Annotated in this window: 43 protein-coding genes (2 of these 43 running past the window's edge); 12 read left to right on the plus strand and 31 right to left on the minus strand. The window is 64.6% G+C overall.

Annotation, left to right across the window (positions count from 1 at the left end; translation table 11 throughout):
* The 18 genes from RR42_RS34415 to RR42_RS34500 all read right to left on the minus strand — a co-directional run.
* Positions 1 to 1,639, minus strand: partial view of a polysaccharide biosynthesis tyrosine autokinase gene (locus RR42_RS34415; RefSeq protein ID WP_158408338.1) — the 5' portion only. Its footprint begins 830 nt before the window's first position; 1,639 of the gene's 2,469 nt are visible here — the first part of the coding sequence; its start codon is at positions 1,637 to 1,639; its stop codon lies off the left edge, out of view.
* Positions 1,640 to 1,687: 48 nt separating this feature from the next.
* Positions 1,688 to 2,473: a Crp/Fnr family transcriptional regulator gene (locus RR42_RS34420; protein ID WP_043356591.1), complete on the minus strand. Its 786-nt coding sequence runs from the start codon at positions 2,471 to 2,473 to the stop codon at positions 1,688 to 1,690.
* A 57-nt stretch (positions 2,474 to 2,530) separates the two neighbouring features.
* Positions 2,531 to 3,688: a polysaccharide biosynthesis/export family protein gene (locus RR42_RS34425; RefSeq protein ID WP_043356593.1), complete on the minus strand. Its 1,158-nt coding sequence runs from the start codon at positions 3,686 to 3,688 to the stop codon at positions 2,531 to 2,533.
* 177 nt (positions 3,689 to 3,865) lie between these two features.
* On the minus strand, positions 3,866 to 5,593 hold the full coding sequence (locus tag RR42_RS34430; protein ID WP_043356595.1) for an FAD-dependent oxidoreductase: 1,728 nt from the start codon (positions 5,591 to 5,593) through the stop codon (positions 3,866 to 3,868).
* Between the two features lie 148 nt (positions 5,594 to 5,741).
* Complete coding sequence (locus tag RR42_RS34435) at positions 5,742 to 6,950, minus strand: glycosyltransferase (protein WP_043356596.1); 1,209 nt, start codon at positions 6,948 to 6,950, stop codon at positions 5,742 to 5,744.
* Entirely contained in the window at positions 6,947 to 8,461 is a 1,515-nt protein-coding gene (locus RR42_RS34440) for a hypothetical protein (protein ID WP_236702116.1), read from the minus strand. The genes RR42_RS34435 and RR42_RS34440 overlap by 4 nt, the downstream gene beginning before the upstream one ends.
* 13 nt (positions 8,462 to 8,474) lie before the next feature.
* Positions 8,475 to 9,749: an acyltransferase family protein gene (locus RR42_RS34445; RefSeq protein ID WP_063778476.1), complete on the minus strand. Its 1,275-nt coding sequence runs from the start codon at positions 9,747 to 9,749 to the stop codon at positions 8,475 to 8,477.
* Between the two features lie 101 nt (positions 9,750 to 9,850).
* Positions 9,851 to 11,155, minus strand: a complete 1,305-nt coding sequence (locus tag RR42_RS34450) for a glycosyltransferase WbuB (protein WP_043358430.1) — start codon at positions 11,153 to 11,155, stop codon at positions 9,851 to 9,853.
* A gap of 209 nt (positions 11,156 to 11,364) precedes the next feature.
* A complete protein-coding gene (locus tag RR42_RS34455; protein ID WP_043356598.1) occupies positions 11,365 to 12,540 on the minus strand; it encodes a glycosyltransferase family 4 protein in 1,176 nt (391 codons plus the stop codon).
* 19 nt (positions 12,541 to 12,559) lie between these two features.
* Positions 12,560 to 13,549, minus strand: a complete 990-nt coding sequence (locus tag RR42_RS34460; RefSeq protein ID WP_043356601.1) for a GDP-L-fucose synthase family protein — start codon at positions 13,547 to 13,549, stop codon at positions 12,560 to 12,562.
* 5 nt (positions 13,550 to 13,554) lie between these two features.
* Positions 13,555 to 14,673 carry a GDP-mannose 4,6-dehydratase gene (gene gmd, locus RR42_RS34465; RefSeq protein WP_043356603.1) on the minus strand — a complete coding sequence of 373 codons (1,119 nt, stop codon included), beginning with the start codon at positions 14,671 to 14,673 and terminating at the stop codon, positions 13,555 to 13,557.
* Positions 14,674 to 14,738: 65 nt separating this feature from the next.
* Positions 14,739 to 16,973 (minus strand): polysaccharide biosynthesis tyrosine autokinase, encoded by a 2,235-nt coding sequence (locus RR42_RS34470; protein WP_043356605.1) that lies wholly within the window; start codon positions 16,971 to 16,973, stop codon positions 14,739 to 14,741.
* An 85-nt stretch (positions 16,974 to 17,058) separates the two neighbouring features.
* Entirely contained in the window at positions 17,059 to 18,438 is a 1,380-nt protein-coding gene (locus tag RR42_RS34475; RefSeq protein ID WP_043356606.1) for an undecaprenyl-phosphate glucose phosphotransferase, read from the minus strand.
* A 195-nt stretch (positions 18,439 to 18,633) separates the two neighbouring features.
* A complete protein-coding gene (locus RR42_RS34480; protein WP_052495164.1) occupies positions 18,634 to 20,166 on the minus strand; it encodes a mannose-1-phosphate guanylyltransferase/mannose-6-phosphate isomerase in 1,533 nt (510 codons plus the stop codon).
* A 118-nt stretch (positions 20,167 to 20,284) separates the two neighbouring features.
* A complete protein-coding gene (locus tag RR42_RS34485) occupies positions 20,285 to 21,271 on the minus strand; it encodes a GlxA family transcriptional regulator (RefSeq protein ID WP_043356608.1) in 987 nt (328 codons plus the stop codon).
* Between the two features lie 744 nt (positions 21,272 to 22,015).
* Positions 22,016 to 22,705 (minus strand): PIG-L deacetylase family protein, encoded by a 690-nt coding sequence (locus tag RR42_RS34490; RefSeq protein ID WP_043356609.1) that lies wholly within the window; start codon positions 22,703 to 22,705, stop codon positions 22,016 to 22,018.
* Between the two features lie 48 nt (positions 22,706 to 22,753).
* Positions 22,754 to 23,818 carry a glycosyltransferase family 4 protein gene (locus RR42_RS34495; RefSeq protein WP_043356611.1) on the minus strand — a complete coding sequence of 355 codons (1,065 nt, stop codon included), beginning with the start codon at positions 23,816 to 23,818 and terminating at the stop codon, positions 22,754 to 22,756.
* On the minus strand, positions 23,818 to 25,044 hold the full coding sequence (locus RR42_RS34500) for an oligosaccharide flippase family protein (protein ID WP_043356612.1): 1,227 nt from the start codon (positions 25,042 to 25,044) through the stop codon (positions 23,818 to 23,820). Before RR42_RS34500 ends, RR42_RS34495 begins: the two co-directional genes overlap by 1 nt.
* 348 nt (positions 25,045 to 25,392) lie before the next feature.
* On the opposite strand from RR42_RS34500, the gene RR42_RS34505 reads away from it, so the two are divergent.
* From RR42_RS34505 to RR42_RS34520, 4 genes are all read left to right on the plus strand, one after another.
* A complete protein-coding gene (locus tag RR42_RS34505; protein ID WP_043356614.1) occupies positions 25,393 to 26,616 on the plus strand; it encodes a glycosyltransferase in 1,224 nt (407 codons plus the stop codon).
* A gap of 271 nt (positions 26,617 to 26,887) precedes the next feature.
* Positions 26,888 to 27,625 carry a DapH/DapD/GlmU-related protein gene (locus tag RR42_RS34510; protein ID WP_052495312.1) on the plus strand — a complete coding sequence of 246 codons (738 nt, stop codon included), beginning with the start codon at positions 26,888 to 26,890 and terminating at the stop codon, positions 27,623 to 27,625.
* Positions 27,626 to 27,751: 126 nt separating this feature from the next.
* Positions 27,752 to 28,894, plus strand: coding sequence for an acyltransferase family protein (locus tag RR42_RS34515; protein WP_043356616.1), 1,143 nt, complete (start codon positions 27,752 to 27,754; stop codon positions 28,892 to 28,894).
* Between the two features lie 145 nt (positions 28,895 to 29,039).
* A complete protein-coding gene (locus RR42_RS34520) occupies positions 29,040 to 29,519 on the plus strand; it encodes a transposase (protein ID WP_144410030.1) in 480 nt (159 codons plus the stop codon).
* A gap of 74 nt (positions 29,520 to 29,593) precedes the next feature.
* Here RR42_RS34520 and RR42_RS34525 read toward each other — a convergent pair whose 3' ends face one another.
* The 9 genes from RR42_RS34525 to RR42_RS34545 all read right to left on the minus strand — a co-directional run bounded on the left by RR42_RS34525 (position 29,594) and on the right by RR42_RS34545 (position 43,916).
* A complete protein-coding gene (locus tag RR42_RS34525) occupies positions 29,594 to 33,199 on the minus strand; it encodes an ImcF-related family protein (protein WP_236702117.1) in 3,606 nt (1,201 codons plus the stop codon).
* Positions 33,166 to 34,407, minus strand: a complete 1,242-nt coding sequence (locus RR42_RS34530) for a hypothetical protein (protein WP_043356620.1) — start codon at positions 34,405 to 34,407, stop codon at positions 33,166 to 33,168. The genes RR42_RS34525 and RR42_RS34530 overlap by 34 nt, the downstream gene beginning before the upstream one ends.
* Positions 34,408 to 34,665 (minus strand): PAAR domain-containing protein, encoded by a 258-nt coding sequence (locus RR42_RS34535; protein WP_043356622.1) that lies wholly within the window; start codon positions 34,663 to 34,665, stop codon positions 34,408 to 34,410. It abuts the gene before it with no gap.
* Between the two features lie 94 nt (positions 34,666 to 34,759).
* The gene (locus RR42_RS40240; RefSeq protein WP_144410031.1) at positions 34,760 to 35,293 is read right to left on the minus strand and encodes a hypothetical protein; all 534 of its coding nucleotides are present in this window, start codon (positions 35,291 to 35,293) and stop codon (positions 34,760 to 34,762) included.
* A 686-nt stretch (positions 35,294 to 35,979) separates the two neighbouring features.
* Positions 35,980 to 36,879 carry a tetratricopeptide repeat protein gene (locus RR42_RS40245; protein ID WP_144410032.1) on the minus strand — a complete coding sequence of 300 codons (900 nt, stop codon included), beginning with the start codon at positions 36,877 to 36,879 and terminating at the stop codon, positions 35,980 to 35,982.
* Between the two features lie 143 nt (positions 36,880 to 37,022).
* On the minus strand, positions 37,023 to 37,994 hold the full coding sequence (locus tag RR42_RS40250; protein WP_144410033.1) for a hypothetical protein: 972 nt from the start codon (positions 37,992 to 37,994) through the stop codon (positions 37,023 to 37,025).
* A 112-nt stretch (positions 37,995 to 38,106) separates the two neighbouring features.
* A complete protein-coding gene (locus RR42_RS40255; RefSeq protein ID WP_144410034.1) occupies positions 38,107 to 38,862 on the minus strand; it encodes a hypothetical protein in 756 nt (251 codons plus the stop codon).
* A 13-nt stretch (positions 38,863 to 38,875) separates the two neighbouring features.
* On the minus strand, positions 38,876 to 41,575 hold the full coding sequence (locus RR42_RS34540) for a hypothetical protein (RefSeq protein ID WP_043356625.1): 2,700 nt from the start codon (positions 41,573 to 41,575) through the stop codon (positions 38,876 to 38,878).
* Positions 41,576 to 41,582: 7 nt separating this feature from the next.
* On the minus strand, positions 41,583 to 43,916 hold the full coding sequence (locus RR42_RS34545) for a type VI secretion system Vgr family protein (protein WP_052495166.1): 2,334 nt from the start codon (positions 43,914 to 43,916) through the stop codon (positions 41,583 to 41,585).
* A gap of 242 nt (positions 43,917 to 44,158) precedes the next feature.
* Between RR42_RS34545 and RR42_RS41560 the strand changes: the two genes are divergently transcribed.
* The gene (locus tag RR42_RS41560) at positions 44,159 to 44,284 is read left to right on the plus strand and encodes a hypothetical protein (protein WP_269083418.1); all 126 of its coding nucleotides are present in this window, start codon (positions 44,159 to 44,161) and stop codon (positions 44,282 to 44,284) included.
* Between the two features lie 136 nt (positions 44,285 to 44,420).
* Here the strand turns inward: RR42_RS41560 and RR42_RS34550 are convergent, their stop codons facing one another.
* The gene (locus tag RR42_RS34550; RefSeq protein ID WP_043356627.1) at positions 44,421 to 46,883 is read right to left on the minus strand and encodes a hypothetical protein; all 2,463 of its coding nucleotides are present in this window, start codon (positions 46,881 to 46,883) and stop codon (positions 44,421 to 44,423) included.
* Positions 46,884 to 47,326: 443 nt separating this feature from the next.
* Positions 47,327 to 47,908: a phosphatase PAP2 family protein gene (locus tag RR42_RS34555; RefSeq protein ID WP_043358436.1), complete on the minus strand. Its 582-nt coding sequence runs from the start codon at positions 47,906 to 47,908 to the stop codon at positions 47,327 to 47,329.
* A gap of 322 nt (positions 47,909 to 48,230) precedes the next feature.
* Here RR42_RS34555 and galU point away from each other — a divergent pair, with 322 nt between their 5' ends.
* The gene (galU, locus tag RR42_RS34560; protein ID WP_236702118.1) at positions 48,231 to 49,244 is read left to right on the plus strand and encodes a UTP--glucose-1-phosphate uridylyltransferase GalU; all 1,014 of its coding nucleotides are present in this window, start codon (positions 48,231 to 48,233) and stop codon (positions 49,242 to 49,244) included.
* A 57-nt stretch (positions 49,245 to 49,301) separates the two neighbouring features.
* On the opposite strand, the gene RR42_RS34565 is transcribed toward galU, so the two are convergent.
* The gene (locus tag RR42_RS34565) at positions 49,302 to 49,754 is read right to left on the minus strand and encodes a GDP-mannose mannosyl hydrolase (protein WP_043356630.1); all 453 of its coding nucleotides are present in this window, start codon (positions 49,752 to 49,754) and stop codon (positions 49,302 to 49,304) included.
* A gap of 505 nt (positions 49,755 to 50,259) precedes the next feature.
* Here RR42_RS34565 and RR42_RS34570 point away from each other — a divergent pair.
* The 6 genes from RR42_RS34570 to RR42_RS34600 all read left to right on the plus strand — a co-directional run bounded on the left by RR42_RS34570 (position 50,260) and on the right by RR42_RS34600 (position 57,394).
* Positions 50,260 to 50,451 carry a hypothetical protein gene (locus RR42_RS34570; protein ID WP_043356632.1) on the plus strand — a complete coding sequence of 64 codons (192 nt, stop codon included), beginning with the start codon at positions 50,260 to 50,262 and terminating at the stop codon, positions 50,449 to 50,451.
* 401 nt (positions 50,452 to 50,852) lie between these two features.
* A protein-coding gene (locus RR42_RS34580; protein ID WP_144409723.1) for an IS3 family transposase occupies positions 50,853 to 52,096 on the plus strand; the annotation gives its coding sequence in 2 pieces (ribosomal slippage) (positions 50,853 to 51,206 and positions 51,209 to 52,096; 1,242 coding nt in all).
* 142 nt (positions 52,097 to 52,238) lie between these two features.
* A complete protein-coding gene (locus tag RR42_RS34585) occupies positions 52,239 to 53,150 on the plus strand; it encodes a LysR family transcriptional regulator (protein ID WP_043356635.1) in 912 nt (303 codons plus the stop codon).
* A 242-nt stretch (positions 53,151 to 53,392) separates the two neighbouring features.
* A complete protein-coding gene (locus tag RR42_RS34590; protein WP_043356637.1) occupies positions 53,393 to 54,007 on the plus strand; it encodes a glutathione S-transferase family protein in 615 nt (204 codons plus the stop codon).
* A gap of 58 nt (positions 54,008 to 54,065) precedes the next feature.
* Entirely contained in the window at positions 54,066 to 56,180 is a 2,115-nt protein-coding gene (locus tag RR42_RS34595) for a pyridoxamine 5'-phosphate oxidase family protein (RefSeq protein ID WP_043356638.1), read from the plus strand.
* A gap of 275 nt (positions 56,181 to 56,455) precedes the next feature.
* Positions 56,456 to 57,394 carry a VOC family protein gene (locus tag RR42_RS34600; RefSeq protein ID WP_043358438.1) on the plus strand — a complete coding sequence of 313 codons (939 nt, stop codon included), beginning with the start codon at positions 56,456 to 56,458 and terminating at the stop codon, positions 57,392 to 57,394.
* 173 nt (positions 57,395 to 57,567) lie between these two features.
* Here RR42_RS34600 and RR42_RS34605 read toward each other — a convergent pair whose 3' ends face one another.
* Positions 57,568 to 57,671 carry the 3' end of a LysR family transcriptional regulator gene (locus tag RR42_RS34605; RefSeq protein ID WP_043356641.1) on the minus strand. 799 nt of this gene lie beyond the right edge of the window, so 104 of the gene's 903 nt are visible here — the last part of the coding sequence; its start codon lies beyond the right edge, outside the window — the gene reads right to left on this strand; the stop codon is at positions 57,568 to 57,570.

A 57,671-nucleotide genomic window follows, 5' to 3' on the forward strand; every position in this document is an offset into this window, starting at 1 on the left:
CCTGGCCCGGCTCGCACACGGACAAGACCGGTGCGCGCAAGGGCCGCGGCTGCGCCAGGCTCTTGCGCTCCAGCTCAAGCTGCTCGGGGCTGAACACGACCTCGCCCACCATCGGCAGCGCCAGGCTCCCTTCGATCGCGGCCGCACTCTGCATGCCCCGGGACGCGCGGCTCTTGAGTACTGCCAGCCCGGAGCCGGCCAACAGGCCCAGCAGCGCCGCCAGGCCCGTCGCCAGCGCCCGATTCGGTCCGACCGGCAGCGCAGGCGCCACCGCAAGGTCCACGAGCCGCACATCGCTGCTCTGGTCGGACTGCGCCAGCGACAGCAGCTGTGCCTGCCGGCGCAAGGACATGTACATGTCCTCGGCCACCTTCACGTCGCGGCTGAGCGCCCCCGACTCCCGCTCCGCCTCGGACAGCCCTTGGCGCCGGCTATCCATGCTGCGCCTGTCGCCGCGCAGTTGCTCGATCTGCTCGTCGATCGCGCGCACTTCCTGGCTCTGCGGCATGTAGTTGCGCAGCAGGCGCGCGCGCTCGAGCCGCAGCCCGGAGATCTGCCGCTGGTACTCGATGCTGCCGCTGAGATAGGACTGGGATTCCTGGGAAGGCTGCAATGACCCGGCGCGCGCGCGGTACCGGGCCAGGGCCGCCTCGGCGGCCTCCAGCTCGGCCTTCACGCGCGGCAGCTCGCTGGAGACGAAATCCAGCTGCTGGTTGTCCTGCTCGCGCCGATGGCCAACCTGCGTATCGACAATCGAGCGCGCCACGGCATTGACCACGGCCGCGGCATGCTCCCGGTCGGCGTCGCGCCAGACGATGCGCACCGCGTCGGCGGCTGCACCCGCGGCCGCGCCAGCCGCGCCGCCCGCCTCCGCGCCATTCGGCCCGGTTGCCGTGGCCGTGCCACGCTGCGCCTCCAGCCTGAGTCCGCGCGCCAGCAGCTCGACAGCCGTGACGGCATCGCGGCGCATCACCACGAACTCGGTCCCCGCGCGCGCGGTGAGCTGCGCCAGCTTGAGCGAAACGCCATTGCCCCGCGCGATGTCGCCGACCTTGCCCGTCAGCAGCACCGCACCGTCCTCGCCCAGCAGGCGAAAGCGCTGGTCGCCCAGCGCCACCAGCGTCAATGGCTGGTTGAGCAGCGCGTCGGGCACGTTGAGGGCGATCAGGTCGATCCGCTCACCACCCCAGGCGTAGGCGGACAGGCTCTCCAGCGGTGCAGCTAGCGGCGTAGAAAGCGGCGTGGAGAGCGCACCGGCCCGTGCACCACCGGCGAACCGCGCCCATAGCGTGCCGGCCACGGGCACCGTGCGCGGGGCCGCGACAATATCGAGCCGGGTTTCCCGCACCACCGGCGCCAGCACCGCGCGGCTGGTCATCGCGTCCGGCCGCAGTGCGTCGGCAGGCTGCCCCGCGTTGGCCGGCGCAAGCCGCCTGGCAGACTCCGGGCGCACCAATACGTCGGCCTGGTACATGGCAGGCAGCGACCACGCGTACAGCGCGCCGCACAGCGCGCCGAACAGCGTGGCGGCGAGGATCCAGCCGGCATGGTCAAGCAGTGCCCGGGCCGTGTCCCAGCGCACGCGGGAACCCGGCTGCCGGGATGCCGGCGACAAGCCCACTTCGGTAAAGGTAATCACGCTCAGTTCCCCCGCATGCACTCCATGCACTCCATGCCCTTCATGCGCTCAGTGCGCGTGATGCGCGCACACAGCCAGCGCGCGGGCGTGTCCCACCCGTTCCGGCAAGGCCGGCCCGTTATCGCCGGTGTACAACAAGCGCCCGTATTCGCGCCTGACGAGGCCGTAGCACTCGCAGGCATGCAGCTCCAGCCGGACCCGGTCGATCACCGTGATGTGGCCGCGGCTGTAGTGGATCAACCCGAGATCTGCCAGTTTCCTGGCGGCCTCGGTCACGCCCTCGCGGCGCACGCCCAGCTTGGTGGCGATGACCTGCTGGGTGATGGCGATCTCGTTCGAGCAAAGCCGGTCGACGGCGAGCAGCAGCCAGCGGCAAACCTGCTGGTTTAGCGAGTGATAGCGGTTGCACACCGCGGTCTGCGCGATCTGCGTGAGCAACGCCTGCACGTACAGCAGCGTCAGCCGCAGGATTGCCGGCGAGCGCAGCAGTTCTTGCCGCAGCTTGTTCGCCGCGAGCCGGTAGCCGAACCCGGGCGTGTGCACCTCCAGCCGGTAGGGCATGGCATTGCCCCCCGTCACCACCGGGATGCCGACCATGCCCTCGTTGCCTGCCGTGGCAATCTCGACGGTGGTGGCGTCCTCCAGGAAGGACAGCATGGAGACGACCGCCGTGGTCGGGAAATACACATGATTGGTATGCTGCCCGCAATCGGTCAGCAGTTGCCCGGGGCGCAGGCGCACCAGTTCGAGGTGGTTGGAGATGGCCTCCCAGTCATCGCGCGGCAAGCCGCGCAGGAGGTGATTGAGGTCCGGCGCTAATCGCTGGCTGTGCATCACGTGTTTCCCCTGCAAGACCCCAACTGCTCACTTGCCTGCCCCGCCAGCCCTGGTTTATTTGCCCAGTTGCTTGGTGAAGAACAGGGTCTGGATGGTCGGCGTGATCTGCTCGAGCACCCGGTTAAAGCGCACGGCATCCGACGTGCCCACATACACCACGTCGAGCGGCTCCATGCGGAACTGCGTCGACAGCAGCAAAGCATCCACCTGTGTCATGTCAAGCCGGTACACGGCCGGCTGGGTCGGGTTCTCGCGCGCGCCGCGGATCACGAAGACCTGGCGCGGGTCGGCAGCGCGGATGTCGATGCTGTTGACGCCGGCGAGCGCGTCGGCCAGCGTGAGGCGGCCCTTGTTCATCAGCAGCGAGGTCGGCTTGACCACTTCGCCCATCACGAAGATCCGGCTGGAGAGCCGGTCGGGCACATTGATGATGTCGCCGCCCTGCAAGAGGAAATCGCCAACGCCATTGCGCCGCTCGGTCAGCGTGTCGAGATCCAGTTCGTAGACCTTGTCGCCGCGCGTCAGCCTGACCTTCTGCACGTCAGCGTCGGGCAAGGTGCCGCCCGTGCGCGCAATGGCGTTGATCATCGAGAGCGGCACATCGGTGACCTGCAGCGATCCGGGGTTCTTCACCAACCCCGTGACGTCGATCCGGCTGTTGCGGTACGACACCACGCGCACGTCGACCCGTGGGTCCCGGATCTCCTTGGACAGCGCCGTGGAGATCATGCTGCGCACCTGCTCGACGGTCTTTCCGCCAACCCGCAGCATGCCCACGGGCGGATAGTAGACCTCGCCGTTGGCGCCGACGCGAAACCCGTTCTGCTCCAGCGGCGCCTGCTGCTGCGCGCCGTCGGCGCCGGGCGCGATCGGCGCGGGCGGCATGTTCGCCGCGCTGGAGCTTAGCTGCGGGTTGTACAGCACCGTGACGCCCAGCAGGTCCTGTGGGCCGATGCGGTACTCGTACTTCGCGATGCTCTGGGCAAGGTCCGCGCCCGTGGCGGGCGTCACCTGGCTGTTGGCCGTGGCGACCGCGTCGATCTGGCGGGAAATCACCGCCGCGTCGATCAGCTGCACCGGGTAGGTTTGCGTGCCAGTCTTGGCGCCGATGTCGTCATGCAGGCGACTCGAGTCCAGCGCAGGGCCCGGCGCCCACGCGCATCCGCCAAGCACGCCGACGAATGCAAGAGCGGGGAAGATCCTGGTTGCCATGGCAGCGCCTCCTTGTCGTGAACCAACTTCAAGTCGTTTGAGGGCGCTGTGCCTGCAACGATCCATCCGGGGTTCCGCCCCCGGACAGCCGCAAGATTCGCGCCAATACCTGGTCTTTATGTACGCTGGGCCACAGTGGCGCAGGCACGCCGGCGCCAAGGCGTAGCCGCCCCGAAGTCACTCCTCCCGCAAGGGCATCAAGCCCTGCGCCGCGCCCGCCAGCGTCATCGCTTGCTCCGGCTCGCGTGCAGGCGCCTTGCGCTGCGGCGTGCCGTCGCTCGCGTAAGTCGCGCACGGCATGCCGAGCTCCCGTGCGATGTGCCCGCCCAGGCGCAATGCCAGCGCAGCAATGGTGATGGTGGGGAAATTCGCGCCAACGGTCGGGAACACCGAACTGCCGGCCACGTAGAGATTCGAGATGCCGTGGACGCGACTATTGCGGTCCACCACTCCCATTGTTGGCGAATCATGCATGCGTGTGGTGCCCATGTGGTGCCAGGTACCTTCGAGCTCGGCCGGCCAGGGCTGGCCCTCCACGGGTGGATCCAGTGCGACTTGCGCCACACCGCTGCTTTGCAGCTCCTGCGCCAGCAGCGCAAAGGTGCGGTCGAAGGTACGCTGCACCAGGCTGCCCACGCGCCAGTGCACGCGCACGCGCGGCACGCCGAGCCGGTCGCGGTGTTCGGACAGCGTCACCCGGCTGTCCGGATCGGGATCGGCCTCCACGATAGCCTGCATCTTGACGTCGGTGATCAGCGAGCGCGGCTGCATCAGCCGCGTCAGCCCGAAGCCCACGGTGTCGACCGGATGCGCGGCCATGGTCAGCAGGTCCCGGGTGAGGCTATGGCCTGGCTGGTCCTTCTTCAACAGTGCCTGCTTGGTGCGGAACAGCGCCTGCGCGCCTTTGCTGCCTTCGCCGTAGAACATCGAGAAGAACCACACCCGCGCATTGAGCAGGCGTTCGCGCTCCAGCACGGCGGGCTTGAGCGCGAGCTGCGAGGAGACATAGGTGCCGTTGGCACTCACCGCCGCGTTCTGGTAGTGGTACTTGATGTCGTAGAGCTTGTTGCGCGCCCATCCCTTGTTGAAGCGGACACTGCCTGACATCAGCCGCGGATGGTCCATGAAATAGCGACCCACCAGGTCCGCGCCATTGCCCAGGCCGGCAGGCTGCACCTTGTTCGATGCCAGCAGCAGGCGCGCGTTTTCGATGCCGCCCGTGGCCAGCACGAACAAGCGCGCCGCCACCTTGATGTGCCGCCCGCTGAGCGTGGCGACCGAGACCGCCGTCACCGACGTGGCGTCAGCATTGGTGCCGATGTCGACCACGTTGGCGTAGAGATACACCTTGACGCGATGCGACTGTTCCAGCGGCTCGCGGTACAGCTTGCCAAAGCGGGCCGGCGGGCTGAACTGCGAGATCGTGTCGCGGATATGCTCGCCGATCAGCGGCAGGCGCCGCACGTCGGGACGGCGGATGGCAGCCTCCCAGTAAGCGGGATCGAAGTTGTTGGGCCCGAGCTTGAGCAGCGCATGGGTGCGTTCGTAGTATGGGGTGAGCTCATCGAGCCCGAACGGCCAGCCGCTGTGCGCCACCCAGCTGCGCTTTTCCAGGTCCCACGGGTCCAGCGGGCGGCACCAGCCGCCCCAGCAATTGCTGCTGCCGCCGAGAAAGCGGCTGCGGCTGCCGTCGGCGAAGGTATAGGGCAGCCCGATGTTCTCGCCGCGATAGAGGTCACGCGTGTCGTCGTCGGCCTTGTAGCCGCCACTCTCCAGCAAGCAGGCATCGATGCCAAGCCGCTGCATCTCCAGCGCCAGCGTGATGCCAGCCACCCCGGCACCAATGATGCAGACGGTGGTATGCACGACGGTGTCCTCTTCGAGCTTTCTGGTGTCGATAAACATCTGCTGCTCCCCCTGCTGGCCGGTTTCAAGACGGATTTCCGCTACCCTTCGCGCTTCCATCTTCGTACGGCGCCCTCGCTCGCGTGCGCCAACATTGCGCTAACCGCGGCCAAGCGCGTGCGTTGCCGGACGCCTCGCGCATCGCGCATCAGGCATCGCGGCCCAGCCACTCGGGCTCCATCACGGCCTGCGCCGGCTCGCCCGACTGCAGCACGCGCAGCAGGTCGCGAGCCATGCTCTCCACGGTGAAGCGCCGGTTGAACGTTGCCTTGGCGCTGGCGCGCATCTGCGCGCGCCGGGCGTCGTCCATCGAGAGCCAGCGCCGCAGCAGCGCCTCGCATCCCTCAACCGTGTCGGGCGCGGCCAGGCCCGCGCCGTCACGCTCGATCTCGCGCCAGATGTTGACCTTGTCGGAGATCAGCGCGGGCACGGCGCAACCCAGCGCCTCGGCCACCGCGATGCCGAAGTTCTCCTGGTGCGATGGCAGCGCGAACACATCGCTGGCGTAGAACGCGCCCCACTTCATCTCTGCGTGCAACATGCCGGGCCAGCTCACGCGTGCGCCAATGCCACGCGCCGCGGCCTGCGACTGCAGTCGCGGCACCCATCCCGCGCTATCGGGGCCCGCGATCACGAGCTGCGCCTGCGGGTCCAGCGCCGCCACGCGGGCAAAGGCGTCGATCAGCAGGTCGCAGCCTTTCTTCTCGTGCACGCGGCCAAGAAACAGGACGATGCGCTTGCCGCGCAGCTCGGGGTAAGCCGCCAGGAAGCGCTCGCGCAACGCCACGCCGCCGGCGTCGTGCTCCGGGGGCGGCGACTGCGTGCCCAGGCTCACGACTGATTCCCTGGCGCGGTACAGCCAGAAGGACTGGCTGGCCAGGCGTCGCTCTTCCTCGGCGGTAAACAACACAGCTCGCGCATCGCGCAGTACGCGGTACTCGGCCCACGGCCAGTAGAGCCACTTCTTCAGGTGCTTGCGCGGGTAGGCGCGCTTGAACCAGGGATCGAGCATGCCGTGCGGGTAGACGTAGTACGGCACCTGCAGCTTGCGCAGCGCGCGCCATGCGCCAAAGCCGTGGTATTGCCACAGGCCGTTGATGATGACCGCGTCGAACTCCTGCGCATGCTCGCGCAGCCAGGGCACCAGCCTGGGCGAGTAGTGGTAGTAGCCGCGCGCGGGCCCCAGCACGTGCAAAGGCAAGGGGAAGTCGGCCAGGTAGGGCGCATCCGGCGGATCGAGCGACAGCACCTCCACGCGATGGCCCTGCGCGACAAGCTGGGCGCTGCCCTGGCGCACGCATTCCACCGGTCCGCCCAGCCTGGGATCGATCGATGAAAGCAGGTGAAGGATGTTCATCGGTCGACTCCTTGCGGGGCAAATCGCAGGCGCTTGGGCGCGCGCTCTGGCTGGTCATCGCCCACCGCGTTGGCAGCCGGCGCGCGGGCTATCGTTGTCGGCATCGGCGCATGGGGCCCGGGCCTGAGCGCGGGCGCCCCCGCCAGCGGGGCTCGCCTGGGCCAGCCCTCTTTTGCCTGTCGCGCCTGGCGCGCGCGTTCGGCCGCCGCCGCGCCCTGCGCGGCGAGCTTCGCGGCCGTCGAGCGGGCCAGCTGCGCATGCGTGGCCACCAGCAGGCCCAGCGCCACGCCGTACACCACGCCGGAAAAGCGCGGGCCCAGCGGATTGCCGCCGATCGACGTGGCCGGCAGCGCCGCCAGCACCAGCAAGGCGCGGCCCATCACGGCCAGGTTGGGCGCGTTCGGCGCCACGCGCCGCCAGTGGCGATAGGCCACGCTGCCGCGATAGAGCGAGAACAGCACGATGGCGGGAAACGCGATGCCGAACAGCAAGCCGCCCGCGAACAACTGGTAGACCCAGAAGTTGTGTCCCGCCGTCCACTCGTTGATGGCATAGAACTCTTTCTCGCTCATCTGCCCGGAGAGTGCCTTCAGGTAAGCGGGCGAGTAACGATAGAAATGCCCGTAGCCTTTGCCGACCATGAGCGACGTCGTGTTCGAGGTGACCTGGTCATACTGGTCCTTGAGCTCGGCGAGCCGGGTGGCGGTGGTCGGGTCGATGCCGGAAGCGGTTGCCTTGCCCGCCGCAATCCGCTGGGTCCAGTGCGCGGCGACGCTCGGAAACAGCTCCGAGCCAATCAACGCGGTGCCGCCTACCAGCACCGTCGTGATGACGACCGCGCGCAGCACGGCCTTGAGCAGATGGCGCAGCGACGCCGCGCTCAGCCACGTGGCAAAGCAGAACAGCAACGCCGTGCCGACCAGCAAGCTGCGCGTGACGCTGAGCATCTCGATGGCCACGGTGCCGATGAACAGCAGCACGGTGAACCTGGTCACGCGCCTGGCAATGACGAACTCGTGCAGCAGCACGCCCTGCGTCGCCAGGAAAACCACCGAGACAATGCGAAAGCGCACCGTCTCCAGCCCGCCCCCCACCGCCATGCCGTAGGCAAAGCTGAACAGCAGCGACGTCACCATGGCGGCGAACATCGCCGACTCGAACTGCCTCAGGCGCGCTTGCGGCCACGGATGGCGAGCGGCCAGGTAGCCGATCAGGAACAGCATGAAGGGCAACAGCACGCGCAGGTAATTGCCGACATCGTTGCCCTGGACCCACTGCGGGACGATGCTGCCCGGCACGGTCAGCAGCAACGCGGCCATGACCACCGAGCTCAGCCGGGTGCGCGTGACAAAGCGCGGCGCGATCAAGGCCAGGGCAATGCCCGCCGCGATCACTGGCAGGGTCAGCAGGATCTGCGTCAGGCGGCTGCCGTTTTCATCGACGCTTTTGAAATCCACTGCCAGCGGGCATAGCATCAGCCATATCCAGAGGGTCGCGAAGCGGTTGCGCATGGCGGGCCCTCCTTCATCCGTTGGAGGCTGGCACCGGCACGGCCGGTGCCTGGGCCGCCGATGCGGGCGGCACCACAGGCGGCACTGCAGGCGGCACTACGGGCAACACTAAGCGCGGGCGCGCCAGCCGGCGCCGCAACTGCCGGCGCATCGGTTCCTCGACATAGCGGTAAATGGCCAGGCTCAGCAAGATGGCCAGCGCCACCGCCAGCCAGCCTGCCTGCTGGCGCCAGCCGGCCAGGTAAGCCATGCGTGCCAGCGGTACGTGAATCAGGTAGAGCGCGAAGCTGGCTTCGCCAAGCGACACCAGCCAGCGCCGGTGCAGCACGCCTGCCACCGGCCGCTCCAGCAAGGCAAGGCCAAGGATCAGCGCGCCAAAGAACGGCGCCTGCAGGTAGAAGGCGGGACTGAGCGGGCGCAGCACCGCCAGCGTGCCGACCGCGCAAACCGCCACCGCCACCAGCCCCATGCCGAGCGTGTGGCGGCTGCCGCCGGCGCCACGCAGCCGCGCGTAGGCAATGCCCGCGCAGACACCAAGCACGAACTCGAAGAGGTGGGTCAGCGGAAACTGCGCCACCAGGAAGCCATGCCTGGACGGCGGCAGCACCGCCAGCAGCAGCGCGATCCAGGCACCTTGCAACAGCCACAGCGCCAGGCACAGCAGCGTCAGCGCGCCGCTGCCGCGCTTTTCCAGCCAGCGCAGCAGCAATGGAAACAAGGCGTAGAAGAACGCCTCGCACGAGATGCTCCAGGCGGGTCCGTTCCAGGGCTGGTTGAGCGCCGAGAACGGCAGCCACGCGGTCAGCGCCAGCAACTGCGCCACGAGGCTCACCGCCAGCATCGCGATGTACGACCCCTTGAGCCCATACCACTCGCGCAACAGTTCGCTGTCGCCCGTATGCAGGAGCCACACCGTCACCGGCAGCGACAACAGCAGCGACAGCACCAGCACCGGGTAGATCCTGGCAAAGCGCGCGGCATAGAACGCGGTGGCGCCGCCTGGCAGGCCGATCTTGTCCCGGTAGGTGAAGGTCAGCACGAAGCCGGACAACACGAAGAACAGCGACACGGCCGGCCGGCCACCATCCGCCATCTGCAGGAACCACTCCGGGCCGTTGAGCACGCCGATCTCGGTGAAATGGCAGAGCACCACGGTCAAGGCCGCCAGGAAGCGGATGCTGGTGAGCGCGGGCAATGTCGCCACGGCGTGGCTTGCGGCGGCCGTGCCGCGAGGCCGCGCCGCCGCCCGGCCTTGTGCTGGCGCCGCGCCTGGTTGTGTCGCTGACATGCCTCACCTCCCCTGTCCTTTCTTGCACTCGGTTCTGCGCCTGCCTTCTTGTTGTTGCGTGCGCGACGCCCGGCCTACGCCGCTTACCGCAACTACCGCGCCTACTCCACCTTCTCCGGCTGCAGTACGTTGGCCGGGAGTTCGTCCCCAACGCGAGGCTCCCCCGCCGACGGCCGGGCCGCGCCTTCGCCGCACAAGGCACGCAGCCTGGCGTCGAAGCGGGACAGCACGGCGGCCGCGGACAGCGTGGCCTCGGCGTAGCCGCGCGCCGCGGCCCCCAGCTCCGCGCGCAGCGCGGGCGACGCCGCGAGCCGCTTGATGGCGCCTGCCAGGGCCTCGACGTCGTCCGGGGGCACCGCGACCCCGCGCGGCGATACCGCCGCGAACAGCTCGGTCCCCGGCAGCGCCATGGCGACGATGGCGCGGCCGCTGGCAAACATGCCGGTCAGCTTGGAGGGCATGACCAGGTCGGCCGCATCGCCGCGCTGGGGCAGCACGTGGATGTCCGCCAGGTTCAACAGCTCATTGAGCCGGTCGACCGGCTGCAGCGGCAGGAAGCGGCAGTTGTCCAGCCCGGCGCAGTGGGTTTCCAGCATCGCCCTGGCCGGGCCGTTGCCGCAGAAGACAAAGGTGATGCCGGCATTGCCGGCCAGTGCGGCAACCGCGCACACCAGGATGTCCAGGCCTTGCTTCTCGCCCATGTTTCCCGCATAGAGCACGACCTTCTGGTCCGGCGGGATGCCGAGCTCCTCGCGATAGGTGCTGGGCCGCTCAAGCGGATGGATGGCGGTGGTGTCCACCCAGTTGGGCAGGCGGAACACGCGCGTGCTGGCCACGCCCTTGCGCACCGCATGCTCGGCCATCTTCTCCGAGATGGTGGACACCACGTCGAAGCGGCGCATCACGAGGCGCTCCATGGCAAGCGCCGCGCGCCGCAGCCTTGCGCCCTTGAGCATGCCCAGCTCGAAAGCCGCATCGACTTCGTAGTCCTGCACGTGGAGCCAGGTCCTGGCGCCGGCCAGGCGCGCCACCACCCATGTGGCGGGCACGCTCATCAGGCTGGGCGCGATCGCCATCACGGCATCCGGGCGCCATGGCACCTGCCTGAGCAAGGACGGCAGCGCGCCAAGCGCGAAGCTGGCGAGGTGCAGCAGGCGCGTGACGCCGCTCGGGCGCGCGGGCACCCACAACGGCGCGCGATGCACCTGGACGCCGCCGCGCAGCTCGCGGGTGTAGCGCCAGGCGGAATATTCCTCGCCCACGCGCCAGCCGGGGTAGTAAGGGGGCGCGCAGACCACGCGGACCTCATGCCCGCTGGCGGCCAGCGCTTCGGCCATCTCGGCAGTGTATTTGCCGATTCCGGTCAGCTCCGGCGCATAGTTCTGTCCGCAGATCAGGATTCTCACGGGACGCTCCATTCGGTTCTGCGTGTGTCATTCCGGCAACTTGACGCCTTCCTCCCGGCCAGCCGGCCGACCAGGGGAACGCCGCGCATGCGGCGAACACGCGCAACCCTGCCTGCAATGGCCGCGAAGGCCATCGCAAGATCAAGACACGCGGCAGGAAGAAGGCGGGCTGGGTACCGGGTACTGGGTACTGGGTCCCGGGTCCTGGCTTAGGTCTGCACGCCCGTTCGCTGATGCACTTGCGGCTCGCTGAGCATCGCGGCGCAGCCGCGCGCGATGTTCGACGCGGCATTCGCCGGATCGAAGCGCCGGATCACGGACAGGCAACGCTCCGCGCTGGCCTGGGTATCCGCGAACGCTGCCAGCGCGCGCGTCATGCCGGACTGCAGCGCAGCGGTACTGCGCGCCGGCACCGCAAACCCGGTCTCGCCCTCGAGCACCAGCTCCGGCACGCAGCCGCAGTTCTCGCTGACCACGGCCGGGCAGCCATGGGCCAGCGCCTCGTTGACCACCAGGCCCCACGGCTCGCTATGGCTGGGCAAGACCATGCAGGCCGCCCGGTAGTACTCCCTGGACAGGCCTTCGTCCTGCAGGCTGCCGACCTGGCATACCGCGGCCTCAAGGCCGAGCTCCGCCGCCATCTGGCGCAGGGTGCCTGCCATCGGCCCGGTGCCGACCAGCCGCAGTGTTGCCGACGGCATCGTCTTGTGCAGGCCAGCGAAGGCTTCCAGCAGCGTGCCCAGCCCCTTTTCTTCCGACAGGCGGCCCACATACAGGAACACGGGCGCACCATCGGCACGATGCTTCAGGCGCTCCTGCAGGGCTTGCTCGGGCTTGTAGGTGGCCGGCATGGCGGCCGCCTGGCAGGGCGTGAAGATCCGCTCCGGCCTGGCGCCGAGCGACATCAGGTACTCGCGGCTACGCTCGCCAAAGCCGAAGTAGCCGTGGCACAGCGAGAAGAACACGCGCTTGGGAATGGAGGTCAGCATGCGCCGCGGCCGGTCCCGCCCGGTGGAGTCGCAAAACACCGCGCGCCGCTTGCCGGTGACGATGCAGGCCAGCAGCATCGCCCAGTATTCGGGGCGGTGGTAGCCCGGCAGCACCACCAGCTCGCCCTTGGCCTTGAGCACTTCCCAGGTCAGGCGCGCAGTCATCTTCCAGCGCGGCACATCTTCATAGCAGCCGGCGTACAGCTGGTGCATGGGATAGTTGTGATACGAGTAATCGACGTCCGAGAAGCCGAGCCGGAAGTGCTCCGTCTCCGCGATCTGCACCATGTCGTAGTGGATCGAGCTTGCCGCAGACTGGCTGTGCAACGCCGAGAACACCGCGCCCTTGTGGCGCGACCAGACTACGTTGTGGAATATCGTGACTGAGCCTGACATTGTTATCTCCTGTTTGCGGTCACTCGATAACGGCACCGCAGAGCGCCGTTGCCCCTGCCTGCCCGACCCTGGGCAACCCCTCTTCCATGCGCCGCGCATACTCCTGGTAGATGGCGGCAATCCCTTCATCAAGGCCGATCGCAGGCCGCCAGCCGATCTGCCCCAGTTTCGAAACATCAAGCAGCTTGCAAGGCGTGCCGTCCGGCTTGGAGGTATCGAACACGAGTTCGCCCTCGAAGCCGGCAATGCGGCAGATCCGCTGCGCCAGCTCGCGGATCGACAGGTCCCGGCCCGTGCCGACGTTGAATACGCCATGCGGCACCTCGCGCTCCAGCAGGAACAGCGTGGCCGACGCGAGGTCATCCACATGCAGGAACTCGCGGCGCGGCTTGCCGGTGCCCCAGATGGTCACGCTTGGGGCGCCTTGCCGGGTTGCCGTGCAGGCCTTGCTGATCAGCGCCGGCAGCACGTGGCTGGTGGCGAGGTCGTAGTTGTCGTTGGGGCCGTACAGGTTGGTCGGCATCACCGAGAGATAGCGGGTGCCGAACTGCCGGTTGTAGGCCTCGCAGAGTTTCAGCCCGGCGATCTTGGCGATCGCGTAGGCCTCGTTGGTGGGCTCCAGCGCGCCCGTCAGCAGGTACTCCTCGCGGATGGGCTGCGCGCAGTCGCGTGGATAGATGCAGGACGAGCCAAAGAACACCAGCCGCCCCACGCCCGCCTGGTACGCGGCGTGGATCACGTTGGTCTCGATGACCAGGTTCTCGTACAGGAAGCTGGCCGGGCGCGTGGCATTGGCAAGGATGCCGCCGACGCGCGCCGCGGCCAGCAGCACCACCTCGATGCCCTCGTCGGCAAAAAAGCGGTGCACCGCGCCCTGGTCCGTCAGGTCCAGCTCGGCGCGGTCCCGCGTCACCAGGTTGCGGTAGCCATCGGCCCGCAGCCGCCGCACCAGCGCGGAGCCCACCATGCCGTTGTGGCCTGCGATAAAGAAGACTGTGTTCTTGTCCATGGTGCTTACTCGTGGTGTTCCAGCGCCTGGAAGCCGGCCAGCGTCACCAGCGCATCGCGCCGGGCGATCTGGAAGTCGGCGCGGACCATCTCCTTGACCAGCCTGGAGAACGGCGTTCGCGGCGCCCAGCCCAGCTTGGCGTGGGCCTTGGACGGGTCGCCCAGCAAGGTCTCCACCTCGGTGGGCCGGAAGTACGCCGGATCCACGCGCACGATCACCTTGCCCGGGGTGAGCTTGGTTTCCTTGCCCTTGACCGACTCCACGATCCCGACCTCATCCACGCCGCTACCCTCGAATCGCACGGTGACACCGAGCTCGGCAGCGGCGCACTGGACGAACTCGCGCACGCTGTACTGCTCGCCGCTGGCGATCACGAAGTCTTCCGGCTGGTCCTGCTGCAGCATCAGCCATTGCATCTCCACGTAGTCGCGTGCATGGCCCCAGTCACGCAGCGCGGACAGGTTGCCCAGGTAGAACTCGTCCTGCAGCCCGACCGCGATGCGCGAGATCGCCCGCGTGATCTTGCGGGTGACGAAGGTCTCGCCGCGCACCGGAGACTCATGATTGAAGAGGATGCCGTTGCAGGCGTACATGCCGTAGGCCTCGCGGTAGTTGACCGTGATCCAGTAGGCATAGAGCTTGGCCACCGCGTATGGGCTGCGCGGATAGAACGGCGTGGTCTCCTTCTGCGGGATCTCCTGCACCAGCCCGTACAGCTCGGAGGTGGAAGCCTGGTAGAAGCGCGTCTTTTTCTGCAGCCCGAGGATACGGATCGCCTCCAGGATGCGCAGCGTGCCAAGGCCGTCGGCATTGGCCGTGTACTCGGGCTCCTCGAACGAGACGGCCACATGGCTCTGGGCCGCCAGGTTGTAGATCTCGTCGGGCATCACCTGCTGGATGACGCGCAGCATGCTGGTGGCGTCCGTCAGGTCACCGTGGTGCAAGAAGAAGTGCCGGTCGGGATCGTGCCGCTCGCGGTAAAGGTGATCGATGCGGTCCGTATTGAACAGGGAGGTGCGGCGCTTGATGCCGTGCACGTCGTATCCCTTTTCGAGCAGCAACTCAGCCAGATAGGAACCGTCCTGCCCGGTAACACCAGTGATCAGAGCAACCTTGCGCGTCATTGTCGTTCTCCCGCCTTGCGTTGGTAATGCTTGGTATGGATGTCGAGCGAGCGGCCCCCGCGGCCTTACTTCACCCGTCCTTCGTAGCCGTAGTACTCGGTGTAGCCGGTGCGCAGCAGCAGTGGCGGCTTGGGGACGTCGGTCAGCAGCACGCCATGCAGCGTCACGCCGCCGCTGGTCAGGCGCCGCGCGGTCTCGGTGACCTCGGCCGCGGAATGCCGGCCGTGGCGCACCACCAGCAAGGTGGTGCCCGCGTGCCGCCCGAGCAGCGTGGCATCCGTGACCGCAAGCACGGGCGGCGTGTCGATGATGACCATGTCGTAGCGTTGCTTGAACAGGTCCAGCGTGGCGTGGAAGCGATCGCTCATCAGCAGCTCCGCCGGATCGGGCGGCAAGCTGCCGCGGGTCAGCACATCCAGGCCCGGCAGCACCTCGCGGATCACCACGGAGTCGATGTCCGTGCCCATCAGCGTGTCCGAGAGTCCCGGCACCTGCGACAGCCCGAAATGCACGTGAACCTCGCCGCGCCGCATGTCGCCATCGATCAGCAGCACGCGCTTGCGCCCGGACGCCACCAGCGCGGCCAGGTTCACGGACAGGAACGACTTGCCGGCATCCTGGCGCGATCCGGTCAGCATCACGACGTTGTCGCGGGCGGTGTGCAGCGCGTACTGCAGCGTGGTGCGCAAAGCGCGCACGCCTTCCACCGCGATGTCGTCCGGCGCGCGTGCCGCCAGCACGCCCAGCCCGCTGCTGCCGGAGGCGCGCAGCTCGCGCTGCAGGCGCAGCTGCGTCTGGCTGCGCGGCACCACCGCGCAGACCGGCACGCCCAGCATCCGCTCGATCTCTTCCGGATGCTCCACGCCGCCATACAGGGCCTTGCGCAGGAAGGCCAGCAAAGCCCCCAGCACCAGGCCGACGCCGCCGCTGATCAGCACCAGCATGGCGCGTTGCGGGCGGATCGGATCGTCCGCGGGTTCGGCGAAGTCCACCACGCGCACGTTGCCGACCTGGCCCGCCTTGATGATGCGCAGTTGCTGCGCGTTGTTGAGCAGGTTGGTATAGAGCTCGGTATCCACGCGCACGTCGCGCTCCAGACGCAGTGCGGTCTGCTCGGTATCCGGCAACACGGAGACGCTGCGGCGCAGCGTGCTCTGCTGCGCGCTCAGCGTTTCGATCTGCGCCATCAGCGCCACCACGGCCGGGTTGGCGTCGGTGTAGCGCGTGCGGATCTCGGCCAGCCGCGTCTGCAAGCGGGCCAGGCTGGTCTTGTTTTCCACAATCTGCTGCAGCAGCAGCCGGCTTTCCTCGCCGAGGTTGACGGTGCCCTGCCGATTGCGAAACGAGTTGTAGCGCTCCTCGGCCAGGTCGAGCTCCTTGCGCAGCGCCGGCAGCTGCTGGTCCAGGAACGCCAGCGTGTGCTCGGCTTCGGCGGAGCGCCGGCCAATGTCCTGCTGGACGAACTGGCGCGCGACGGTGTTGACGATGTCCGCGGTGAGCTTGGGGTCCGGCCCTTCCAGGCTGGCGCGGATGATGCCGGACTGCAAGGCGGACTCGGCCACCACGAGCGCACGCTGGATACGCTCGACCGTGCCAATGGTGGATGCGCGCACCAGCTCGAACCGCGACCCGCCGCGCCCCACCAGCGCATCCACGCGGATGTGCACCGGGCCCAGCGCGGTGGTGCCTTCGGCCTCCTCGCCAACCCGGCCCTGCAGCACCGTATTGCCTTCAGGATCCCGCAGGGTATAGGTGTGCGCGCTGTCGGCGATCAGCGTGAACACCTTGCCGTAGTACTTCTGCGGCGTGTCGAGCCGCGAGAGCGTGATGGATTCCGCGCCCCATGCGTACTGCGACAGGCCGAGCAGTTCAGTGGGCGGCGCCAGCCCGCTGTTGTACGCCGCCAGCCACGCGCCGATCACCGGGAAGTAGCGTGGCCTGGCCGCGATATCCAGATGCAGCTTGCGCACCGCCTCCTCCACCACCAGGCGGGACCGGATCAGCTCGATCTCGGCCGCCGTGGAGGAGTTGGGATCGAAGATCGACGACAGCGTCTGCAGCGACGAGCCCTGGTTGGCATTGGCGGCGTTGCCGCCCTTGCTTTCCTCCACCTGGATCATGGCGTCGGCGCGGTAGACCGGCTTCTGCAGCAAGGCATAGACGGTGCCAAGCACCAGCGCCAGCAGGGTGACGGCGGCAATCATGCGCCAGTGGTCAACCAGCGTCACCAGGTAGTCGGACAGCCGAAGCTCGGCCGGGCCGCCGACATCGGTGTATTGGGTGTCGAATGAGGTAGCCATGTCTTGTTGACTTCCATCTAACTATCGCTTCCCGCCGGCAACGCTCCTGCGCGTGCCGCGGCCCCGTGCTTGCGTTCCGTACGGCTCAGTAAGCGTTGCGATGCACCAGGCCCTTGACCACCGTCGCGGCAATGATCCGCATATCGAGCGCGAACGACCAGTTGCCCAGGTAGTACAGGTCGCAGGCGATGCGGCCTTCCATCTTTTCGATGCGATCCGTCTCGCCGCGGTAGCCGTTTACCTGGGCCCAGCCGGTAATGCCTGGCTTGACGCGGTAGCGGTGGATGTAGCCGCTGACCAGCTTCTGGTACTGGTCGTCATGCTCGATGGCATGCGGGCGCGGCCCCACCACCGACATGTCGCCGCGCAGCACGTTGAAGAATTGCGGCAACTCATCCAGGCTGGTGCGCCGCAGGAACGCGCCCACGCGCGTGATGCGCGGATCGCCGCGCTTGGCCTGGGTCACCACGCCGGGCGCCTCGGCATGCGTGCGCATGGAGCGGAACTTGTAGATGGTAAAGATGCGCCCGTCTGTGCTCTTGCGCTTTTGCCTGAACAGTACCGGCCCGCGCGACGATAGCTTGACGGCAATGGCGATCGCAATCAGCAGCGGCGACAGGCCGATCAGCGCGGCCGCGGCAAAAAGGCGGTCGAACACGTCCTTCTGGCGCAGCGCAGTGGCCGATAGCGGCGACGCCACCAGGTTGATGGCGGGCATGCCGATCAGCTCGATGGTGCCGCTGTCGAACAACGCCAGGCTGTGCAGGTCCGGCATGAAACGGACATTGACCAGTTCGTCGCGGAACTCCTCCACGAACTCCAGGATGACGCGCTCCTCGGACAGCGGCAGCGCCAGCCACAGTTCGTGGATATCCTGCGAGCGGATATAGCGGTGGAAGGCGGCGCGATCGTCGAACGTCGGCACCTTCGCATTGAGGCTGCCGCCCTGCGGCGCCACGTTGAACGCCGCCACCACGCGAAAGCCCGAGGCAGGCGCGGCCACGCCGCGCCGGATGACCGCGCTGCAATGCGCACCGCAGCCGACCACGGCGACCTTGTGCAGGTTCATGCCTGCGCTGCGTACCTGGCCCAGCACCGCATGGGTCATCAGGCGCGACACGATCAGCATGGCACCGGTGGAACCCGTCCAGTAGACGAACCACAGGCGCGAGATGATGTCGATATGGTGCAACGAGAACAACACCATGACGCCGCTGAACTGCACCAGCAGCCAGGCCAGCGCGATATGGCCGGCCAGCCCGATCTTGGAGCGTCCGCGCCAGGACTCGTAGATGCCGAAGGCAGGAAACAGGGCCAGCGTGAACGCGACGGAGAGCGCGATGAACACGTCGTAGAACGTGCGCTGCGACATGTCGTTGAAGCGCATGTGCGAGGCAATCGCGGCACCGGCAAACACCAGCGCGACATCCAGAAGGCGCGCCAGCAACCCTTCGATCTTGAGCATGTTCCTCTCCCCGTTCTTCCCAGCCTTTTCGCGTTTCTTCACCACTCGTTGCCTGACTGCCTTCTTTACTTCCTTCACGTCGCATCGCAGCGCGTCACATCACGCTTTTCTGCCGCGCCGGACGCGACCTCCCCATGGTCGCGCCCGGCGGTGCTCGCGTGGCCCGGCGGTCCTTCGGTCCTTGTTCCTGACGCCTTATGTTTGTGGTCCCGGGCAGCGGCCGTAGGTATCGTCCACGCGCACGATGTCGTCTTCACCCAGGTAGCCGCCGGACTGGATCTCGATGATCTCCAGCGGGAGCTTTCCGGGGTTCTCCAGGCGATGCAGCACGCCGAGCGGAATAAAGGTGGACTGGTTCTCGCTGAGCAGGAACTGCTCTTCGCCGCGCGTGACCATCGCCGTGCCGCTGACCACCACCCAATGCTCGGCCCGATGGTGATGCAACTGCAGCGACAGGCGCGCGCCCGGCTGCACCACGATGCGCTTGACCTGGAAGCGATCGCCATGCTCGATGGAGTCATAGAAGCCCCAGGGCCTGCGTACCTTGCGGTGGGTGTCGGCCTCCGGCGCGTGCAGGATCTTCATGCGCGCGACCACATCCTTGACGTCCTGCACGTGCGAGCGATCCACCACCAGCACCGCGTCAGCTGTCTCTACCACCACGATGTTGCTGGTCCCGACGCATGCCACCAGGCGCCCGTCGGAGTGGACATAGCTGGAGTGCGCACCTTCGAACACCACGCGGCCGCGCCCGGCGTTGCCTTCGGCGTCCTTGTCCATGGCATCCCACACCGCGTCCCACGAGCCCAGGTCCGACCAGCCCGCCTCCAGCGGCACCACCACGCCCCGGCACGGCGAGGCCGGGTTGTCCAGGCGCTCCATCACGGCGTAGTCGATCGAGTCCGACGGGCTCAGGAAGAACTGCCGCGACGCGGGCCGGAAGAACTGGCCCTCTTGCTTGCCTTCGGCCACCGACGCGACGCACATCTCGTGGATGGCGGGATGCAATGCCTCGATCGCCTGCATCCAGACCGTGGCGCGCACGACAAAGATGCCGCTGTTCCACCAGTAGTTGCCGCTGGCCACGTACTGCGCGGCAAGCTCGATGGCCGGCTTCTCGACGAAACGCTCCATGCGGCGCACGCCGTCGGGCAGCATCTCGCCAAGCTTGATGTAGCCATAGCCCGTGTCGGGCCGCGTGGGCGGCACGCCAAGGGTGACGATGGCCCCCTCGCTGGCATGGGCGGCCGCGATCGACAGCGCCTGGTGAAAGGCGCAGGTATCGGGAATCGCATGGTCGGCCGGCATGACCACCAGGATTGCGTCCTGGCCGTCGGCCAGCGCCAGCGATGCGGCCAGCGTGAGTGCGGGCGCCGTATTGCGCCGGACCGGCTCCACCACCAGCCGGCCTTGCATGCCGCTGGCCTGCAATTGTTCGCTGGTGATAAAGCGATGCTCGTCGCCGCAGACGATGATGGCGCTGGGCTCGATCTCGTGGCCGGCGGAGAAACCCTGCATGCGCAGCAGCGTGGACTGCAGCAGCGAGTCCTTGCCAACCAGGTCGATCAGTTGCTTGGGGAAATGCTCCCGCGACAGCGGCCACAGCCGCGTGCCCGCGCCGCCGGCCAGCACCACGGGCGCAATGCGCAAGCGCACGGGGGCGCCCGGCGCCACCGCGGCGGTGTCCCCGGGTTGCGCGGCAACAGGCTCGCGTACATTTTTCGACATGATCCAGCCCTCCCTGCTCGGGCGCCGCGCGCTTGCGCAGGCGGCCCGTGGTGCCAATCGTCTACGCGGGGGCGCGGACCTGCAGGCCCGCACATACGCCGCCGCGCCCGCATGCCTGCTAACCCACTGCGCCGACCTTGCTGCGCTGACGATATTCCGTTGGGGAAATCGACATGCGCTTGCGGAAGATCTTGGCCAGCCGGTCGCCATTGCCCATGCCGCAGCGCCGCGCCACCTTGTCGACAGGCAGCTCCGTCTCGGCCAGGAAACTGCACGCGGTGTCCAGGCGGGCGTGCAGCAGGTAGTCGGACGGCGTCACGCCCATTTCCAGCTTGAAGCGGCGCAGGAAGTTGCGCTCGCTCATGGCCGCCACCTGCGCGGCATCGGACACCGAGATCGATTGCTCGCAGTGCTCATGCAGCCAGCGCGCGGCCGCGCGGATCTTGTCGCCCGCGCTGGTCGCACCGGTATCCGCGAGCCTGGGCATCAGGCGGGCGGTCCAGGCGGGCATCACCCGGGTACCGACCGCGCGCGCCACGTCCAGGCCGAGATCGCGCTTGATCAGCGTCAGCGCGCCCCTGACGAGTTCGTACTGCTCGCCGGACTCGTCCGAGGCATGCTGCCCGAACACGGGATGGCGATGCTCGTCCTCGTGCGGCTTGAGCACGCCGGCTGCCGCCAGCACCGCACGGCCTTCGGCGATGGGCCGCACCGTGGGCGTGCGGGGGGAGACAACGCGCAGCCAGCGCAGCAGCCGCTCGTCCGCCGCGGCGGCATGGGCGCCCGCCCCACCGGCGATAAAGAGCACATCGAAGCCGATGAACTGGCGCGGATCGAGTCCGTCGGTCCAGACCCGTACAGACGCGGAGCAGGCGACGCTGCCTCCGTCGACGGAAAGCAGGCGCACGTCATAAGCGGCTTCTTTCGCGGGATCGGACGCGGCGCATTCATTAGCGGTCTGGAATAGTTCAGCCACCAAACCCGCGCCCAATAATGAAAAACCATCGAACAGTAAAATGCCGACGCGCCGCGCGGCGCACTTTGAACGGTTAGTTGAGGCATGAAGCCAACTAACCGTTGCGGGCTCAAGTTGGGCGTACGGCATGATTTCCCCCCAAAAAAAATGTTGATCCGTTCTTGCGCGAATTTATTGGTGTTGCAATGCATCGTAGCGATCCCGAATCCGAGAAATATGTCCGTGTCGGAAAGTAGCGAGATGTTGGCGGAAGGCATCCGCCCGCTCCAAAATTCTACGCAAGACGTTGCAGGAACGGCCTTTTCCGGGTAGAGGCCTCGTCTCTCATCGCTTGTCCCGGCGCGCTGTCCTGCAACTGGCTACTACTCTATGAGGGATGATGCATCGCAGCAAACACTGCACCAATCCGTGCGTTGGCTACCGAACATAAGGGTCGGAAAGGGTGCATGAGAGCGGGAATCCGACATTAATTTCACGATTTCCGGCAGGTCCTCACCCACACCGGATAACATAAGAATCATTTCTAAACATTAAAAATTATGACAAATTAACTAACGCATCGGACCAGCAACGAGGATATATCGCGCAATGGCCACCCCGGATTTTCTCTGTCGCCGCTTCGATTAATGAAATAATTGCGGCCGCCCGGGACGCAACATGGCTTCGACGTCACAACACAGACGGCTTTGTTGACCTGGGGGACTGAAGAACGGCGCGAGCGCGCGCCGGCGGCCGGGTACCTGGCCCGGCGCAGCCGGGTGACTTGCGCGGTTGGCGCGAGCGTGCCGGACTAGTCTGCCGGCGCCGCAGTGCGCAACACGGCACGTCGCACCCGGCCCCGTGCATGCGCAAATCTGGGGCAGCAGGCCAACTTCATCCCGGCCAGCGCGCGCGCATGATGTGCAGCACTTCCGCCAGCGCGAAGCCGGCTTCCGCACCTCGCCACTGCGCCAGCGCCGTGACACCTTCGATGCTGACCAGGTGCCCGGCACCGTCATGCATTTGCGAGCGGTGCCTGCGCAACGCCTCCACCTTGCGCGGCCACGTGGCGCTGACATCGATATAGAGCGAGCCGCCCAAGGGATTGACGATGCCGCCACCGCCCCAGCACGTGGCCGGATACTCATAGGCCGCCACCAGGCGGGGGGCATGCTTGGCGGGGTTCAGGCGCGTGGCGGCAATGCCGGTCTCCCAGCAATAGCGGTGATCCTGGTGCGAAGACGACAACGGAATCAGCACCTCATCGGGCTCAAAGCGGTTCTGCAGCGCGTCCAGCATGCCGACCATCTGCGCGCGCGGGAAGCTGTCGAGCACGCCGTCGAGCCCCGTGGTGAGGACCTCGGTCGTCTGTACACCAAGCACGGACATCGATTCGGAGAATTCGTCCAACCGTTCCTGTTCGGTCACCTCGCGGCCAAGGCAGAGCGACCGGCTCTTTCCTACCGTGGCCAGGGCCACCATCACTTCGCCGCCCGCGTCGATGACCCGGGCCAGGTAGGCGCCCACGCCCAGCTCCGCATCGTCCGCGTGCGGGCTCAGCACCAGTACACGTTTGCGTTCCATATCTCCTCCCGCTTTTATCCCGTGATGCCAGGCGCCCAAGGGCAGCCATCACGCCGTGCTGATCAGCCTGCGCGCCAGCGCCCGGTACTGGTCGGCCGTGTCCTTGAGCGTCAGGCCATCGAGCGAGCGCGCGACCCGTGGCTGTGCCAGCGCCGCGCTCAGCGCCGCGCCGTAGGCTGCGGCATCGGCGGTGTCGAGCAACTGCACGCCGGCGAAGCCGCGGGCGAATGCGAAGGCAGGGATGCCGCTCGCCACCACCGGCATGCCTGTCGCCAATGCCTCGAGAAAGGCGATGCTGTGCGCCTCCGACGCCGACGGCATGGCAAACACCGATGCGCCCGCCAGCAGCTCCGGGATATTGGTCTGCGGCCCGTTGACCCGCACCTTGTCGGCCAGGCCCAGCTCTTCGACCAGGGCGCAGACCTTGACGTAGTAATCGGGATCCTCGATCACGCCATACATCTCCAGCAGCGCATCCGGCACGCGCTTGAGCGTCTCGCGAAACGCCAGCACGGTATGCAGCTGGTTCTTGATCGCCGCATAGCGGCCCACCTGGATGACGCGCCGCGACGCCGCGTCGCGCTGGCCCGCGGGCCGCACGAAGAAGCGCCGGGTGTCCACGCCATTGGGAATCACCGCCATCAGCGGGTGCGTGCCCACCGAGTTGATGTAATCGCGCAGATTCCCCTGCGACACGCCGATCACCGCGCGCGCGCGCGTGGACAGCATTCGCTCGACGTAGCGGAACATGGTGCTCTCGAAATCGTTGGCGGCTGAGTGCATCACGTACACCACCGGCACCCGCGACGGCAAGGCCCGCGCGTAAAAGGCCGGGATGGTGGCGTGCGCGAAGATGATGTCCGGCTGGTAGTCGCGCAGCACGCCGCGCAGGTGCCAGAGCCGGCCCGCCAGGCGCCGGGGCTGGTCCGGAAACAGGCACAGCACGCCAGCCGCATCGAGCTGCGCGCGCAGCGCCGCGAAGTCCTCCTGCTGCGGCATCAGGGCCGACAGGCAGACCGTGTCGCCGTGAGCCTGCTGGTGGATGGCCAGGTCTTTGGCCAGCATCTCCGCGCCTGAAAGGCGCGGTGCCAGCACAAGATGGAGAATCCGCATCACACCCTCCTCATTTTCAGGATCTGGTAGAGCATCCATGCCGCCGCGACCGCCAGGCCCGCCGTCATCGACCAGGCAATGCCCTGCGCACCCCAGTAACGGGTGGCGGGCGGCACCGTGGCCAGCAATACGCAGACCTGGAGCACCGAGGCATGCGTGGCGGCCTTGGGAATGCCCACGGCGCGCAGGTAGGCGACCAGCACCGCGATCAGCCCGCCGATCGCCATGTTGATGGTGAAGATGCGGAACAACGGCACCGCGCCGAGCCAGGCCGGCCCCAGCACCAGCAGGAACAGCGGCTGCGCCACCAGCCGCAGCGCCACCACCACGATCGCCAGCCCCAGGCCGCCGATCACCACGAAGCGGCGCAGCAGCACCGCGTCGGAGCCATCCTGCTTGCGGAAACGGGCGGCAAAGGTGGGAAACAGGTACTGCGAGATCGCGATGCCGGCGTCGGCGAGCAGCATCTGCGCGAACTTGGACGACATCTGGTAGGCGCCCAGCTGCGCCGGGCCGAGCAGCTTGCCGACAATGACCTTGTCGAACTGGTTGAGCAACAGGTTGACCACGCTGCCCGCCCAGATCCAGCGGCTGAAACCCACGTAGTGGCCAATGCCGGCCCACTTGAAGCGCAGGGGCGGCCGGGGGCGCATGCTCAGCCAGGTGAGCGCGGTCTTGACGGATTCGCCCGCGAGCAGCCCGATCAGGATGGACATGGCGCCCGCGCCCGCGAAGGCGCACGCCAGGCTGACGCCGCAGTCGGTGACGGCGGCCGCCACCTCGATCCCGGCAATATGCTGGAAGCCCCGGTCCCGCGTCACCACAAAATAGGCCGGCGAGGCCAGGCCGCGGATCAGCGGCAAGGCGGCGGCCAGCTGCAGCAACAGCAAGGAGCCCGCGAGGTGGAACTGCGCCTCCAGCAGCGGCGCCAGCGCGATGAGCAGCAATGCCACCCCTGCGCCGCGGCACGTCAGCGCGGTCCAGAGCGCACTAAGCTGGTCGGGAGTAGGCGTTTGCTTGTCCTGCACCACCGCCTGGGGCAAGCCGGTATCGCTGAGCGCCTCGGCAATCGCCACGGCCAGCAGCGCCACGGCGGCGACTCCGACCGCGGACGGGCCGAGAATGCGCCCGACCATGAGGAACTTGATCGCCACCAGCCCCCGCACCAGCACCTGCTGCCCCAGCACCCACGCGGCCGAACTGGCATGCAGGCCGGTCAGCGGCATAAAGAAGGCATTCCTCAGCGATCTGGCCATATTGCCCCACCATGGGTTGCGCGCCGATGGCAGGCACCGGTGCGGCCAGCACGGGTATCCGTGCCGGCCCGGCCGGCGCCGCGCGCCAGCCGTGAAGCACAACTTACCGTAGGCGCGGCGACAGGAATCGCCATCGCCTAGCGTTAATCCGTCACTTGCGCACAGCACCCGGGTGAAGCTTGCGCAATCGGGCCTCGCCCGCCTTTATCCGCCAAGCCGGCCCGCAAATTGGCGGCCAGCGCCAAGACGGCGGTGCTAGTGTGGCAACATCCGCAACCCGCCGCACACCGGGCTCGCCCCACCGTGCCTGGAGACGCGATGTCCGAGCCGACCGCACTGATCATCGAGCACGATTTCACCGGCCACCGCTGGCGCTACGTCGAATGGGCGGTGCAGGCCTACACGGAAGCCGGCTACCACTGCATGGTGGTCACCGACCCCTGCAACCGGGCACATCCGCTCGCCCAGCGCATGCTGGCCGCGCAGGATTCCGCCGCCGGCATCGTCGCTAGCATCGTCTTCACGCAGCCACCGCCCGCGGTGGGCAGCGGCCTCGGCAAGCTCAGCTATGTGCGCTTCTGGCGCACCTTCCGCCATGCCTTCCGGGTTGCCGCCGGCCTGCGCGACATCTCGCTGGTGCTGGTGCCCTATGCCGACTACTTCCTCTATGTGCTCCCGCTGCTTGGTTCGCCATTCGCCAAGGTGCCATGGGTGGGCATTACGATGCGCGCAAGCTTCCATCACAGCAAGGTGGGCGTGAAGTCGCCGCACCAGCCGCTGGTGAACGCGGTCAAGACGTGGCTGTTCCGGCGCGCCGTCGAGTCCGGCGGCATGAAGACGCTGCTGTCGATCGACCCGACCTTGCCGCAGTGGTATCCGCGCGGCAACGGCCGCACCGCCCTCGCCTACCTGGCCGATCCCTGTCCCGACGCGCTCCCGGCCGATCCCGCCGCCGCCAGGCAACGGCTGGGGCTGAGGCTGGGCCAAGGCCCGGGGGGCGCGGGGCATGGCGCCGGCACCTACCTGCTGGTGTACGGCGCGCTCACGCAACGCAAGGGCATCTGCGAGCTGGTCACCGCGCTGGCCGGCCACCCACGCGCCCCCACGCTGGTGGTGGCCGGCCAGCAAGACCCGCAGACGCGCGCGTTCCTGCAGGCGGCCGCGTGCACGCTGTCGCCGCCGCCCGTGATCTTCGACCGCTTCATCACCAACGAGGAAGAGGCTGACCTGTTCTCCGCCTGCGACGCCGTCTGGCTCGGCTACAAGGGCCACTACGGCATGAGCGGGGTACTGGTGCAGGCCTACCGCTTTGGCAAGCCCGTGATCGCTACCACCGACGGCCTGATCGGCTGGTTCTGCCAGGGGCAGGAACTCGGGCCGGTGCTGGAAGACCTGTCGGGCCCCGCCATCCAGCGCGCGCTGGACCAGTTGTCACGGCCCGTGGCGGCACCGGCGCCGCAAGCCGCATCCGCCAGGGCCCACCTGCTGGCCCGGCATACCTTGAGCGAATTCAAGCAAACCCTGCGCCGCGCGGCTGCCTGAGGCCCGCGCCTGAGCGCGCGGCCATGCCGCGTTGCGCGCCCAGCGTAGTACGGAGCCGCCAAAACGCCCCTTGCGAAAGGCCAATCGCGCCAGATTGCCGGCCAGCCTCGTTTTCACGTTCGATAATTTTCCCGACAGGAACGTAATGAATGAATTCGCGTTCCTGCGAATGCAGGATGCAGGATGCAGGATGCAATACGATGGACTCTTCCGCGCGGCGATGCCCGGCATTGCCGAGAGCGCCGCGGGGCCACCCAGTGAGAGGCGGAACATGGATACCGAAGCTTATGCCGATTGTCTCGATGTGGTCGGCGATCCACGCGGGGCAGGCCGTGACAGTAGCCGCGAGGCCAATCGTGAAGGCAACCGCGAAAGCAGCCGTGAAAGCAGCCGCGATGCAAGCCGGGACAGCACGCCAGGACATCGCGTCATCGACCTCACCCGCGCCGGCAAGGGCAACTACGTGCGCCGGCGCAGCCTGCTGGTCGAGGCGGCGTGGTTCCTGGTCGAAGCCGGCATCATCAACAACAAGCTGAATCCGTTCTCCGGGCTGCGCGTCGCCCTGCTGCGGCTGTTCGGTGCGCGCGTCGGCCAGCACTGCCGGCTGGTCCACCCGCTGCGCGTCAAGTCGCCCTGGAACCTGGAAGTGGGCGATGGCTGCTGGTTCGGCGTGGATGTGTGGATCTACAACCAGGCCAGCATCCGCATCGGCTCCAACGTCTGCATCTCGCAAGGCAGCTTCCTGACGGCGGGCTCGCACGACCTGGACAGCAACATGGACTTGCATGTCGCGCCGATCGTGATCGAGGACGGTGTGTGGATCACGTCCAAGTGCGTCATCCAGAAAGGCATCACCATCGGCCGCTCGGCGGTGGTCACGCCGCTCTCGGTGGTGCATCACTCGCTCGAGGCCGAAGGCATCTACGGCGGCAATCCGTGCCGGTTCATCCGCAAGCGATTCGACCCGCCTGGTCACGCCGCCATCACGACCCCGTCCGGCACCCTGTAAGAGGCCATTTCAAAAAGATTCTGGCGTCGTTGCGCGGCCTCGGCCGATCTAGTTGTACTGTCTGCGGCCGCGCGCCTGGCCAGAACCGCTTCGCTTCATTTTGAAACAGCCTCTAAGGAGAACAGCATGGACTACCAGGCAAGCCGCGACGTCAACCCGACCGGCCGGTCCATCGAACTCGATTTCGTTCGCGGGCTGGCCATCATTGCCGTGATGGGAATGCACTTCCACACGGTCAGCACCGGCAGCCAGTGGGTCGCCCTGATCGAGTATCCGCTCAAGAACTTCGGACGCGAAGGGGTCAACCTGTTCTTTACCCTGAGTGGCTTCCTGGTCGGGGGGCTGTTGCTGCGCCAGTACGCACACAGCGGCAGCGTGGATGCGCGGCGCTTTATCATCCGCCGCATCTTCAAGATCTGGCCCGCCTACTACGCGCTGATCCTGTTCCATGTGCTGGCCGGGCGCCACCCGACCAGCACCTTCCTGTACCAGAATCTCACGCACATGCAGAACTACCTCGGCTCCTCCATTGCGCAGACCTGGAGCCTTGCCGTGGAAGAACACTTCTACCTGTTCCTGCCGGCGCTGGTGCTGCTGTTCGCCCGCCTGCGCGTGCGCGCCAACACCATCCTGTGGACCCTGGGCGCCCTGTGCGTGGTGGTGCTGGCCGCGCGCTGCGCCGCGGTCGCCAGTGGCGAGCTGGAAGCGGCATCCGCCTACACGCAATATCGCATCGACAGCCTGCTCATCGGCGTCATGCTGGCCACGGTCTATTGGATGAAGCCGGAGCTGTACCGCCGCATCGCCGGGCAAAAGCTGCTGTTGCTGGCGGTGGTGGCAGGCACGGTCGTCTGGCTGGTATTCCTGCAACGCAACCTGATGCTCGAGGAGAGCATCGGCTACACCATCCAGGCCATCGGCTTTGCCGCGCTGATCGTGCTGGTGCTCGAATACTCCGGCGCAATACGTGGCGCCAGGCTCTACCGCGCGGTGGCATGGATCGGCGTGTATTCCTACGGCATCTATCTGTGGCACTCCGTGGCGCTGGCCCCGGGCGACGTGTTCATTCGCAAGGCCAGCGCGTTCGGCCTCCCCGTCATGGTGGCCTGGGGACTTGCCCTTGCGCTGCAGTTTGCCGTTGCGATCATCGCCGGCTATGCCGCCACGCGTGCGATCGAGTTCCCCTTCCTGCGCATTCGCGATGCGCTGTTCCCGGCCCGCCGCCGCAGCACGCCTGCCGCACAGCCGGCCGAGCAGCACGCCGCGTGAGTTGACCCGACGCCGTCCCCGCGGGCGTAAGCCACGTGCCGCGCGGGACTCGATTTACCGACTGCCAACGCCCCGGACCATGGCCTTGCCCCGGGGGAGGAAGGACAGCAACCGGGCGGCAACAGAAGAATCAAGGTGAATCACAGTGGCTAGATATACACAGTCCTTCAAGGAATGCGCCGTTGCGCGGATGCTGCCTCCCGAGAACGCCAGTGTTGCGCAAGTCTCCGCCGAGATGGGGATATCGCCGGCGGCACTGGAGCGCTGGCGCGCGGTGGCCCTCGCCCCGCCTGCGGCCAACCCGCCCGGCGCCGGTGAGGCGCGCCTGGACGCCGTGCTTGCCACCGGCGCCATGGGCGAACTGCAGAAAACCGCCTGGTGCCGCGAAAATGCGATCGACCCGACCGAACTCGAATGCTGGCGCCAGAGCGCCGCGGCGGCGCTGGCGGACAACCGCGGCATTGGCGCGGTGCGCAGGCGGCATGAGCAGGATCAGAAACGGATTCGGGAGTTGGAGAGGGAGTTGAGGCGCAAGGAGCAGGCGCTGGCCGAAACCGCGACGTTGCTGGTACTGACCAAGAATGTGACTTCGTTGTTTGCTGCGCCTGAGGATAAAACCGGCTGACATTGATCATTGATCGAACAAAACCACGTTGGCCTTGTTTGCCTCTGTTTGCCTCTGTTTGCCCCCGTCTATCCCTACCTGCGCGGGCCAGGCACGGCGCGGGCCGCCGCCTGCGGCTCCCGGCCCACGAAGATCCGCGTTGGCAGCACAAAGCCCCGCAGCGCCAGCATCTCCAGCGGCCCCTGCCCGACCTCGGTGCGCATCAGGTAGCGCACCGGATAGGTCACGTCCGCCGCAACGGGCGCCTGGGCGCTGCGCGCGGTCAGGCTGTCGGGATCTTCGGCGAAGGTCCGGCCGTGCGCATCGGCCTGGCGCTCGGCACCGGCCTTCGGCCCCTCCAGCGCTTCCTGCCCGTCCAGCTCTTCCGGCCTCGCCTGCCACGTCAGCTGGTAGTTCGCGCTATCCACCGGCTCGATGTGCGCCCGCTCCAGCATCCGCACCAGGCCCCAGCGGCCGCCGAACTCGTAGCTCTTGCTGGTGCCGGCGCGCTCGGTCTGCCACTGCAGCCGGGTGCCCGGGTCCTGCAGGGTCTTGCCCGGCCACGTCATCGCCTGCCACGTCTCGCGCTGGTTGTAGTAGTGCAGCGTCTGCCCATCGAGCGTCAGCAGCGTGTCGATCAGGCCCGGGGTCGGGATCGGCCTGAACTCGAAGCGGTACTGCGGCTCGCCCTGCGCCAGCAGGTGCGCCGCCAGGCGCTGCAAGGTGTTGATCGCGTTGAGGAAGGCCGGATCGAAGGACTGCGCCTGCCCGCCGGCGGCTGCCGGCAGCCACTGATCGCCCTGCAGCTCGAGCACGCCCGCCAGCTGCGTGCCGAGGAAGGACCCGATCAAGCCGCTGTGCGGGCGCAGGAAGCGCGCCAGTTCAACCAGCGAGGCATCGTTGGCGGTGTCGGCAAACGGGTAACGTCCGGCAAAGGAGCGGCTCCACGTCATCGCAATGCTCTGGCGCCACGCGTCGTTCAGGCTCGCCTGCGCCGGTTGCAGCACCGTCTGCGTGGCCTGCGCGATGGGCCGCACGAACAGCGTCTCGCCCATGCCCGCCCACTGGCTGCCGAGGCTGGCCGCCATCAGCTGCGCATAGGCGTGGGTGTCGGCCAGCTCCGAGCCCTTGCCCTGGAACAGCGCCTGCGCCATCTGGCGGGCCTGCGCATCGGCATCGGCGCTGTTGCCGACCTGCTGCAGGCGCAAGCGCAGTGCCGTCGCGCGGTCAAGGAACCGTTGCAGGCTCAGGTCACCGCTGGTGCCCGCGTTGGTGCCAGCGCTGGTGCCAGGCTGGCCCTGCGCCACCAGCCGCAGCACCGGGCCAAAGGCCGCGCCCAGCGGCCCTGCCGCGTCCGGCTTCGCCACCTCGGGCCCCGCCGGCTTCTTGCCCAGCAGATCCTGCGTCCTGGCCACCAGCGTGTCGGACAGCGAATCCTTCCGGGCGCCGGCCCCGCCCTGGTATTCGAGCGACTTCATCAGCGCGATCACCGGCGACTGGCGCGCATCGGCCATCAGCTTGAGCTGCGCGATCGCAGCCGGCAGGGTCGGCGCGGCCTCCCATTGCAGGCTGTTCATGAAGTCCTGCCAGCGCTCGGCGTAATCGGCGAAGTACTGCTCGGTCAGCGCCGCCTGCAGCGCCTCGGCCGAACGGCTCGCGGATGGCTGTGGCAGTGGCTTGCCGTCGGTCAGCACCCAGTCATTGGCGATCTCCGTGCGCCTGGCGGCCAGCTCGATCGCGGGCGCCACATAGCCCTCATAGGCCTGGCGGGTGAAGACCCCGGGCACGATGGCGGCGGCTCGCACCAGCCCCCGGGGATCGGTGCCGGCGGTCAGCGCCGCCAGGGTCTGGTCCGGATACTTGCTGCCAGCGCTCTCGCCAAAGGCCTGGATCACGCCCCGGTAGATGGTGTCCTCGGCATTGCGCTCCCCGATCACGGCCAGCAGCGTCTGGCGCGCGCCGGCGACCAGCTCAGGGCGCGGCTCGATGCGTCCGGCCGGGTTGGCCGGGTTGGACTTCAGGTGCGCCGCATAGAAGGTGAGCAAGCGCTCGGCAAGGTCCTGCCGCTCGCCCGGGGTGATCCGGGCATCGGTGGACCAGTGCCGCACCAGTTGCGGGGCCAGGAAGGCCGGCTCGGCGCGCTCGGGGTTGGCCAGCATCAGGTAGGTCTTGAGCGCCTGGTGGCCGCTCAGCGCCACCCGGTTGGTGGCCGCATCCAGCACCGTGGTGCGCAGTTGCGCGAGATCCACCAGCGACGCCTCCAGATCCCGCTGCACGGGCGCGACCAGCAACTCGCGGCTGGCCTGCGCGTAAGGCTTCCACAGCGCGGCGAGGACCGCCGGATCGCGATTCAGGCCAAAGCGGGTCGCGAGCGGCGTGTGATGCTGGGTGCGGTACTCGTAGCGCTCGATCTGCTGCTGCAAGGCGATGAGCGCGCGCAGGCGGGCGGCGGGGTTGGGGGCCGACTGGAAGTCGTCCACGGATTGCCGGGCGGCGTGCATGTCCCGGCTGTTCACCACGCCGGACACCAGCATGCCGGCGCTCCACAGGCCGATGGCCGTCAGGCCCACGATGGCGGACACCGTGACCGGGTGCCAGCCAACGCGCCGCCCCGGCCGGCGGCGGGCGGCTTCGCCCAGGTAGTGCCACAGCGGCAGGTCGATGCTGCTCTGCACGTCCGCGTCACCGGCGACCGGCCGGGGATACGGCGCAAAGACGATGCCGTCCACGGCGATGCGCCGGCGCTGCCGGCCCCCCGATCCGGCGATCCAGTCGGCGAGCGCCTTGCCGCGGGTGTCGAGCCGCTGGGACAGCTCTCCCATATAGCGATCGCGGTTGCCGTCCTTCAGTTGCACGACGAGGCGCTGCGCCAGCTGCTCGCGCAGCGTGCGCAGCGCGCCCTCGATGGCATCCGCGTCCGCCTGGCGCGGCAGCTCGCAACCGATGACCGGCATGAGGCCGTGGGCCACTGTTCTCGCCTGCGCCACATCCAGCAGGTAGACCGGGGCGGACCAGCGCAGCAAATCGGCGATGCGCGCCAGGCGCATTCCATCAGGATGGGCGCCGCGGCGCTGCGCCTGCAGATCCGTGGCACTGTCCGTTGTGAAAATCACCGCATCCACCGGACGGCGGCGGCGTAGTCGGTAGAGTTGCTTGAGCCAGTCGGCCTCCGGCCAGCCCTCCTTGCCGGTCTTGCTCCATAGCAACACCGCGTCAGGGGTGATCAGCCAGCCTTGTTCCGCCAGTTCGGGCAGGAGCCGGGCGATGGCCGCGTCGTCGCCGGTGAGGAGCAGCCAGGGCTGGCGGTAGCGCCAGCGCAGGCCGTGATGGATGTGGAGCGCGTCACGTATTGTGGCCAATTGCTCAGGACGCGCTGCCGGCCCGCCGTCCCCCGCCGTTGCCGCCTCGCTCCGCTTGCTGGCATCGTAGTTGGCGACCCACAGCCTGGCGCGCAGCAGCTGAATCTTTAGCGCCAACCATTCGTAATACCTGGCCAGCAGCAGCGACACAATGCACCCGATCGCCAAGGAAATCTCGAAGAGCTTGACTTGCTGCCGCGACAGCCCCTGCCCCGGCCCCTCGAACCAAACCGCGAGGCCGGCTGCGACAAAGAGGATCAATATCGCGATACAGAGATAGCGTGCTACTGGCTGTGGCTTGTATTCATTCATGATGGCTTGCGGCACACGAGGGCGATGCACCGATCGCCCTCCTGGGTGAGGACGAGTTGCGATTGGGCGGACCGCGCGGCATTCTCGGCAGCGAGGACAGTCGCGAGCCATGCGCCCGCACTGCCAGAGTTGCCGATGGTCTTCGCGAGATCCACCCATGTGACGGCATCACCCAGGGGCGATGATGACTTGAGATGCGTGACCACCTCATCGGAAAGCGCTTGGTCCCAAACCGTACCGATGCCTTCGGTGCTGGTTCGCCCCCAACGCATTGCCAGTGCCACGCAATCCGAGGCGGACTGCGCGCTATCCTTTGCAGGACGGTGCAAGTGCAGCGCGCAGCCATGCTGCGACGCGCCGGGGCGGCCCACCAGCAAAGCAACGCCCGCCTCGGCCACGCCGCCATCCAAGCGCTCACTGATGGCTCGCCTCAACTGGAGTGCGACGACTAGCTGCACCTCGTCCGCGGGCAAGCGGTCTGCCCAGGCGTCGACATCAAACAGCGACAGATGATCCGTATCGTCTGTCGTGGCGACGAGCAACTGCGGGAGGCATGCCAGTATCTTGGCTTCAAGTCGCGCGCTGACCTCCTCCGCTTCCACGGATGACGCGCAGACGAGCCGTACACGTAACCGCGTCTGCACCGGCAAGGACTCCAGACTCGCAACAACGGGGCGGAGCAAGCGGTCAAGCAGCCAGTCAGTGACGACTTTATGCCTGGCGTGTTCCGAAAGTTCATTGCCCGGGTAGAACGGCTTCCCGGGTATCGCGATCCAGCGGGCGATCACATCCGTTTCCGGGTACGCCGCACTTGGCCTGGCAGCCATTTGCATGCGCCCGCTCGCAACGCCCCCAACGCCCTCAGCGCCGTTCTCGGCGTCGTCGGCAGAAAAACACCAGGCGTGCGCCAGAATCGCAAGTGGCTTGCCAGCGCGCAGATGGCAGTCCCGTTCCTCGGCATCACGCGCCCGGTTGACCGCCATGGCGTCGCTGCGCCGCGCATACGCGCTGGCCATGGCCACGCTCCACAGAAACGCCCAAGCCGCCAAGGGATAGCCGATGACGCAAAGCCAGAACCAGAGGGTGTTTGTCGGCTTTGTCGCGGGCCAGAGGTAGATGACGAACGCAGCGCCCCCACCCACAATGGCGACAAACAGGAACGTCCACCAGGCGACCGATGGGCGCGGCAGGTCTGGCACCGTGGCTCTGGGCGGTACCCGCTGAAAATCGATGGGCATTTACCGAACCGTCGCGCCGCGCCAGCGCGCAATGAGGATACTGCCGCATTGGGTCCGGTCTCCGTCGCGCGCAAGCGGCACGCCCGCATCGGTCATGCTGGCACCGCCCTCCACGATCTTGTTGTCGCCGTGAATCGGACACGACACGATATCGCCGATCCGCGCGGCACGTCTCCCCCGGACCTGAATGCGGTCCGATCCCGACAGGATCTTGCCGCCGTGACTCGTATCGTCATCTTCGTAAGCCAATACCTTCATTGTTTTAAGTTCTCCTAAAACATTAATTAACTGTCATTCACGATCAACGAAACCATCCTTGCCTTTCCCGCTAAATTAACGCATCGCGCACCAGCTACCTCATCCGTCGAATGTAATTTTTGACGTCGTTGGCAGTTTTCAGCCGAAAAATAGAAACCTGGTGCTCAACGTAGCCATCCACCCCTGTCATCTCGCTATTTTCTGTTACGTCTTTATTCTCAATCAAATAATCGCCCCCATTATTCTCATACGCATACACTTGATAAAGATTTCCGTATGTACCAAGACCACTATGCCTCAACTCCCAGCGGACAATAACAAATAGATTTACTACCCCCGCCATCTTCGCAAAGAAAACAGAGTCAACCTGAGGTTTTGCTCCCTCGACTGAGTATTTTGCAATCACTTTTCTATGACAGACACCCTCTTCACGGTCATACATAACCAGACTAAGAGGGTACCTCTCATCGCCATCCTCAACTGAAACTATCGAACCCTTTTTGATCTGCGAGGCAGAAAACACTCCCTGAACAGGAGATACCACCGGACACGGAACATGTCTGCCCTCTGCATTCGCAAGAGATGCAAACAAGAAAATTTTAAAAATCAATAGATATTTGAAAATCATTTACGACCATATAAATGGCATCCTAACCTATTTTCAAATACGCGTGGCCGCCATCACGCTCAACTCAATTATCTATGCCATCTATCGGCGCAACTGTCTTGATACCCCTCAGTGCTCGAGGACTGATCGGCTGATAGGCTTCGGGCTCGCAGGTACGGTTTGAAATCAACTTCCCATCCTTTTTTACATATATCCCACTTGGGAAACCTTGATACAATACATAGTGATACTGCCCAGAATTAAATTTCAGATGCGTAAACATTATATTTCCCTCCGATATATCACTTATGGAAAACCATCTTCTCGGTGGATACGGCTTTTTTGGAAATTCCAGTTCAATTTCATCAATCATCCCGAATCGATATTGGACGTACCATTATCTGGAGATATGTTTCCTGAAGCGCATACCGAAATCACTTTTCCCTCAGTTTCGCAGCTAAAATACACTTCCTCATGAGGCTGACAAAGCGTCCTTTCTTCGGCTTCCGCGCTCACCCCAAATAATACTGAGCCCGCAAAATAAATCACCCTTGTGATCGCAGTCAGATTGCACACCGCCTTCCACCTCCTTTTATGCGCGCCAAGCTATACCCCCCCACTTTCTCTGAATATGGTCTCGAACTCCTATTTCGCACGGGAAGGATGAAAGAACAGACCGAAGCCGGTTAAATTTAAATATGCATACCCTATTTCATTCGATCAACAACCCTTTTCGGCACCATCCCTTTCATATTTCCAGATACCGTAGCTCGATAATATTGGCCATACAAAACAGAAGCTTTGTCGCCAGCACCAATATCCCAATAAACATCTGCCAAATTCAATTTGGCCACGATTCGCCCTGGAAACTTCTGAACTATCGAATCCAACAATGGAATGGCATCATCTGATCTTCCGCTCTCAGCAAGAAAATATGCAATGTCATTCAGGGTTCCAACATTTTCGACACTAACGTGCTCAGAAAACTCAGATGCGTCGTATGAGGTGATTGAGAGCATATATTGACTTCGCTTGGCCTTATTTCGATTTGCCAGCCGAAATTCCGCAAGGCTTATCTCGATTTCCCCCGCAACATCTGCGTTGGATTCATAGCTATAAGGCCCCGTTGATCCGATGGTTGAGCATCCAGTTACTCGAGATACCCTCTCTGACGGCGAAAACTTTCCTGATGCAACATCCGATCGCTCTCCAGTGATCTCTCTAATTACGCACCAATTTGAATATTCACTCTTCCATTCATACACATATCGGTATATCTGCCCTCCTTGACTTAGGCAGCTTCCATCAACTGCTATTTTTCGAGTGCGCGGGATCCTATAGATCGCCATTGAACTGCATTCATCAAATTTCTCCACAGAATAGAAGATGGTTTTCCCAAGTGAGGGTGAATAGTATTTCACCGAAATACCTCTTGATTCATCCTGGAATGAGAACCTCCCTATTAGATTATCTCCCTCGAACTCGCCTGATAAATATACCTGCGCCGCCCACACCATAGCCGGCGCGAAAAAGCCGAGTGCAGCAATGAAGAGCGCAGAAACGACGATTTCAAGACAACCAAGACTCCACCTCAACTCAACACCCATTAATCGCACAATATTTTAAACCAACCCTACATGAAGAACTTAACTGTCCAAACATATTCCGCAGGAAGGTAGAGACTGAATTTACATCCGACGATCGCTTATATAAAAACTCATATTTACTCAGACGATAAAATTCAGAATATTCACTCTATAGATGACTCCTTCATCCATCTACGGATCGCCTTCTTATTATTGCCTTTGTACTCGACATACACCCATCCCGACGAACTTGTACTTATTATCTCTATCTCATCGCCCTTGATCAGGTACATTCGTGTTCTAGCTTGATCTTCTGGACCATCATATAGCCATGATTTCTCCGCTGTAACTTTATCAACACCATAATTATTGTTGGCACCGATATTCGATTTTTTCCTGAGGAACTTAGCGTCAATACCTCTTCCCTCAACCTCGAGTTGCCTAGCGACTAAAATATATAAATCCCTATTTTTGGCTGACGGAGGATCACAGGCTAGAAGATTGCTTACACCAAAATTCTGGACAACAAAATCGGTTATGTTTGGCTCGAAATCCAACTCAACCGACTTTGAGAATTTCTCAGATTTTGAGAAAGCTTTCCACAAACCCATTGCATTAAAAAATGTTGGCTTAATCATAGTATCCGTACGATCATCTACCCCATATCGCCAAAGATCTTTCTTTCCCTCCCAGTGGCCGCCGCAGATCTCTCCTGTATTGTTGTTCAATATGCAGCCAGATTCAGTGGAAATAACCGGGCAATATGCTCTGCTGTATATATTTTTCCCTACCATTGCAGGGCCATCTCCAAGCACCCCTGTCCTGATAGTTGAGAGAACGACATACTTTCGGCTGGGAGACAAGCTGGAGTAAAATGCACCAGAAAAAATCGTGCCTTCTATAGAGGTCAACGTCTCGGAGGGCAGCAGTTCCACAATGCCTCCACGCGGCTTGATCAATCTGGCGCGCTTCCACCCCGCTCCATAGGTATCCTTATCCCAACCTTGAAGGGGATCGGAAAATTCGATTCGAGATTGCCTATTTATCTGCAAGACGTCGTCACCCGCCATTGCATGCGATGCAAATAGGGCTGTAAGGGATGTTATCGCCACCAGATTTTTTATGTGCACAGTCATATCAGTCGATCCTGTTTTTCAAAGCCACATAGCGCGGTGAAGCAATGCCTGTCGCCATCTCGCGATGATGACCATAATGCTCAACAATCTTTACATTGGCGACAAAAGATTTTTAATCTTTATTTAATCTGATAAATTTCGACTTAATATACTCCACAGATGCAAGATCGCCCTCAGATCTTAATTGCGATGAGATCGAGTTGTACTCTGATTCATTTCCTGGACTGGGAGGCTCGCAGGCCAAAATATTTGGCACCCCCAATTTACTAACAATTATTTCAGACAACTTAAACCCCTTGTTCCTCGCCCTGATTTCTAGAAAAGACTCCCATATTTCTTTTACGCTTTGGAGAGCGCCACCAGCCATTGCCTTCGTATCATCAAGAACATCACTTCTCTCACCCACTCGCCAGAGGTCTTCTTTCGCATCCCATCGCCCGCCGCAAATTCCGCCACTCAAATTACTTACTATGCACCCTGATTTTGTGTCTATTACGGGGCAGTATTGTCGGCTTGTTATTGTTTCGCCCCCCTCCGCACCCGCGTTGGAAAGTCTGCCTGCCCTCACAATATAGAAAACGGCAAACCTTCCAGATGGTGAAATCAACGCGTCCGCAGGGTCTGAAAATAAAACACCACCGTTGGGCGATAATTTCTCCATTGGAAACAGATCAATCCTTGATCCGTCCACACCGACAAACACAGCCCTTTTCCACCCGACACCGAACTCACCCTCCTCGCTCTTTGGAATGGAATCTATATACGCGATGCTCGAGTTTCCATTAAATTTTAAACTTTCTCCGTATGAAAAATTACACGTTAAAAATACAACCAACAATGAAAAATATATATTTTTGATAATTTTCATATTTAAAATCCATTTAATTCAATCTTTCCTTCATGTTTTGGTACCGAGCCGGGGCGACCGAAACCCCTCCCACAACAGCCATCTCCCTGTTATTTCCATAGTGCTCGACTATTCTTCTTTCATATGCTGCTCTATTTACTCCCCACTCTGCTGGATTTGTCGAGACACCCGGATTGTCGTCAAAAAATCGTCTTAATGATCGCCCTATGTCCCTCCTGACAAATCCTGGCCTATTTATGTGATGATCTAGCGCCGTAGCACGGCCGAGATTCGATTGGAAATAATCCCCAATGCTATAATTGTAATTTGATGGATTGATAGGCAATATCTCATCTCTCAGCCTATTTAGAAAATCCATGATCTGCAACCTCTCATATCTAACATCAGTAATTGCATTAACAATCACAGCCAGCGGTATGCTTTCTATTTTCTTTTTAAATGTTTCGGCGGAACAACCCTTTCTGATTCTGAATTTTAGTTCGTCACCTGTAATTTTTTCCCCGTCAGTCAATATCGGATGCGTGTAAAACATTTTTGCTTGCGACCCATTTCCTTCAACACTCCATCCGCACTTCTCAAATAGTTTCCTGTATGCAGCTTCGTCGCTACGACGAAAATCGGCGACTTGCCTTGGTAGCTCACCCATACCCATTTGATTGATGGTCTTTTGCATGGCTCCTGCAGTGACAATCTCGCTATCATAGGATTGCACCGTATCTAACTTCCCTTCGTTGGGGGACATGGCAATCAATATCCGCCTCTCGTTGTCAGATATTTCTTGCTTTTGCGTTAAGTCATCCAATACTTGGGATTTTTCCAATGGGCGACTCCCCCAATAGACTGGGCCGTATTGAGGGACCATGCGCGTCACCTCGAACTTATCAACGTAACAGCATCCGCAAGCGCATTCGTCTCCGGGTTCTATAAAATTCCCAATCATCCCAATCGGATGAATATGAAACACCTGCGGAGCCGGAAGGGCAGGAAAATCTTTCTTCACAGCATCCCACCAGGCCAACGCCTGAATACGCTTGCGTTCGGCCTCATGCGCCTCATCCGGCCCGACCTTCTTCTCGATCTCCGTAATGAGTTGCGTCCACTTGTCTGGATTCGCCCACTCGCTCTCGTGCCTGACGATGAGCCGCGAAGCCCGCATTGCCGCCCATGCGTCCTGGGAGGCAACGCAAAGGTCGTTCGCCGCCTGGCTACCGTCGCCTGTCGCATATAGCTGCCGGCAAACGGCCTGCATCAGCGGGCTGAGTTTGTCGATGGCGCCGGTGTTGGGAACGTCCGCGCCGGTCGAGTAGTCGACGTACGCCTGCGTCGAGGCAAAGATGGTGTGGGTGGGATCGTGCGGGTCATGCAGTACCTCGAAGTCCACCCACTTCTGCGAGAACTCGCGTGAGACCCTTCCTCCCGCGAAGTTTTGCTCGCGCACCCAGCCGGTGATGCCCTGGCGACGTACGTCCGCGCTGTCAACCTTCCACCAGCGCATCTTCTCGCCGTCGCTGCCCGCGCTGGTCTCGGTGTGAGGCTTCTCGGTGCGCTGGCCGAGTTCCGCCAGGGTATACGCCTGCACGACATCGGTCAGAGGTGCATCCTGGCCTTGCTGGTTCGGGTTCTTGTAGAGCGTCGTCCGCCGGTCGATGCGTAGAATCGTGGGGTCGGCCGGCAGATTCAATTGCTCCCACGCTTTCGGCTTCGCGCCGTTTTCGGTCACCCATGCGCGGCTCGTCTCGATAAACGACTGGATGCTGTCGTCGCAGAACATCTCGAGATGGACCATGTGGGCGGGGACCTGTTCACTGAGCGAATCGAACCTTCCGACGTGGCCGATGAGATCGCCTGCGTGGATTGGAACCGGCTTGAGTGGTGCGACCACGCGATCCAGCGAGGTATCAGGCATAACGGTCTCGACGACGTGAGCCCCATTCTCCTTGCCGAGATAGATCCACCGCTTCTCCGCAGCGTCCGGCGCGACATACCCGCCTACTTTAGGCGGGACCATAGCCGACACATGCACGGAATCGATCTGGCCCCAGTTCCCGTCCCGCTTCAGAAGACTGAACTGCGCCCCACGAGGCAGAATGCCAAGGATCGTGCCTCCTGGCTTCGACGTGCGCACGCGCAATCCGGTTTGCTCGGCGGGAGCGCTCACTCCACTCGCGCTGGCATCGGGCTTGTCGCCAGCGGCTTCCGTGACCCGGAGCCAGGTTGTCCAGTACGAAGGACGAGGCAATGCCTTGTCCGCTTCATAACTGGCGAAATCCTGCAGATGCATGTACAGGCTGAAGAAGGTCAGCGTGTTGTCCTTCGGAAACTCCATCACGTGGCGCACCAGCGCGAAGCCCGTGCTGGATTGGGCGCTGAATGCTGCCTTGTCAGCCTGCTCCGGGATTTCGCTGGACAGGTAGGTCCGGTTGGTGCGCCAGGCAACCACCTCTCCGTCGGCCATGCAGCGCACGCCATGCTTGAGGTCGAGTGACGCACCGGCACCTGTGTCAGTGATGTGGATGCCTCCATGCCACATCCCTTTCCGGCTGACGGCGTATGCGCCACCAGGCTCTTTGCGCAGCGCCCGGTGAAACTCGTGCTGGTCGGTAAAGTCGGCCGAAGATTCTCCGGGGGCTTCGGAGGCCTTGCGGAACGGGTATGCAAAGTTCAGTTTCTTCACCGGCGTCTTGGCCGGCTGCTGCGGTGTCGTCGTTGCCATGGTCTGCTTATTCGGAGAACCCGAACTTCATGTTGTGCTTCACGTCTTGCGGCGGGGCGGCCTCCCAGGCGGGGAAGGCGAAGCTGCCGCCGGCGGGGTCATCGGTACGCAAGTTGCCCTTGACGTTGACCTCACCGCTGGGGCTGGCGAGTTCGATCGTCCCATTTGCAATCCTGATGTATGCGCCCGCGCCATCGCCGAGCGTGATGCCCTTCGAGGCGGTGATCATGACCTCGCCAGTCGAGGAACTGACAACAACATTCTTGAGTGCCATCAACTCCAGCGCATCGCCTTGGGCTTGTATTTGCACCTTGCCCTTTGCCGCGAAGATCCGGATACCCAGCTTCGCCGCGAACAGGGAAATAGCCTCGCCGGCTGCGGCGGTGATGCGCTTCATTACCCCGATGTCCAGGCCACCTCCAGCTGTCATGAAGATTTGCTTGCTCGCAGCGATCTGCATATCCCGCCCACTGGCAATGCCAATGCCTTTCGGAGCGCTGGCGAGGATCGCGGGCGCCTTGAGTTGCGTAAGCGTCTGCTCGATCAAGGCGCGCTGCTGGTCGATCTCCGCAAGCCACGCTTTGGCGGCATTTCCAGAATCGTTGAGGCTGCGCATCATGTCCATGGCTTGCCGCAGCGTATCTTCGGCATCCGACATGGCAAGTTGCTCGCCGAGCGCATTCGGCTGGTCATCCGCCGAAATGAACACCCCCTTGCCACCCCGGATTGCACCCCAGCTAGATGTGCGCAGCTCAAAACCCTCCCCCCGCTTTTTCTTCTTGTAATCAACGAGGTAGCCAAGGTTGAGCTGGGTCTTGCCACCATATTCGGTGGAAAGCTTAATGCTCTCCTCCCCCTTCCAGTCCTCCATGCGCAGCTTGTTGTTGCTCTGCGTCTTGATCAGGTTGCGCGACAGCCACCGGTCCCGAGTGGTGATCAGGTCCTCTTGCCGGCTGTTATGCAGCGCGTGCGCGATATAGGGCTTGTTCGGGTTGCCGTCGCGAAAGGCAATGGCGACTTCGGTGCCGTCGATGAGCGGGAAGTGGAACCCGGTTTGCAGGCCGCCGGCAAACGGCTTTGCCAGGGGGATGGCCGCACTTTCCATGCCCTTGGGCCAGGGCTCAAAATCGAAATCGAAGCGGACGATGTAGTGGCCCGCTTTGGTCAGGTACGCGTGCTTGTATTGGTTGGGCGAGGTGATGCGCGCGCTCAGCGTGCCCGTTATCTTCGGCCAGTTTTCCTCGTCCAGCGGCAGGCGAAAGCGCCGGTCCGACGGGATGGCCTTGTAGGTGTTGCGGTAAGCCGCGTCGCGCCCCCCGGTGTGGATGACTTCGATGATGACCTGCCCGTTGGGGGCTTCGGCCAATGGCTCATCCATGCGCAGGATGCGGCCGGAGTGCGTGCTGAGCACGTTGCTCTCGCCCGCATAGATCAGCTGGCCGGCCAGCAGGGCCTCGTGGCGCAGCTGCGCCTCCCACTTCGCCTCGGCCGTGTCCAGATGATGGGTGCCGTAGATATACTGCTGGCCGTAGGTTGTCTTGTCCTTGCGCGCGACGTTGGCCTCGCCCTTGATGGGTTCCCACGCCTGATCCGGGTTGTAGTCGGCGACCAGAACCGATTCGGGCACGGTCTTGGCGTGCACCTGGATGTCGGATACCGCCTCGATGCCGGCTTCCAGCCCGGCTGTCTCGCGATAGGGCACGCGCAGCTCTGGCTGGTAGACGTAGTGGTCGATGTCGTCGCCGAAGACGATCATCTCGCCGAACTTTCCCGGGACGAAGTAGCAATACAGCCCTTCCTGGCGCATCAGCAACTGGACATATTCCCAGTCGGATAGCTGGTACTGGAAGCGGAATTTGTGCTGGGTGTATTTGCGGCGCAGCTTGAGGAGAAACTGGTGGCCCCGGAGATCGTGCCGGCGCAGGATAGCCTCGATGATCTCGGGGGCTGTCTTGTTCTGGTAGATGCGCGTGGTCCGCACGAGTTCGAGCCGCGCGGCCAGTGGCCGGAGCACGATCTCGTAGGCGAAGAAATCGCGCGTGCGCTTTGTGCGCGAGAACGCCGAGATCCACCCCGCGAAGCGGCGCGGTTCGCTGCCGTCGCCGGGGTCGATCACGAAGGTGGCATCCCGATTGAGGTATTCGGCGCGATCGAGTTCCAGCGGGTGGGTTAGCCGGATGGTGACGGTGTAGAGCTCTCCCAATCGCTCGACCGCCTCGAACGACACCATCGACAGTTCCGCCGCGCTGGCCGCGCGAGGGACGTCGAGATGGTAGGCCTGGTGCCTGGGCAGCCTTGCGCCGTATGCATCGTATGCATCGAATTCGTCGATAGCGCCCATGTCTTCTCCGTTGTCAGCTTGATCGACCCTGACGCAGGACTCTAAACGGATTCTTTTATGCCATAAATATCATTATTGTAATTTCGAAAAAAATATCACTTTTAGCGTAAATTCGTACTCGTCCTATTTATCTCAACGGGCATCCATGCTATTAATCGCGGCGGCACGCCTTACGGATCGCGTACGGATCGCCCTACGGATCGTTATCACAGGCGCTGGAAATCGTTCGAAGACGTTGTGTGATGCAGCGCTACGACAAGCGATCGCACAAGGCCCGCCATGCCGTCCCGATTGCCTCGGACGGCAGCGAAATTTGTCGTGTTTGCGGAGTGATTGGCGCCCGGGAGCAGCCGGTCAAGGCCGGCTGAACAAGACCGTTCCACGAACCCGGAGCGGATGACGGTGCAGATCAGCCGTCGTTCAATGGCATGGTCTTGTTGGCAGGCATCAGTGTTTGCGGCTTCGGCCAGAGCCACGGAGAAGGCCGAATGCCGGCATGGCCGGCTACCTCCCCACATACCCCTCCGGCGTAGTCACATTCCCCTGCGCCACGGAAGCATTGGCGGAAATCACGTACACCGGCGCCTCCGTCAAAGCCAGTGCAACCTGCCCGTTCGAGTAGGCCACGGACGCGGCATTCCCCATCATGTCCAGCACAGTCACCTGCCCGCTGGACCCTGGCGCATCCACCTGCAAGCTATAGGCAACGTTATACGTCGCGCTGAACCCCGTATCCGCGCTCCAGCTGGCATTGTTGTGCGCCCACAATGCCGTCACCACGCTGCCGTTGTTGAGCCGCTGGAATGCATAGCCGTAGACGCCGAACGGCAGCCCGTTGAGCGGCCCCAGCGTATTGGTGCCGTCGATCAGCCGGGTCATCGCCGCGACTGCCAGCGCGGCGGGCTTCGGGCTGATCCTGGCGGGGCCGTAGGTGCCTTGCGGGTTGACCAGGTCGAAGAACAAGCCGTAGCCGGCAGCGTCGGTGGGGATGTCCGTGGCGTAGAACAGATAAGTCACATCCGCGCCCTCCCCAAGCAGTATCAGGTGCGTGCGGACAACCACCGCGCCGTGCGCGTACAGGACGTTCTGCGTCGGGTAGTTCGGGCCATAAGCGGAGCCAAGGTCGTAGCTGATGCCAGTCTCGGTGACGAACAGCCGCGCGCCGCGCTTGAGCAGGGTCGCGACGGCATGGCGCAATTCGCGCATGGCGGCCGGCAACGCGTTGGCGGCGTTGGAGGGATCGCTGTTGCCGACCAGGCGCTCGGGCGGATGCGATGGCGATGTGCCGACGTCGTAGTAGCCGTGCGCCGTCACGCCGTCGAGATACTGGGCAAAACCCAGCGGCGCCAGCCGGTTCAGCCAGACGGTGTTCTCGCGCACCATGGCGTTGGTGGTGCCCATGATCACCGCGTTCGGGTCGGTGCTGTGGACGCCCTGGAAGGTGGCCTTGTACATCGCGGTGAAGTTGGCATCGGTATCCAGCCACGGCAGGCCACCGTTGTAGTCGGGCTCCCAGGTCACCTGGTAGTAGTTGGCCGATTGCGCGGGGAAATACCGGGTGCGCACCGTGTTCGACTCCTGCCCCACCCGGGTCATGTAGTCCTGGTAGGCGGGCAGGGATTTCGGCGCGTAGCTGTGGGTGGCCACGCCGGTGGGACTCGCCCAGGCGGGAATGCCGTCGAGCTGGATCAGCCGCATCAGGTCGCCGGGCTTGAAGTACGAGGCGAGGTGGTCCACCGCGGGATTGAACGTATTGGGGCCGTTGGGTTCTTCCACGTACCAGTTGCGGTTGTCGTTGGCCCACGACAGGCCCAGCGCGGGATAGAGCGGACGGTAGCCGTCGCCATCGCAGCAGCCTTGTCCAGGCAGCAGGTAGGCCGCGCCTTGCCCGCCGAAGCGGTGCAGGTCCTGGCTGGCGTAGCTGACCGCCGGGAGCACCAAAGAAACGTCGGGCAGTACACCGAACGTCGCAATGCCGCTGGGCCGGGTGCCGCGTGCGAGCAGCGAGCCCGCGCCGGAGGCCAGGCTTGCCGATCCGACAAAGTAGCCTGACAGCGTGGACGTGCAGTTCAGCGTCGACACGATCGCACCGGCGGCGACCGGGAACTGGCCACTGGCGCGCACCTTGTTCCAGGTGTCGGAGATCTGCCAGTTCACGGTGTCCGCGCTGCCGGCGCGGGTGGTCACGCTCACCTGGAAGGTACTGCCCGAGGCGAACATCCGCGTGCCGTCGCCGCCCGGGGTATCCATCTCGATGGCATCGCCGCCGCCCGCCGCGGCGACGCTGCCGGCAGGCGCGGTGCAACTGAGCGTACCGCTGCCCGTCGGCGTCACTGGCGTGGTGGGTGTCGTGGGCGTGGTGGGTGTCGTGGGCGTGGTGGGTGTCGTGGTGCCGGTGTCCTCGTACGAGCACGTCTTGCCGAAGCCGGGCGCGGGGTCGCCGAACACGCCGTTGTTGCAGGCCACGCCATTGGTGAAGGTCAGGGTGACGTATTGCGTGGCGGTCCCGTAGCGGACCTGGCGCGTGCCGGTAAAGCTGCAGAAGCCGTTTTCCGAGCTGCAGGCAACCCAGGTGCTGGTGGCGGGGGGCGTCGTCGATCCGCTCGTGCCGGAGTCGTACCAGCAACGCTTGGCAAACCCGGAGGCGGGGTCCCCGAACACGCCGTTGTCGCAACCGGTGCCGCCGGTGAAGGTCTTGATGACGTACTGCGTATCAGTGCCGTACTTGACCTGGTGGGTGCCGGTGAAGGCGCAGGTCTGGTATTCCGAGGCGCACAGCGTCCAGGTGACATCCGCTGGCTGCAGGGTTGCCGCGGGGGTTGCGCTGGTGGCGTCGCCGCTGCGGTCACCGCCGCAACCCGCGATGGCAAACAACAGCAGCAACAGGATGCCGGCGCGCTGCAAGGCCGCACGTATCCAAGGGCTCCCCGCAACCGGGGCCGGGTTCGGGCTGGTAAGCGTCGACATGGCTTCCCTATCGTTTGGCCTGCGTCGGGTCAACGCGGGCGCAGCAGTAACGCAGTAACGCGCGGACCCCGTAGGCCCCCGAATGAATGGAAAACTGGCGGACGCTGGACGCGCCTTGCTCGTGCAGCCTCTGGCCAAGGCCTCTTATTGGCGAAGCCCCCTGGCACGGCCAGACGGAGCAAGGCCGCAAGGCATGTGAGACGCACAGCCTGCAAAACCTGCCGCGGCGGGGTTGAGTGAGCCCTCCGGCGTAGCGGGCAGGCTCCGGGCCGAACGAAGCCTGGCGCGCCATGGTGGTGAGCGCGCCGGATAGAAGCTTACCCGCGCGCCCCTGGCTATGGCCGCCAGGATTTAGTGTTTATCGGACAAAGCCAGAGCCGCAGGCATGGCCGGTGCGCGGCGTGCGCATGGCGCACCGGGAACGGGCAGCGGCTCCGGCGGCGCTAGTAGCAGATCACAGGGGCGTAATACGGCGAGTAGTGCCAGATGATCTGCTGGAATGGCGCATGGCGTCCGTAAGCCACCGTACAGAGCCCGAGCAGGGCAACGCCAGCGATCAGGCATTTGCCCAGCCGCTTCGGCGCGCCCTGGCAGGCGTGCAACACCCAGAACGCAACGGCGCCGCCCAGAAGCCACCCCGCGATGACCTCGGCCGGGGTATGCGCGCCCAGACGCACGCGGCTAAAGCAGATCAAGGCCGCCAGCATCAGGCCGAGCACGAAGCCGGCCTGGCGCCACGCGGCCCGCAAGCTGCGCAACAGCAAGCCGAGGAACACGGACCACACCGCCGACGAGAGCATCGCGTGGCCGCTGATCACGCGCATGTCGAAGCGCTCCAGTACCGTGCCGCAGCCGGTGTGCAGCAGCTTGCTGGCCAGCACCAGCGCCGCGGCCGCCGCCAGGCACAGGGCCCAGCGCAGCGCCACCCGCCACCCGGTGCTTTGCAGCAGCCACAGGCCGGTGGTCAGCGCCAGCGGCAGCGTCACCGCGGCATCGCCGAGGTCTGTGATGCGGTACCAGTTCATGGTGTTTCCATCTGCTTGCGTTGGCGTGCGGGCGAGCGCGCCGCTGATCTCGCCATCGAGCACCTTCGACGGCGCTGCCGGCTTGCCTGTGGGCGCCGTCCTGTTGGCCACAATGTATGCCCCCCGCGCGAGGCCAGGGCGGCGCGATGCATGCGCTGTCGGAATACAGCGAACTGTTGGCAGATGGCGCGCTCCGCGCAGCGATACGCTGGCTTGGCCACGGCTGGCTCCGGGACCATGCCATGCGGCAGCCGCCGCGCGCGTCAAGGCAACCGACCGGCAAGAGGCCAAGCCTATCAAACCAGACGACGGGGGTAGTTTCATGCTCAAGATCAGGAAAGCCGTATTCCCGGTGGCCGGCCTCGGCACGCGATTTCTGCCGGCGACCAAGGCCAGCCCGAAAGAGATGTTGCCGGTGGTCGACAAGCCGTTGATCCAGTACGCCGTGGAAGAAGCGATGGCGGCGGGCATTACCGAGCTGATCTTTGTGACGGGGCGCAGCAAGCGCGCTATCGAGGATCATTTCGACAAGTCCTACGAGGTCGAGGCCGAACTGCTGGCGCGCGGCAAGCAGCAATTGCTGGACCTGGTGCGCAGCATCAAGCCCGCCCACGTGGATTGCTTCTATGTACGGCAGGCAGAGCCCCTGGGGCTGGGCCACGCGGTGCGCTGCGCCAGCAAGCTGATCGGGGACGAGCCCTTCGCCGTGATACTGGCCGACGACCTGCTGGACGCGCGCACGCCCGTGCTCAAGCAGATGATCGAGGTCTTCGACCACTATCACAGCTGCGTCATTGGCGTGGAGGAGATCCAGCCGCAGGATTCACGCGCCTATGGCGTGATCGACGGCAAGCCTTGGGACGACCGGATCTTCAAGATGTCCGGCATCGTGGAGAAGCCCGCGCCGGAAGTGGCACCGTCCAACCTTGGGGTGGTGGGGCGTTACGTGCTGATGCCCAGCATCTTCGAATTGCTCAACGCGCTCAAGCCGGGCGCCGGCGGCGAGTTGCAGCTCACGGACGCCATCCAGGCGCTGCTGGCGCGCGAACAGGCACTGGCCTACCGCTATGAGGGACGCCGCTTCGATTGCGGCAGCAAGCTGGGCTACCTGAAGGCCACCGTGGAGTTCGCGCTGCGCCATGCTGAAGTCAGCGCGCCGTTCGCGCAGTACCTGCGCACCGAATGCGCCATCGTCGCGCAAGCCTTGGCCCACGGCAGCGACCGGCCAACGCAAGCGGCGACGGTGACGCCCGGGCTACAAACCGACGTGCAAACCGAAGCACAAGCCAAAGCGGAAACCGAGAGCGATGCGCGCTTGATTCCGCTGGCAGCCTGACCCTGACCGACGCATTCCCGGCGCGAAGCACCGGGGCCATCTCGCAGCCGGCCCCGGTCAGCGGAAATATGCCCTTGTGTTCTCGTGCACCTCGGCATGCGCCAGCAGCTCGGCCGGCGTCATCCAGCAATACTCGCTGTGCTGGTCAGGTTGCCCGAGCGGCGCGGCGCCGGGCATGGTCCACGCATAGGCAAGCACCACGTAGTGCGTGGAGATGCCGGGCTCTGCGGCGAAGTTGTCCGGATAGTGATGTTCGAACACGCCGCGCGGCGCGGCATCGCCGCGCTCGACGCCGGTGAGGCCGAGTTCGTCCGCCACAATGCGCCGGAACGCGGCATCCAGGCCCTCATCCTTGCGGATGCGCCCGCCCGGCACGAACCACGATCCTTGCGCCGGCCGGTTACGGCGCCGGCCAAGCAACACCCGGCCTTGCGTATCGGTGACGAGCAGGTCGATCGAGACCAGCGGGGTACTGGCAACCACGCGGAGGAAATCCGATTTCGTAAGCATTGCGTGCGAGACTCCGAAATCGAAAGACTACCATCTGCCTGGGCCTGCTTAAGCCTGCCTGGGCTTGCTACGATCCGCCTCCTCCCGCAGCAAGCGGGCCGCCCCGAAAAAAGAACAGCGCCGGCATGCATGTCGCGCGGGGGGTCCGGGAGCGCATCGTTGCGCCCTGGAGCTGAACCGAAACCCGTCAACACGACCCTGCCGGCGCAGAAAGACGCCTCGCCCACCGGGGGATAGGCGAGGCGCAAAGCGCGGGCAAGTGGGTCAGACCTGTCCGCGACGTATGGAGCCTACCCGCGGCGAGGTGATTCGAAGGTGGGCTAGCGCACCAGGCGTTGCGCCCGGCGAACAAATGGCGGATGGCGACTGCCTGGCCCACCAGATGCACCAGGTGCGGGCAATGCCTTAAAATTCTCCCGCCGCTGCCGTTATTTCACTGGCGGCCAACTGTCACTGGCCGCGCGCCAGACTGCGCCAACGCGCGCGACGATGCCCAGGAATTCCTATGCAATACGACCCGACACAGCTCGCCCAGCTCGGCTGCATCCTTATGGTAGTGCTGTGTGCAGCACTTACAATCCGACACAACCGCAAGCGGACCCGTGTCGACCATCGCATCTCCGAACTGGAGCGCCAACTCCGCGAGCGCGCACCAGCGCGCCACGACGCCGCGGGCGAAGCACGCATCTTCGGGTAACGCGGTGTGCATCGTGGTGCACGCCCGGCGGGATGCGTACCCCACGATGCACACCGCACTGCAAATGAACGCGAGAACAGCGAGGGAAAATAGGGGCTTTTCCCCATACGATGCCCCGACGCTAGTACGTATCATCCGTCGCGTGACAAGTTGCAGCGCATAAGTTAGTAAATCCGAAAGCTGGGCCACAAGCGGCATTGCCGCCTGGAACGACTTGCTTGCCGGTCTTCGCAGCGTGACTCCAGCATTGCCTACGCCGGCCATAGAGCCAACGGGGCAGGAGCAACGTGGTGTGGATGTCGCGGGGTGTAAAAAGCCATTCTTCGGAATGGCTTTTTTTATGGGCCATGACCCGTCCTGACTAAGGTTGACACTTTTCCCGCAGCAATGAGGAGAGTGTCTTGGATATAGATCGGAAACGAACCCAACGCGACTACACGCTGGCTTTTAAGCTGGCGGTCGTTGAGGAAGTGGAAAAAGGCGAACTGACGTACAAGCAGGCGCAACACAAGTACGGAATCCAGGGGAGGTCCACGGTGCTGGTATGGTTACGCAAGCACGGACTACAGGACTGGAGCGGCTCGTTGCCACAGGGCGCCCGGTACGCGACGATGGAAAAGCAAGGTAAAGCCAAGCCCCGCACGCCGGAGCAGCGCATCAAGGAACTGGAAGTCCAGTTGCGCGAGGCGCAGGAGAAGGCGCGACTGTTCGAAGCAGTGATCGACGTGATTCAGAAGGAGCACGGGGTACGCGTCGTAAAAAAGCCTTCGGGCAAGTCCTCGCGCAAGAGCTCGTCCAAGGGCTAAGCGTTAGCAGGGCTTGCCGTTACTTTGGCATCAGTCGCCAGGCGTACTACAAGCGCCGCCACAGCGAGCTTCGACAAACGGCCCGAGACGCCAGGATCTGCGCATTGGTCACCGAAGTGCGGCTGCGCCAACCCCGTTTGGGCACGCGAAAACTGCAGCGGGTTCTGCAGGCGCCGCTGGCGAAGGCAGATATCCGGGTGGGCCGAGACCGGCTATTTGATGTTCTGCGCGCAGCCAGGCTGCTCGTGAAACCGCATCGGGCGTATCACAAGACCACTAACAGCCATCACCGTTTCCGGTGCCATCCCAATCTTCTCAAGGAGGGGCCGCAGAAGGTAGTGCCCACGGCGGCCGAGCAGGTCTGGGTCGCTGACATTACGTACCTTCCCACCACCCAGCAGACCGTCTATCTGAGTCTTGTTACGGATGCCTGGTCGCGCAAGATCGTGGGCTACCATGTCCATGACAGCCTGCAGACCGAGCAGGTGAGCCAGGCGCTGAAAATGGCACTACGCTCGCGCCGGACCCGGCAGACGCTGGTACATCATTCGGATCGAGGAATTCAATACTGCGCGACCTACTACCAGGCCATCCATCAGCGGCACGGTTTGACCTGTTCCATGACCGACGGCTACGACTGCTACCAGAACGCCATGGCCGAGCGCATCAACGGCATCCTCAAGAGCGAATTCCTGCTGAACCGACCAACTGACCTGCAGCAAGCGGCTCGCATGGTGAAGGAGTCCGTACAGATCTATAACCGTGAACGCCCCCATCAAGCCCTGAAATACAAAACGCCCGATGAGGTTCATCGGGCGTCTATTACCTTGGAACGCTAGGCGCCCACGGCGCCACAAAACCTGTCAACCTATGTCAGGACTTGACACCAGCGCGTCCATGCGCCGCCCCGGCACGGCGCCGTACCAGTCCTTATATACTCCGCCACATCATCAAGCGCCCGCACGGGCCGGGAGAGCTGGCGTGGATCGACTGCAGGCCATGAAGACCTTCGTCACCGTGGTGGAGACAGGCGGCTTCACCGCCGCCGCGCGCAAGCTGGATATCTCGCTATCGGTGGTCAGCCGCGTCGTCAACGAGCTGGAGACGCACCTGGGCGTGCGCCTGCTGACCCGCACCACGCGGCTGGTCCGCATGACCGACACCGGCGCGGCTTACTTCGAGAGCTGCCGCCGCCTGCTGGGCGAGATCGACGAAGCCGAGCTGGCTGCCACGGGCGCGCATGCCGCGCCGCGCGGCCAGCTTGCCGTCACGGCTTCCGTGCTGTTTGGCGCCGCCTACGTGATGCCGATCGTCACCGAATACCTGAACCGCTACCCGGGGGTCGACGCGACCTGCCTGTTCCTGGACCGGATCGTGAACCTGGTCGATGAAGGCATCGACGTGGGCATCCGCATCGGGACGCTGCCGGATTCGTCACTGCAAGCCGTGCGCGTGGGCCAGGTGCGGCGCGTGGTGTGCGCGGCGCCGTCCTACCTGGCCAGGCACGGCGCGCCGCAAACCCCGCACGACCTCGCCGGCCATGCGACCATCCTGCCCAATGGCGCCAACAACACGGCGGAGTGGCGCTTCAACCGCGACGGCACGCCCGTCGTCACGCGGCTGCAACCGCGCCTGACCACCACCACCAATGACTCCGCGATTGCCGCCGCCGTGTCCGGCTTTGGCGTCGTGCGGTTGCTGTCGTACCAGGTGGCCAGGCAACTGCGCGACGGCTCGCTGCGCATCGTGCTGGCCGACATGGAGCCGCCGCCCCTGCCCATCAACGTGATCCACCGGGAAGGCCGCCATGCCACGCGCAAGGTCCGCGCCTTCCTGGACCTCGCCATCGAAACACTGCGCGCGGACACGACGCTAAACCCACCGGCGAGCTGACGGGGGGCGCCAGGCGCCCGGATTCTTCTCGCAACGAGAATAGTGCCTTCTCGCCGGGGCCGTTTTTCGTGCTTCGGGACGCACCTATGATCCATCCAAGCACACGGACCGGACACGGCGCAGGCGGGCCTTCTCCCAAGAACCCGCCAAAAACTCGCCAAGAACCCGTCAAGAACCCTCCGGACCCTGTGCTCGCCGCCACCGGGCGGCGCCATTCACCCAACACGCCGAGGATCGCCGCCATGCAAGTCTACTTCCACCCCCTCTCCGGACACTCACACCGCGTCCGCCTGTTCCTGTCGCTGATCGGCGCCAATGCCGAAGCGATCGAGGTCGATCTGGCCAACGGCGCGCACAAGGCCCCCGAGTTCCTCAAGCTCAATCCGTTCGGCCAGGTGCCCGTGCTGGTGGACAACGACACCGTGATCACCGACTCCAACGCCATCCTGGTATACCTCGCCAAGACGTTCGGCAAGACGGACTGGCTACCCGAATCGCCCGCCGGTGCCGCCGCGGTACAGAAATGGCTGTCGGTCGCAGCGGGCGAGATCGCCTACGGCCCGGCCGCCGCGCGCCTCATCACCGTGTTCGGCGCCCCCTACAACGCCAAGGAAGTGATTGCCCGCGCGCACGTCATCCTCAAGCGCGTTGACGACGTGCTGGCCAAGGGCAAGTGGCTGGCCGCGGGCCACCCCACGCTGGCCGATGTTGCGCTGTACAGCTACATCGCCCGGGCGCCCGAGGGCTTTGTCGACCTGTCGGGCTACACCAACGTCAAGGCCTGGCTGCAACGCATCGAAGCCCTGCCGGGCTTTGTGGCGTTCAAGCAGACGCCGGCCGGCCTCGCCGCCGCCTGATCAGCACGCCGGCCCATTGGCCTGGCCACCGATTGCCGCACAGCAAGGAGCACCCGCCATGTCCACCCAAGCCCAGCCATCCACGCAAGCCACCCATGCTCCCGCACAACCCTGGCACGCCGGCGAGCGTAGCCTGCAGGCACGCGCAGGCGTTGCCGGGCGCATGGAGGACGTCGGCCGGCGCGTGGTGCGCGACTACATGCCCGACCAGCACCGCGAGTTCTTTGCACAGTTGCCAATGGTGGTGCTGGGCGCGGTCGCGCCGGATGGCCGGGTGTGGGCGACGCTGCGCGCCGGGCAGCCGGGCTTCCTGCACTCGCCGGACGCCACCACGCTGAACATCGCCATGGCCAGCGAGCCCGCCGACCCGGCGGACGCCGGCATGGAAGACGGCAGCGCCATCGGCCTGCTGGGCATCGACCTGCTGACCCGCCGGCGCAACCGCATGAACGGCACCGCACGGCGCGGCGACGGCGATGGCGTGCTGCGGATCGACGTGGAGCAGAGCTTCGGCAACTGCCCGCAGTACATCCAGAAGCGCGTGTTTGAATTCGCGCGCACGCCGGGCACGCCGGGCGCGCGCTCACCGGCGGCGGCGCACCTCACCGCACTGGATGCGCGCGCGCGCGCGCTGATTGGCTCCGCTGACACGTTCTTCGTCGCGTCCTACGTGGACCTTGAAGAGGGCGGGCGCCAGGTGGATGTGTCGCATCGCGGCGGCAAGCCCGGCTTTGTCCGGATCGATGCGCACGGCGGCCTGACCATTCCGGACTTTGCCGGCAACCTGTTTTTCAACACGCTTGGCAACTTCGTGGTCAACCCCATCGCCGGCCTCGTCTTTGCCGACTTCAGCACCGGCGAACTGCTCCAGCTTTCCGGGAAGGCCGAGGTCATCCTGGACTCGCCCGAGATCGCCGCCTTCCAGGGCGCGGAACGCCTGTGGCGCTTCCAGCCTGAACAGATCGTGCGCCGCGACGAAGCACTGCCGCTGCGCTGGCAGCCGCAAGCCGATGGCGCATCGCCGAACTCGCTGATGACCGGCAGCTGGGACGAAGCGGGCAGCCGCCAGCGCGCCGCGGCGCTGGCCAACGCGTGGCGGCCCTTTCGCGTCGCGCGCATCGTCGATGAAAGCAGCGTGATCCGTTCCTTCCACCTGGAGCCCGCTGACGGCGCCGGCCGCGTGGCGCATCTGGCAGGCCAGTTCCTGCCGATTCGCGTCACGCTGGCGGGCCAAGCGCAGCCGGTGATGCGCACCTACACGCTGTCGGTGTCGCCGGCGGACGATGTGTACCGCATCAGCGTGAAGCGCGAAGGCACTGTGTCGCGCCACCTGCACGACAACGTCAGGGTCGGCGATCTGATCGAAGCCCGCGCGCCGACCGGCGCCTTCACCATCGATGCTGCCGAGCGCAGGCCGGCCGTGCTGCTGGCCGCTGGCATCGGTGTCACGCCGATGCTGGCCATGCTCCGCCACATCGTCTACGAAGGCCTGCGCAAGCGCCGGGTCCGCCCGGCGTGGTTCTTCCACTCGGCGCGCACGGTGGCCGAGCGCGCCTTCAGCAAGGAGCTTGCAACGCTCACCGAGAGCGCCGGCGGCGCGGTGGAACTGGTGCGCCTGCTGAGCGACCCGAAGGACGCCACCCGGGTCAAGGATTACGACGTGTCGGGGCGCATCGACATCGGCCTGCTGCGCGCGCGCCTGCCCCTCGACGACTACGACTTCTACCTGTGCGGGCCAACCGCGTTCATGCAATCGCTATACGATGGCCTGCGCGCGCTCAACATCGCCGATTCACGCATCCATGCCGAAGCCTTTGGCGCATCGTCGCTGGTGCGCAAGCACGATGCCGGCCACCCGGCCGCGCCCACAGCCAGGCCCGCGCCGCAGCCCGTGCCGGTCACTTTCGTGCAATCGGCCAAGGAAGCCCGCTGGACGCCCGGCGGCGGCTCGCTGCTGGAGCTGGCCGAACAGCGCGGCCTGGCGCCGGCCTTCGGTTGCCGAGGCGGCAGCTGCGGCTCGTGCAGCACGCGTGTGCTGCAGGGCTCGGTGGCCTACGCCGAAGCGCCGGAGTTCGACGTGGCGCAAGGCGAGGCGCTGATCTGCTGCGCGGTGCCAGCGGCGGTGGATGCCGACGGCAACGACGCCGTCGTGCCGCTGCAACTGGATCTTTGAGCCGGTTTGCCAGAAGAACGCGAACGCCCGCGCTAGCACCTTCCCGCAACCCTTGCCAGCACCGGCAACGGGCCATGTGCGCAACAGCGAACAAAGTGGGGCGCCCTGCCCAAACAATCTATAAAAATAGTTCTTGTACATATCTTCGCCTAGCATAGACCAACGAAAGCGACGTGATCGTGACTGGCACGCCCGGCGGCATCGGCTGGGCGCGCGAGCCCAAGCTGCTGATGCGCCCGGGCCGCCTGACGCCACGCGACCAGCGGAGGAGACAAATGGAAGACAACAATGAGGCCCGCGAGCGCGAGCCCGCCGTGCATTCGCTCGACCACTACGCACTGACAGTGCCGGACCTGAGCGCCGCGGAGCACTTCCTTGGCGCATTCGGGCTGACGGTTGTCAGGCAAGACGACACGCTGGAAGTTCTCGCTCAGGATGGATGGGTCTGGGCCCGGTACTTCCCGGGCGAGCGCAAGGCCCTGGCCTACCTGAGCTTCAACTGTTTCGCGGGGGATTTCGAAGGCATCCGCCGGAAGCTGCTCGCCGCCAACGTTACGTTTGCCAGCGGCGCCGCCCATGCGACGGCCGAAGGGCTGTGGTTCCTTGATGCCGACGGCAACCTGATCCAGGTCAAGATCGGGCCGAAGACCTCGCCCAGCGCGAAAAACCCGCTGAAGGACATCCACGGCCCGGCGGACATGCGCGGCGCGGCCTTCCGCGACCAGGTCGGCAAGGTCCGCCCGCGGCGCCTGTCGCACGTGCTGCTGTTCACGCCGGACGTATCCCGCGCCGTGTCGTTCTACAACGACACGCTAGGCCTGCGCCTGTCCGACCGCTCGGGCGACGGCATCGCCTTCCTCCACGCGCCGCACGGCTGCGACCATCACCTGCTGGCCTTCGCCAAGAGCTCGGCGCGCGGCTGGCACCATGCCGCATGGGATGTGGCCAGCGTCGACGAAGTCGGCCAGGGCGCGGGACAGATGGCGGTCGCTGGCTACAAGGAAGGCTGGGGCACCGGGCGCCATGTACTGGGCTCGAACTTCTTCCACTACGTGCGCGATCCCTGGGGCTCGTTCTGCGAGTACTCGGCTGACATCGACTACATCTCCGCCGGCCACGCATGGCCGGCCGGCGACTACCCGCCGGAAGACTCGCTGTACCAGTGGGGGCCGGATGTGCCGCCGTACTTTATCCATAACACCGAGGCTGAGTAGAAGCAGCACTAGCCGTACCGCAGCCGGCTTCTTCACCCTCGCCTTCCCCGTCCCCGCCGCCTTGCGTGCGGCCAGATGCGCCATGACGAAATCCGTCGTCACCTGGAAGTGTTCATGGCGCAGCCGGGGCGACTCGCATCTCGCTACCAGGCGTTCGTCGCGGAGCAAGCCAGCTAATCCACCTGGTTGAACAAACTGCTCCCATGGTCATGCAGCAGGGCAATCAGCCGGCCCGCCGCCGGCGATAGCGCCACATCCTTGCGATAGGTCACACCGA

The organism is Cupriavidus basilensis, assembly GCF_000832305.1.
Classification (GTDB): domain Bacteria; phylum Pseudomonadota; class Gammaproteobacteria; order Burkholderiales; family Burkholderiaceae; genus Cupriavidus; species Cupriavidus basilensis_F.

Coding starts and splice junctions, on each gene's coding strand:
- RR42_RS34420 (WP_043356591.1), bottom strand. CDS start 2,473: ATGCACAGCCAGCGATTAGCGCCGGACCTCAATCACCTCCTGCGCGGC.
- RR42_RS34425 (WP_043356593.1), bottom strand. CDS start 3,688: ATGGCAACCAGGATCTTCCCCGCTCTTGCATTCGTCGGCGTGCTTGGC.
- RR42_RS34430 (WP_043356595.1), bottom strand. CDS start 5,593: ATGTTTATCGACACCAGAAAGCTCGAAGAGGACACCGTCGTGCATACC.
- RR42_RS34435 (WP_043356596.1), bottom strand. CDS start 6,950: ATGAACATCCTTCACCTGCTTTCATCGATCGATCCCAGGCTGGGCGGA.
- RR42_RS34440 (WP_236702116.1), bottom strand. CDS start 8,461: ATGCGCAACCGCTTCGCGACCCTCTGGATATGGCTGATGCTATGCCCG.
- RR42_RS34445 (WP_063778476.1), bottom strand. CDS start 9,749: ATGTCAGCGACACAACCAGGCGCGGCGCCAGCACAAGGCCGGGCGGCG.
- RR42_RS34455 (WP_043356598.1), bottom strand. CDS start 12,540: ATGTCAGGCTCAGTCACGATATTCCACAACGTAGTCTGGTCGCGCCAC.
- RR42_RS34460 (WP_043356601.1), bottom strand. CDS start 13,549: ATGGACAAGAACACAGTCTTCTTTATCGCAGGCCACAACGGCATGGTG.
- gmd (WP_043356603.1), bottom strand. CDS start 14,673: ATGACGCGCAAGGTTGCTCTGATCACTGGTGTTACCGGGCAGGACGGT.
- RR42_RS34470 (WP_043356605.1), bottom strand. CDS start 16,973: ATGGCTACCTCATTCGACACCCAATACACCGATGTCGGCGGCCCGGCC.
- RR42_RS34475 (WP_043356606.1), bottom strand. CDS start 18,438: ATGCTCAAGATCGAAGGGTTGCTGGCGCGCCTTCTGGATGTCGCGCTG.
- RR42_RS34480 (WP_052495164.1), bottom strand. CDS start 20,166: ATGTCGAAAAATGTACGCGAGCCTGTTGCCGCGCAACCCGGGGACACC.
- RR42_RS34485 (WP_043356608.1), bottom strand. CDS start 21,271: ATGCCGTACGCCCAACTTGAGCCCGCAACGGTTAGTTGGCTTCATGCC.
- RR42_RS34490 (WP_043356609.1), bottom strand. CDS start 22,705: ATGGAACGCAAACGTGTACTGGTGCTGAGCCCGCACGCGGACGATGCG.
- RR42_RS34495 (WP_043356611.1), bottom strand. CDS start 23,818: ATGCGGATTCTCCATCTTGTGCTGGCACCGCGCCTTTCAGGCGCGGAG.
- RR42_RS34500 (WP_043356612.1), bottom strand. CDS start 25,044: ATGCCGCTGACCGGCCTGCATGCCAGTTCGGCCGCGTGGGTGCTGGGG.
- RR42_RS34505 (WP_043356614.1), top strand. CDS start 25,393: ATGTCCGAGCCGACCGCACTGATCATCGAGCACGATTTCACCGGCCAC.
- RR42_RS34510 (WP_052495312.1), top strand. CDS start 26,888: ATGGATACCGAAGCTTATGCCGATTGTCTCGATGTGGTCGGCGATCCA.
- RR42_RS34515 (WP_043356616.1), top strand. CDS start 27,752: ATGGACTACCAGGCAAGCCGCGACGTCAACCCGACCGGCCGGTCCATC.
- RR42_RS34530 (WP_043356620.1), bottom strand. CDS start 34,407: ATGCCCATCGATTTTCAGCGGGTACCGCCCAGAGCCACGGTGCCAGAC.
- RR42_RS34535 (WP_043356622.1), bottom strand. CDS start 34,665: ATGAAGGTATTGGCTTACGAAGATGACGATACGAGTCACGGCGGCAAG.
- RR42_RS40240 (WP_144410031.1), bottom strand. CDS start 35,293: ATGATTTTCAAATATCTATTGATTTTTAAAATTTTCTTGTTTGCATCT.
- RR42_RS40245 (WP_144410032.1), bottom strand. CDS start 36,879: ATGGGTGTTGAGTTGAGGTGGAGTCTTGGTTGTCTTGAAATCGTCGTT.
- RR42_RS40250 (WP_144410033.1), bottom strand. CDS start 37,994: ATGACTGTGCACATAAAAAATCTGGTGGCGATAACATCCCTTACAGCC.
- RR42_RS40255 (WP_144410034.1), bottom strand. CDS start 38,862: ATGAAAATTATCAAAAATATATATTTTTCATTGTTGGTTGTATTTTTA.
- RR42_RS34540 (WP_043356625.1), bottom strand. CDS start 41,575: ATGGCAACGACGACACCGCAGCAGCCGGCCAAGACGCCGGTGAAGAAA.
- RR42_RS34545 (WP_052495166.1), bottom strand. CDS start 43,916: ATGGGCGCTATCGACGAATTCGATGCATACGATGCATACGGCGCAAGG.
- RR42_RS41560 (WP_269083418.1), top strand. CDS start 44,159: ATGCAGCGCTACGACAAGCGATCGCACAAGGCCCGCCATGCCGTCCCG.
- RR42_RS34550 (WP_043356627.1), bottom strand. CDS start 46,883: ATGTCGACGCTTACCAGCCCGAACCCGGCCCCGGTTGCGGGGAGCCCT.
- RR42_RS34555 (WP_043358436.1), bottom strand. CDS start 47,908: ATGAACTGGTACCGCATCACAGACCTCGGCGATGCCGCGGTGACGCTG.
- galU (WP_236702118.1), top strand. CDS start 48,231: ATGCTCAAGATCAGGAAAGCCGTATTCCCGGTGGCCGGCCTCGGCACG.
- RR42_RS34565 (WP_043356630.1), bottom strand. CDS start 49,754: ATGCTTACGAAATCGGATTTCCTCCGCGTGGTTGCCAGTACCCCGCTG.
- RR42_RS34570 (WP_043356632.1), top strand. CDS start 50,260: ATGCAATACGACCCGACACAGCTCGCCCAGCTCGGCTGCATCCTTATG.
- RR42_RS34590 (WP_043356637.1), top strand. CDS start 53,393: ATGCAAGTCTACTTCCACCCCCTCTCCGGACACTCACACCGCGTCCGC.
- RR42_RS34595 (WP_043356638.1), top strand. CDS start 54,066: ATGTCCACCCAAGCCCAGCCATCCACGCAAGCCACCCATGCTCCCGCA.
- RR42_RS34600 (WP_043358438.1), top strand. CDS start 56,456: ATGGAAGACAACAATGAGGCCCGCGAGCGCGAGCCCGCCGTGCATTCG.